The sequence below is a fragment of the Lacisediminimonas profundi genome, from assembly GCF_008831265.1.
GTDB classification, from domain to species: domain Bacteria; phylum Pseudomonadota; class Gammaproteobacteria; order Burkholderiales; family Burkholderiaceae_D; genus Lacisediminimonas; species Lacisediminimonas profundi.
The window spans coordinates 461,372-517,505 of record NZ_VTTH01000003.1 but is presented as its reverse complement, the minus strand read 5'-3'; the positions used below and the strand labels follow the sequence as shown (position 1 = coordinate 517,505).

Genomic DNA, 56,134 nt, shown 5'->3' with positions numbered 1-56,134 from the left:
GCCCGCCGGCGCCGACAGCGCAATGGCCGGGCAGGCAGCAACAAGCAGGAGACAGAGTGGACTGGTGGTGCGCGCAATGTTCATCGTGTTTTTGACTATCAAGTTACATCAGTCCACATGGAGCAGACTGAAAATCAGGGCTGAAGTGTAGTATGCAGGAGGGCCTTTCGAACAATTCCCCAAAAACAATGAACAAGAAATTCCTGCTCAGGGCAGGCTTGATCGCCATCGCCGCGGCCGCCGCGTTCTCCGGATGGCAGGCCTTGCAGCCAAAGAACACCCTGCCGGCAGGCCTTGCCAGCGGAAATGGACGCATGGAAGCCGTCGAGATCGATGTCGCCGCGCGGACTTCGGGGCGGATCAAGGAGATCCTTGTCAACGAGGGTGATTTCGTCCAGCCGGGACAGGTGCTGGCGCGGATGGATACCCAGGTGCTCGAAGCACAGAAGCGCGAAGCGCAGGCACAACTTGAGCGCATGAAAATCGGCATCGAGACTGCGCAAAGCGGTGTTGCGCAGGCCGTAGCGGAGAAAGAAGCGGCCCAGGCCCTGCTGGCGCAGCGGCAGGCCGAACTGGATGCGGCAATAAAACGCCTGGACCGGACCGAGCAACTCGCAACGAAGGGAATGGTCACGCTGCAGGGTCTCGATGACGACCGCACCCGCGTGCAGTCCGCGCGTGCAGCGGTCGGCGCGGGAAAGGCGCAGATTGCCGCGGTCAGTGCGGCAATCAGCAACGCAAGATCACAAGTGGTGGCGGCCCGCAGTGCAGTGGCTGCGGCCAAGGCAACCGTCGAGCGGATCGCCGCTGATATTGACGACAGCGAATTGAAATCGCCGCGCGAGGGCCGGGTTCAATACCGCATCGTGCAGCCGGGCGAAGTACTGTCTGGCGGCGGCAAGGTGCTGAACCTGATCGACCTGACCGACGTCTACATGACCTTCTTCCTGCCCACCCAGCTTGCGGGACGCGTGGCGCTCGGCGCCGACGTGCGGCTGGTGCTGGATGCCCTGCCCGACTATGTGATCCCGGCCAAGGTATCGTTCGTCGCCGATGTCGCGCAATTCACGCCCAAGACCGTCGAGACCACCGAAGAACGGCAAAAACTGATGTTTCGCATCAAGGCGCGGATCGATCCTGAATTGCTGCGCAAGCACGTCCGCCAGGTCAAGACCGGATTGCCGGGAGTCGCCTATGTGCGGATTGACCCGCGCGTCGATTGGCCGGCGCAGCTACAGATCCGCACGTCGAAGTGATGAAGACGGCCGCTTCTGCCCCGGCCCCCACCCCAGCCCCCTCCCCGGCCGGCATGGCATCTGATGCAACAAGCGTGGCGCAATTGCGCGATGTCGGCCTGGCATATGGAAAGACGCGCGCCCTCGACAGCGTCAGCCTCGACTTGCCGGCCGGCGCCATGATCGGACTGATCGGTCCTGACGGCGTCGGCAAGTCCAGCCTGCTGTCGCTGATTGCCGGTGCACGAGTGCTCCAGACCGGAAAGATCCGCGTGCTGGGTGGCGATATTGCCAGCCGCCGCCACCGCGAACGTGTCTGCCCGCGCATCGCCTACATGCCGCAGGGCCTGGGCAAGAACCTGTATCCAACGCTGTCGGTGGAAGAAAACCTGCAATTCTTTGCGCGCCTGTTCGGACACGACACTGCCGAGCGCCGCCGCCGGATTGACGAACTTACGCACAAGACCGGTTTGCATCCCTTCCTGGACCGGCCGGTCGGCAAGCTGTCAGGTGGAATGAAGCAGAAGCTCGGCCTGTGCTGCGCGCTGATCCACGATCCCGACCTGCTGATCCTGGACGAGCCCACCACTGGCGTCGATCCTCTGGCACGGGCCCAGTTCTGGGACCTGATCGCGCGCATCCGCGCCAACCGGCCCGGCATGAGCGTGATCGTGGCCACCGCCTACATGGACGAGGCTCAGCGCTTCGACTGGCTGGTGGCGATGGACGATGGCCGGGTGCTGGCCACCGGCACGCCGGCCGAACTGCTGGCGCGCACCGGCCACACCACGCTGGAAACCGCATTCATTGCGCTGCTGCCCGAGGAAAAGCGTCGCGGGCACCGGAAGGTGGAAATTCCGCCGCTGGTCACCGGCGAACACGAAGACGTCGCGATCGAAGCGGATGGCCTGACCATGCGCTTCGGTGATTTCGTGGCGGTCGACCATGCCAGCTTCCGCATCCGGCGCGGCGAGATTTTCGGTTTCCTGGGCTCCAACGGCTGCGGTAAATCGACCACGATGAAAATGCTGACCGGCCTGCTGGTGCCGAGCGAAGGCCAGGCCTGGCTGTTCGGCCAGCAGGTTGACCCGCACGAGGTCGATCCGCACTACATGGCGACCCGGCGCCGGGTCGGTTACATGTCGCAATCCTTCTCGCTATATGGCGAGCTGACCGTGCAGCAAAACCTGACGCTGCACGCACGCCTGTTCAATGTGCCCCAAGCCGAGGTGCCGGCGCGCGTGGCAGAGATGGCCGGGCGCTTTGGCCTGCAAGACGAACTGGACTCCCTGCCCGAGAAGCTGCCGCTCGGAATCCGCCAGCGCCTGGCGCTGGCCGTAGCCATGGTGCACAAGCCCGAGTTGCTGATACTTGACGAGCCGACTTCCGGCGTCGATCCGATCGCGCGCGACAATTTCTGGCGCCTGATGATCGAACTGGCGCGGCGCGACCGCGTGACGATTTTCATCTCCACCCATTTCATGAACGAGGCCGAGCGCTGCGACCGCATCTCGCTGATGCATGCCGGGCGCGTGCTGGAAAGCGACCGGCCGGCCGCAATCGTGGCCAGGCGCAACGCTGCGACGCTGGAGGACGCATTCATCGACTGCCTGGTGGAAGCTGGCGGCGAAGCGCCCTCAAGCCAGGCCGACGCCGCTGCAGCCGAGCCAGCCACACCGGCCGCCCCCGATGCGCCGCATCAAAAAGGCGGCCTGGGGCTGGGCCAGCGCCTGCGCCGCAGCCTGAGCCGGATCTACAGCTACATGTGGCGCGAGGCACTCGAGCTGAAACGCGACCCGATGCGCGCGGCGCTGGCCCTGGGCGGCTCGCTGCTGCTGATGTTCGTGATCGGCTATGGCATCAGCATGGATGTCGAAGACCTGCGCTATGGCGTGCTGGACCGCGACCAGACCACGCTGAGCAGGAACTACACGCTCAACCTGGCCGGCTCGCGCTATTTCAGCGAACGACCGCCGGTTGCCGATTACGCCGAACTGGACCGGCGCATGCGCAGCGGGGAGCTGTCGCTGGTGCTGGAAATCCCGCCCGGCTTCGCACGCGATGTCGGACGCGGCCACAGTGTGCAGATCGGCGCCTGGGTCGACGGCGCCATGCCGCAGAGGGCGGAGACCGTCCACGGCTATGTGCAGGGCATGCATCAGCAATGGATGGTGCAGCAAATCAGCGAGCGCACCGGCATGACAATGCCGGGCACGGCCAGCATCGAAACCCGCTACCGCTACAACCCCGACGTGAAAAGCCTGCCGGCCATGGTGCCCGCCGTCATCCCCATGCTGCTGCTGATGCTGCCGGCCATGCTGACCGCGCTGGCCGTGGTACGTGAAAAGGAGCTGGGTTCGATCATCAACTTTTACGTCACCCCCACCACCCGCAGCGAATTCCTGCTCGGCAAGCAGATCCCTTACATTGCGCTGGCCATGCTCAACTTCCTGCTGATGTGCCTGGCCGCCGTGACCATATTCGCGGTCCCGATCAAGGGCAGCTTTTTCGCCCTGCTGATTGCGGCTTTCTTGTTCACCATCGTCTCCACCGGCATGGGCCTGCTGGCCTCGACCGTCACCCGCAGCCAGATTGCCGCCATGTTCTTTGCGATGCTCGGCACCATCATCCCGGCCGTGCAGTTCGCGGGGCTGATCAACCCGGTGTCATCGCTGGAAGGCAGCGGCCGCATGATCGGCGAGATCTACCCGGCAACCTACATGTTCAACATCAGCCGCGGGGTGTTCAGCAAAGCCCTGCACCTGGCCGATCTGCAAGCGGCGCTGTGGCCCATGCTGGCGGCCATTCCGGTGGTGATGGGAGCCGCCATCTTGCTGCTCAGGAAACAGGAGCGCTGAGATGCGGCACCACCTGGCCAACATCTATCGCCTCGGGATCAAGGAACTGTGGAGCCTGTGGCGCGACCCGATGATGCTGCTGTTGATCGTCTATACCTTCACGGTGGGGGTCTACACCGCCGGCACGGCGATGCCGGAGACCCTGCACCGGGCGCCGATTGCAATTGTGGATGAGGACGGTTCGGCGCTGTCGGCGCGTATTGCTGCCGCCTTTTACCCGCCGCAATTCACCGGTCCGTTCATGATCAGCCAGCCGCAGGTGGACCCTGGACTGGACGCGGGGATGTACACCTTCGTGCTCGCCATTCCGCCCAACTTCCAGCGCGACGTGCTAGCCGGCCGGGCGCCGAAACTGCAACTCAATACCGACGCCACTCGCATGAGCCAGGCGTTTTCCGGCACCGGCGCCATCCAGCAAATCGTACTGGGCGAAGTCAACGAGTTCGTGCAGCGTTACCGCAGCACTGCCAGCTTGCCGGTCGAACTGGCCACCCGCATGCGCTTCAACCCGGCTCTGACGCCGTCCTGGTTCGGCTCCATGATGGAGTTGATCAACCATGTGACCATGCTGTCGATCATCCTGACCGGCGCCGCGCTGATACGCGAGCGCGAGCACGGAACGGTGGAGCACTTGCTGGTGATGCCAGTCACGCCCACCGAGATCATGCTGGCGAAGGTCTGGGCCATGGCGCTGGTGGTGCTGGTGGCGGCGATTGTCTCGCTCGGCGTGGTGATCCAGGGCGTGCTGAAGGTCCCGATCGAGGGCTCGCTCACCCTGTTCCTGGCCGGCGCCGCGCTGCACCTGTTCGCCACCACGTCGATGGGAATTTTCATGGCGACGCTGACGCGCAGCATGCCGCAGTTCGGCGTGCTGCTGATGCTGACGCTGATGCCCCTGCAGATGCTGTCGGGCGGCATGACCCCGCGCGAGAGCATGCCTTTCTTCGTGCAGCGCCTGATGTCCCTCGCGCCAACCACGCATTTCACGGAATTGAGCCAGGCCATCCTCTATCGCGGTGCGGGGCTGGAGGTGGTGTGGACGTCGTTCGTGGCCTTGCTGCTGATCGGGTCGGTGTTGTTTGCGCTGTCGCTGGCGCGGTTCCGGAGGACCTTGACTTCGATGGCTTGAGTGTTTTGGGTTGCAGCAAGAGCGTCGAAGGCCAATCGGCTATATGGCTCCCTCCCCTTGAAAGGGAGGGAGCATTCGTGGCGTGCGCCGGCCTGGGCTAATGGGGCGAGACTCGATTTTCCCGCAGCCTGGCTTGGCCTGCATGGCCTTTATCTGACCCCAATTCTTCTGTCAATTCGGCTTGATCCCCGATGCCTTGATCACACGGGCCCAACGCTCTGAATCAGTTTTCAGGTAGCGCGAAAATTCCTGCGGCGAACTTCCAACCGACAGTGCACCCAGGCCTTCCAGGCGCGTTTTGACACTCGCCAGCGCCAGCGCCTTGCGTGTTTCCTGGTACAGGCGGTTCGCAATTTCGGGCGGCAATCCCGGCGGCGCAATCACGCCCAACCAGATCGCCGTATCTTCGAAACCCGGAAAGCCTGCTTCGGCCATGGTTGGCGCTTGCGGGAATCGAGCCATGCGCTCCTTGGTCGCCACAGCCAGTACCTTGAGGCGTTTATCCTGTACCAGCTCGGCAATGCCGACCATCGGAAAATAGGTGAACGACACTCTCCCCGCCATCACTTCGGTCAATGCTGGCGCATTGCCCTTGAATGGGACATTGGTCATTTCCACTCCGGCATTGAGCGCGAACAAGGCCCCCGCGAGATGGCCGGACCCGCCATTTCCGGCCGATCCATAGCTGACCGAGCCTGGCGCAGAGCGAGCTTTCTGGATCAGGTCATTCATTGATGAAAATGGCGAATCATGGGCCGCCACAGCAACCAGGGGCAGCGTGACAAGCAGCGAGACCGGGGAAAATCCGGCAATCGGATCATAGTCCGCGTTCTTCGGATTCAGGATGGGATTGACGACGTGCGACAAGGATGTCACCAGCAATGTGTAGCCATCAGGGTCCGATCGCATCACTTCTTTGGTTGCAATCAGGGCGTTCGCGCCTGGCTTGTTTTCGACGATGACAGATTGTCCCATCGACGTCGTCATTTCCTTGGCCAGCAAGCGGGCGACGATGTCGGCCGAACCGCCCGGCGCATAACCGACCACCAACTTGATCTGCTTTTCAGGAAACGGCCCACTGTGAGCCAAAGGCGCGACTGCGACACAGGACAACACCATCGCCGCCAATTGCAAGATCGTTCGTTTCATCCAAGTCTCCATTAATTATTTTTTTGGGGATCGGGGTAAACATCCAGTCCATGTAAATCTACCCTCACCCGTCTCGTCCCGACGAAGCTTTTGTCGTCATCGTCCAGCACACATCAGAACACGGCGGTGCCCCTGACCGTTGTCCGGTTCATGAGCCGGGCTTGCTCCGGACCATAGTCTGCAACAGCCAGATGCTGGGTGGAGCAGTTATCCCACATCAGGACATCGCCAACCCGCCATTTGTGACGGTACATGAATTGCTCCGATTGGCAATGTTCGCAAAGCTGCAGGATCAAGGCATCACTCTCCTCCTTGCCGAGTCCGACTATTTCAGTCGTGAAGCTTTCATTCACGTAGATGCACTTTCGTCCGGTGACCGGATGCGTCCTGATGACAGGATGAATGACCTCGGGGACTTGCTTCTTCTGTTCCTCGCTTAACTTTGCCCTGACATGCGGCCGCTTCAGATAGGAATGGCGCGCCTTGAGCGTGCCCAGGTACTTCTGCATCTCCGGGTCGAGGGCATCGTAGGCAGCAGCGGTGCTGACGAAACAAGTATCCCCATAGGTCTTGTCGGGACCCGGCTCCGGAATCTGCTTGGCATAAAGGATGGAGCAGCGGCTTGGAATTTCGACGTAGGACAGATCCGTGTGCCATTGCTGGCCGGCGTCGGCAATGCCAACTGGCTTGCCGTTTTCCACAACGTTAGAAATCAGCAGAATCTCCGGAAAATCCGCAAGAAGGTACTGTTTCAGGACGTGAATTTCGAGACCGCCGAAGCGGCGGCTGAATTCGACATGCTGCGCCGGCGTCATTACCTGATCCCTGAACACCAGCACCGAGCGCTCGCTGAACGCGTCGTCGATTTGCCTGAAAGTCGCATCGTCGATCGGTCTGGACAAGTCGATGTCCAGTATCTCGGATCCCAATGGGGATGCCAGCTTATGCAATTTCATGGTGATTTTTTCTTCCGCTTGTAATCGATCGTCGTGAGAATGCCGATCTTTCCGGGTGCTTCCGCGTACGAAAATACCGGCTTCATGGCACGCCAGCACTGGCGACAAGCCATACTGACGCTGCAAATGGTAGGTTGCGCCAGATATCATAGTAAATTCATCAATTTCTAATTCGTTATAAGTAGGGCTTATGCAAACACTGCCTGTTTCAAGCCGCCTTGCACAGCTGCGGGTCCGCCACATGACCTTGCTGAACCTGATCGCCGAAGGTGGCTCGCTCAGCAAGGCTGCGCAGGCTTTGTCGCTCACCCAACCGGCCGTCACCGCCATGCTGCAGGAACTGGAGTCGGTGCTGGGTGTGCAACTGGTTGAGCGGGACAGGCGGGGCGCTCGCCTGACCGCTATCGGCATGGCGACGCATGTGCAACTGCGCCAGGCACTGAACGTCCTGAACGGACTGGAATCGGGGCTGGCAATGGCGCCAGAAACCCACCATCTTCGAGTCGGCGTGCTGACTACCGCCATGCTGGAACTGGTCCCCGACGCGGTCGCCAAGCTGCGGCGCGATGGACCCCGGACCACCTTCCAGTTTTTCGAGAATACGGTGGATAGCGTGGTCCGCGGCGTGCTTGACGGTAGCCTCGACTGCGGAATCGGCCGCATTGGCACGGGCGTGCTTCAATCGGCAAATTCCAAGCGCCTCAAGATCAGCCAGATCCAGAAAGCGCCACTGAAAATCGTTGGCGCGCCGACACATCCCTTGTGCGAGCTTGCGCGGGTATCTCTTTCGACACTGCAAAATCAGTCCTGGATCCTGCTTCCACATGGAACGCAGTCACGCGAGGCCTTCGACCACGCATTCATTCAACAAGGACTGGTTCCGCCCTTGCCGGTGGTCGAGTCGCTGTCGTTCTACTCCAATTTCCATCTGGCGAGCAAAACCGATCTTCTGACAATCGCCCCCGCGGCTGCCCTGGAACACTTCGCCGCTGCGAACATCGTGCAGGCACTCAAAATTACCTGGCCGATCGGCTTGTCTCCCATCATGTTTTTCTGCCTGAAGGAGCTGTCAGCGACCAGGGCAATCAGTGCGTTTCGGCAGGCCCTCCTTTCGCAGGAGAGCTAGCGTCCCGAGGACTGCCAGCTACGATGAATTCATCGGCAGTTGTCCGACAAGGGGGATAATTGGCAGTTTGAGCACCACGATTTCCCAAGCCTTGGTAGACGGCGGCGTGGTGATCGGCAAAGATAGCGAGTTAATATCACGATTCCTGATCCCGGCAAAAACGAACATGGTGCAAAAATGACTGAAACCCCGAAGGCAAAACGCTTCTCGATGATCCGGGAGTTCCATCTGGCCGACTGGTTTACGCTGGGCAACGCGGTGTCCGGCACAGGCGCCCTGTTCTCCACGATGTCCTTCCTGACCAGCGGCGACGTCTTCCACGTTTACATGGTCGCGTTCCTGGTCTTCCTGGCGCTGGTGTTCGATGTGCTGGACGGGCGTATTGCCCGGTGGCGGCAAAAGTCCTCTGCACTCGGCCGCGAACTGGACTCGCTGGCGGACGTGATTTCATTTGGCGTGGCGCCTGCGATCATTGGCTACGCTTGCGGCATGAATGGCCTGTATGACAGGATCCTGCTGGCCTACTTCGTGGCCTGCGGCGTGTCGCGACTGGCTCGCTATAACGTGACTGCCGAGGACATGGCGGGTGCGTCAGGGAAAGTAACCCACTTCGAGGGCACGCCGATCCCGACGTCGATCGTATTGGTCTTCTTGCTTGCCGCTGCGGCCTATAGCGGCGCCATCGGCCAGAATTTGTGGTTTGGCGCCATGTCCATCGGCGGGTTTACGCTGCATCCGCTGACGCTGATTTTCGGATTGTCCGGCAGCCTGATGATCAGCCGTATTCGCATTCCGAAGCCTTGAGTATTGCTCTTGAGATTTGCACTTGAGTATTGCGGCAGGCGCACAATCCAGCGGGGGCTCCATCACTTTGAAGGAGCCCCGCGGACAATGGCATGCGGCGCCAGCCCTTGTGCCTTTTGACCCCGATCAAACGCGCAGCGTCCCTGCCAGGACCTGCGCCCGATAAACTTTGCATGCAGGAATGGTGCCGCGAGCGCCGCGAGCGCCACGAGTGCCACGCAGCGCATCGCAACCAAGGAGGGCTGTGCCATGTTCAAGACCATCCTCGTACCGACCGACGGCTCGGAGCTCGCTTTCAAGGCAGCGCAAACCGCAATCGAATTTGCGCGCGAGTCCGGCGCCAGGCTGATCACCCTGTCGGTGGCCGAGTCCTTTCCCTATATCGCCCTCGCCGAGGGAGTCGTCCTTCCCAATCCCGAGGAATATGACGAGGCCCTGCTCCAGGCCGCCCGCAACAGCGCGCAGCAGGTGGCAGATGCCGCGGCGAAAGCTGGCGTCGCCTGCGAAGCGATCACGGCCCAGGCGGTCGACCCCTCCGCTGAAATCATTGACACCGCGACCCGCCGCGCTTGCGATGCGATTTTCATTGCATCCCACGGGCGCCGCGGACTGGGCAAAATCTGGCTGGGTAGCGTGACCCAGCGCGTGTTGGCCGGTACCAGGCTCCCGGTGCTGGTGATTCGCTGATCCGAGCCATGTTGACGCCAACCGCCAGCAGCTTGCCAGGCCGCCCCGCCCTGCTGGCGCTGGTGCTAATGCTGCCCCTCGCGCTTGCGCTCGCCGGGGGTGCCCTGGCGGCACCCAAATCGATACGCCTGCCGGAGCCGCAGACCACAGGCGGCAAACCGCTGATGCAGGTACTGAAGGAGCGCCGCACCGCGCGCGATTTCAAAGGCGATCCATTGCCGCCACAGACTCTATCGAACCTGCTATGGGCCGCATTCGGCGTCAATCGTCCCGCATCGGGAGGCCGCACCGCACCTTCAGCGCACGACGTACAGGAAATAGACGTCTATGTCGTCCTGCCCGATGGCGCCTATCTGTACGACGCCAGGGGCAATGCGCTGGAGCTGGTGCGGGCCGGCGATCTGCGCGGCCTGACCGGCATGCAGCCGTTTGTGAAAGACGCACCAGTGAGCCTGGTGTATGTGTCCGACTACCGAAAATTCACCCGCGACAGCGAGGCCGACAAGGCTTTCTATTCGGCGGCCGACGCCGGGCATATCAGCCAGAACGTCTACCTGTTCGGGGCCTCGGAGGGATTGGCGGTGATGGTGCGCGCCTACATCGACAAGCCAGCGCTGGCGAAGGCGCTCGGGCTCAAGCCGTATCAGCATATCGTGCTGGCGCAGTCGGTGGGTTATCCGAAGTAATCCGGATCGCTATGGGTGGTTTCACCCGGACAGAGGGTGATCATTGCCCACTTCTCGATTTGCGGTAATGGTCGATCGACTTTATGGCTCCCTCCCTTTCAAGGGGAGGGAGCATTCGTGGCATGCGCCGGCTATTTCGCGCAAGTCGCTGAAGCCGAATACTCACCCGCACATCGCTTTTCAATTATGTAGTCGACGAGAAACTTGCCGGCAAGGCCGGCCACAAACAGGATCAGCATCAACTGCACTATCGTCAGGCCGCTGTTTCGCTTCAATCGCAACTCCCTCGGTGGTGTGTGCACACAGACGCGCCAACTGGTGGCCCCGGATGTGATTCTTCCTGTCATTCTTCCCATCAATCTTTCCGCAAGATTGATGCAGATCAAAGGCCGTGGCGAACCGGGAATACCTTCAAGGTATCAGCGCCAGCCAAATTTGATATTGGACGAGCAACAAGCAGCTCGACTATGCTCCGACGCACTCAGCCAAAAGCCATATAGAGGAGACCCCCGATGCCAGCCGATGCAAGCCTTCAAATCAAACCCCTGACCGGATCCTGCGGAGCCGAAATTTTCGGCGCCGATATCTCGCAGCCGCTGTCGGAAGGGACCGTCAGGAATATACGGCAGGCCCTGCTTGACTATAACGTCATATTTTTCCGCGACCAGGACATCACGCCTGAACAGCACCGCTCCTTCACCAAGCTGTTCGGCGACATCGTCGTCAATCCGGTGTATGACCATGTCCCGGGCTATCCCGACATCATGCCGGTCATCAAGGAAGCGAACGACAAATACAACATCGGCGATACCTGGCACTCGGACATGTCGTACATGGAAATCCCGCCTCTCGGTTCGCTTCTTTATGCACGCGAAGTCCCGGAGTTCGGCGGCGACACCCTGTTCTCCAACATGTACCTGGCCTGGGACACGCTGCCAGAGCCGATGAAGCAAATGCTCGACGGCCGCAACGCCTACCACTCTGACCGCTACCTGACCTCGCGCGTGGCCGAAAGGAATGCCGGACGCTCCAGCAAACTCAAGGCAGACGCGCAGCCGAGCGAGCGCCTGGCCCTGCACCCGATCGTGCGCACCCATGAAGAAACCGGCCGTAAGTGCCTGTATGTGAACTTCCCCTTCACTTGGGCGATAGAAGGCATGAGCCGTGAGGAAAGCCTGCCTATCCTGAACCAGCTCTACCAGCATACGTCCCGTCCCGAGTTCACCTGCCGCTTCCGCTGGCAAAAAGGCTCGCTGGCTTTCTGGGATAACCGCAGCGCCATGCACTACGCCTGCAACGACTACCAGGGCAAGCGGCGCGAGATGCATCGCACCACGGTCGCCGGCACCGCGCCACGATGATGCCGGCGACAAGTTTCACCCTGGTCACCGGTGCCACCAAGGGCATCGGCCGGGCCATCACCGAAAAATTGCTGGCGCAGGGAGAAAACGTGGTCGGCATTGCCCGCCGCGCCGATCCCGGCTTTCCCGCACCGCTGCTGCTGGCCGACCTGGCTGACCATGCCGCCCGCAAGCAAGTGCTGGCGCAGGCCATGGCAAGCTACCCGGTGCTTAGGCTGGTCAACAACGCCGGCTTCAACCGCATGCAGCCGCTCGGGGAAATCACGGCTGATGCCTACGATGAGGTGCTCAACCTCAACCTCGGTGTCACCATCGATGCCACCCAGGCGGTGCTGCCCGCGATGCGGGCTGCCGGTTTCGGCCGCATCGTCAACATCTCCAGCCGATCCTTGCTGGGCAGGATGGGCGGCAGCATGTATTCTGCTGCCAAGGCTGGCTTGGTCGGATTGACCCGCTCATGGGCGCTGGAACTGGCTGCACAAGGGATCACGGTGAACTGCGTGGCCCCGGGTCCGGTCGCCACGGAGATGTTTGCGCACAACAATCCGCCACACCTGCCGCGCACCCAGGCGATGCTTGCTGCAATACCGATGGCCCGCATGGGTACGCCGGAAGAAATTGCCGGCGCTGTCGGCTATTTCCTGTCTGCCGGAGCCAGTTTCACCACCGGCCAGACCTTGTTCGTTTGCGGCGGAGCGAGCATCAGTCAGAGCCAGTACTAAGCCTGTACCAAGCCTGTACCAAGCCAGTACCAAGCCAGTACCAAGCCAAGCTTTACCATAAAAAAACCAGAGGAGACTTGACAATGCATTCGATCAAAACGGCCACACGCCGGCTCATTATTTCCATGGCGGTGGCAATGGCCTTGCCGGCTGTTTGCCTGGCGCAGGCTTATCCCACCAAGCAGATCAAGATCATCGTCGGCTATGCGCCGGGCGGCACGACAGACATCATCGCGCGCGTGCTCGCCAATCGCCTGACGACCACTATGGGACAAACCGTCATCGTTGAAAACCGCGCCGGAGCGGGCGGCAACATCGGCGCGGAGGCGGTCGCCAAGGCGGCGCCGGACGGTTATACGCTGCAGATGGGAACCGCGGGAAACATGACGGTCACCCCCTCCATCTACCCGAACATGCCGTTCGATACAGTGCGCGACTTCCAGCCGATTTCGCTGGTTGCGACGCTGCCTAACCTGATGGTCGTCAACCCCAAGGTACCGGCAAAAAACGTGCAGGAGTTCGTGGCATGGGCGAAGGCTCGTCCGGGACAGGTGTTCTTTGCATCGTCGGGAACGGGTAATACGCCGCACATGACGGCCGAGCTGTTCAACATCGCCGCCGGCTTGCAGATGGTCCATGTGCCCTACAAAGGCAGCGGTCCGGCACTGACCGACCTGATCGGCGGCAACGGCGTGCACGTCATGCTCGACAACATGCCCTCGGCGATCGGCTATGCGAGGAATGGTTCACTGCGGGCGCTTGCGGTCACCAGCCCCAAGCGGGTCAGCAGCGAACCGAACGTGCCGACCATCAGCGAGTCGGGCTATCCCGACTTCCAGGTGGTCACCTGGTTCGGCCTGTTTGCCCCGGCCAAGACACCAGCGCATATCGTTGAGATGCTTCACCGCGAGGTAGCCGAGGCAGTGCGCTCGCCGGAAGTCGCAAAGAAACTGCTGGACCTCGGCGCTGAACCGACCAGCAACACCCCCGCCGAGTTCGCGGCACTGGTGAAATCCGACATCGCCAAATGGTCGAAGGTGGTCAAGGCCGCCAACATCAAGGGACCCTGAACTGCACGGGGCCGTCAGGCGAGATCGGATCCGTCCTGACGGCCCCTGGCATCCAGGGCGACGCATGCCTGGTGCACGTACTGGCGAAAGGCATGCACCAGGCGGCTTTCATCCTGTGCGCGCCAGCAGACGCATGACGCCACCCGCGTGGTGGCTTCCACGAAGGGGCGAAACGTGATGCCGGCGACACTGACCATGGTCGTGCTTTCGGGGACGATGGTGATGCCCACGCCTGCCAGCACCAGGCCGAGTGCCGCATGAATCGTGCCGACTTCCTCGCCCTTTTTCAAGGGCACGCCATGCTGCTTCAGGAAAGACGCGATCGTCCCGCTCAGTCCCACATCGCCCCGCAAGGCCGGAAAGAGAATCAGGTTTTCGCCAATCAGCGAACTGACCGGAACACGCCGCTTGCGCGCCAGCGGATGCCCGGTTGGCAAGGCCAGCACGAATCCTTCTTCATTGACTTGCGCGTTGGCGATATCAGGATGACGGGGGGGCGGCCGGAAGATGCCGATGTCGATATCCCCGTTCAATATCGCGCGCTCTTTTTCGTTGACCGTTATTTCCCGCAGCGAGACCGCTATGCCGGGGTGACGCTCCCTGAATCCGGGCAGTATTTGCGGCAGCAGCGAGTACGCCAGCGAATGGACAAATCCGATCACCAGGCGCCCGCCCCTGCCCGCACCGACATCACGGGCCTCGGTGATGGCGTCGTCGGATGCGGCCAGTATCTGCATCGCCCGCTGCGCGAAAATGGCGCCGGCATCGGTCAGCTCCACGCCCCGCGGATTGCGATAGAACAGCGGCGTGCCGATTTCGGACTCCAGGTCCTGGATCTGCCGCGACAGCGGCGGTTGGGCAATGCCCAGCCGGTTTGCGGCCTGACCGAAATGCAGTGTTTCAGCGACGGTCAGGAAATATCGCAGATGGCGCAGTTCCATGTAATTGACGAGTGACCTGATGTTTTACTGGTCGGGTATTAAAACACACACGCCGCGACGTCCGGTCCGGCATTGATGGGAGCAAGCATGCATTCGAACGACAAGGTGGCCCTGGTAACTGGCGCAGCGCGCGGAATCGGCCTGACCATCGCCAGCCGGCTGGCGAACGACGGTTACAGGACGGTGCTGCTGGATCGCGACCCTGGCGTCGCGCAGGCGGCCAGCGCACTGCAGCAGTCCGGGCATGAGGTACGCAGCCTGGAGATCGACATTACCGACGAAGCCGCGCTGCTCGCCCTGCCCGAGGCGCTGGGAGACTGGTGGCCCAAGGTCGCAATCCTGGTCAACAACGCCGGCATCTCGCCCAAGCATGAGGGCAAGAAGCGCCTGGTCATCGACATGCCGGTCGACGAATGGCGGCGCGTGCTGGAGGTGAACATGACCGGCACCTTCATGATGACCAAGGCCTGCCTGCCGCCGATGGTGGCGAATGGCTGGGGCAGGATCGTGATGATCACCAGCCAGGCGGCGCGAACGCGCACACCGGTGCCAGGCGCGCACTATCAGGCGAGCAAGTCGGGCATGACCGGCCTGGCGCGTGCGCTGGCCGGGGAGGTGGCGAGCTACGGCATCACGGTCAATTGCGTCGCACCGGGCCGCGTCGAGTCGGAAATGACAGCGGCAGTGGATCCCGCAGTCAACGCCCGGCTCGCCGAACTGATTCCCGTCGGCAGGATGGGCAAGCCCGAGGAAGTGGCGGGAACGGTCGCCTTCCTGGTCTCGGCCGATGCCAGTTACTCGACCGGCGCGGTGATCGATGTCAACGGCGGGAATTTCATGCCCTAGGGGTAGACGGGTTTCGGCAGAAATACCGAATGCCGAATGCCGGCGAGGGCCACCAGTCTTGCGGCCGGCCGCCCGGCTAGCGCGCCCCACCCACATGCCGCCCCACCTGCGCCGGACCCTGTCCCGGGTCTTCATTCATTGGCCGCGACAGCGCGTTCAGGATGCCGCAGTGCGCGGCGTCCTGTTCGCTGTGGCACCGCTGGCGCAGGGCCTTGAGCTGCTTTTCCAGCCCGCGCAGCTCGCGGATGCGGTCGGCGACATGGCCGATGTGGGCGTCCAGCAGCCGGTTGACGTCGCCGCAGTCTTCATCGGGCGAGTCCTTGAATCGCAGCAATTGCCGGATCTCATCCAGCGTCATGTCCAGCGAGCGGCAATGACGGATGAACGAGAGCCGCTGCGCATGCTCGTCGGCGTAGATGCGGAAGTTGCCTTCGGAGCGCGCCGGTGCCGGCAGCAAGCCCTCGCGCTCGTAATAGCGGATGGTTTCGACCTGGGTGCCGGTGAGGTCTGCCAGTTCGCCAATTTTCATGCCGGTGACTCCTTTGAGTGCTCGGGGCATTTTTATTTTATGCGCTTGACCCTGTACTGGCTACAGGTTGTTCAATAGCGTCAGGCGCACAATCAAGCGCACAATCAAGCGCAAAAGTCAGGGACAGGCATGAGCAATTGCAGCAGCAATGGCTGCGGGTGCGCAGCACCGGCAGAGCAGGTTTCATCCGGCACCCCATCTTCGGCAGGCGGGCGCAAGGCCTTGTACCGCATCGAGAACATGGACTGCCCGACCGAGGAGTCGCTGATCCGCGGCAAGCTCGGCAAGGTCGAGGGCATCACCGGACTGGACTTCAACCTGGTGCAGCGGATCCTGACGGTCAGCCATCGGCTGGATTCGCTGGCTGGCGTCGAAGCGGCCCTCGCTTCGATCGGCATGCGGGCGCAGCCGATTGAAAATTCCGATCCGGCCGACCGCGCCGTCAAGACCAATTGGTGGCCGCTTGCCTTTGCTGGCGTGACGGCGCTGCTGGCGGAAGCGATCGACTTGCTTGGCGGTAGTGGTAGCGGCAGCAGCAACGGCATCGATCACTGGGGCGTGATGCTGCTGGCCCTGTTTTCGATCGGCAGCTGCGGCCTGGGGACTTACAAGAAGGGCTGGATCGCGCTCAGGAATGGCAACCTGAACATGACCGCGCTGATGTCGATTGCCGTGACCGGCGCGATACTGATCGGCAGCTGGCCGGAAGCGGCCATGGTGATGTTCCTGTTCGTGCTGGCCGAGGTAATCGAGGCGCGCGCGCTCGACCGCGCCCGCAACGCCATTCGCGGCCTGATGGACCTGGCCCCGCAAACCGCGACCGTCCAGCAGGCCGATGGCTGGCTGCCAATGCCGGCCAGCGCGGTGCCGCTGGGGGCCGTAGTGCGCCTGCGGCCCGGCGAGCGGATTGCACTGGATGGTGTCGTCACCAGTGGCCGCTCCAGCGTGAACCAGGCTCCCATTACAGGCGAGAGCTTGCCGGTGGACAAGGCCGAAGGCGACAGCCTGTTCGCAGGCACCATCAACCAGTCCGGTTCACTCGAGTACCGGGTGACGGCCGCCGCCAGTGATTCGACGCTGGCGCGCATCATCCATGCGGTTGAATCGGCGCAGGGCAGCCGCGCGCCGACCCAGCGCTTTGTTGATCGTTTTGCCCGCATCTACACACCGGCCGTGTTCGCGCTTGCGCTGCTGGTGGCGGTGGTGCCGCCACTGTTCATGGGGCAGCCCGGGCTCGACTGGGTCTACAAGGCACTGGTGCTGCTGGTGATTGCCTGCCCGTGCGCGCTGGTGATCTCGACGCCGGTCACCATCGTCAGCGGCCTGGCCGCAGCCGCCCGCAAAGGCATCCTGGTCAAAGGCGGGGTATTCCTTGAAGAGGGCCGCAAGCTCGCAGTACTGGCACTCGACAAGACCGGCACCATCACCCGCGGCAAGCCGGTGCAAACCGACTTCGTGGCACTCGCTGGCGCCGAAGTCGTCGACGCACAGCAAATCCGCTTGCTGGCAGCCAGCCTCGCCGCCCGCTCGGACCACCCGGTGTCAATGGCAGTCGCCCGTGTTGCCAGCGACGCCGGTATGGTGCTGCGCGAGGTCGACGATTTCGCCGCCCTTCCCGGCCGCGGGGTACGCGGCAGCATTGACGGTCACGCATATCGGCTGGGAAACCATCGGCTGATTGAAGAGCTGGGCCTGTGTTCGGACGACATCGAGTCCAGGCTGCTGCCGCTGGAACACCAGGGCAAGAGTGTCGTCATGCTGGCCAACCAGAGCGCCGTGCTCGCCATCTTCGCGGTCGCGGACACGGTGCGCGACAGCAGCCGCCAGGCGATTGCCGAGCTGCACGCGCTCGGCGTCAAGACCGTGATGCTGTCCGGGGACAACATTCACACCGCCGAGGTCATTGCCAGCCAGGTCGGCATCGATCAGGCCAGGGGCAAGCTGCTGCCCGAAGACAAGCTCGAGATAATCGGCACGCTGCAGGCCGAACACCCGGATGGCCGGGTCGGCATGGTTGGCGATGGCATCAACGACGCCCCGGCGCTGGCCCGGGCCGACATTGGCTTCGCAATGGCCGCGGCCGGCACCGACACCGCCATCGAGACCGCCGATGTGGCGCTGATGGATGACGACCTGCGCAAGATCGCTACTTTCATCCGCCTGTCGCGCGCCACCGGCACCGTGCTGAAGCAGAACATCGCACTGGCGCTTGGCATCAAGCTGGCGTTCCTGGTGCTGGCGCTTGCCGGCCAGGCCACCATGTGGATGGCAGTGTTTGCCGACATGGGGACCAGCTTGCTGGTGGTGGCAAACGGGCTGCGCTTGTTGCGCGAGCGGGGCGATCCTGAAGCAAGCGCCGGGATCGCCCAGGACCGTTGAGCGAGGAATTGCGGCGAGGGTCAGTTTAAAAACGCATCAAAGTCGAAACGTATCAGGTTCGAAACGTGATTTGAACAGGAGGCGGCAGGCGCAGCGTTTGCAGCACAACGCAGCATCGTTCCGCCCCCATGCGCAGTTTCTCCAGCAGTTCCGGCGGCGTCCCCTCCCCGGCCTTGAGATCGACATGGGAGGTGATGGATTGGAAGCCCACCGGCACGTCCTTCTGGATGGCAAGCGCCCCACGCACATCAACATCCCCCTTGACAGTCACCACCAGGGAGATCAATTCGATCCCCATCAGGTTGGCCAGCATCCTGATCGACGAATCCTGGCACGCCGCCAGCGCGGCGCACAGCAGGTCACCGGGAGTCGGCGCATCATGCAGGCCGCCAAGGGCACGATGCACACCGATCGGCACGAAAACCCCGCAACCATCCATCGGTTCCACCCGCGAGTGGAACGGGTCTGACGGGTCGATTCCGCAAGTACGCGCATGGTCAGTGATCATGGCCAGTCGCGGGCTCTCCTTGTACTGGATGCGCAAGGGTGATTGGGCTTGGTTGACGCTGGATGTCATGGTAATCCTCCGGGTTAATGGGTGCTGCCTGCGGGGAGCGGGGTGCGGCGTTCCGGGTCTCCAATGCCCCTGTGCTAAAAAGCAATGCGGGCTGGGGCAGGTGTCTGTACTGTGTTCCTCGGGAACCCTTTGCGTCCTTTAAAATCCTGAAGAATTTGCTAAAGCTTGCTAAAGGTTCCTGAAACCCGTCTTTCAAGGAAAGTCCTTGCAAAACCACTACCGCTTCGATCGCTTTGAAGTCAGGCCGGCAGAGCGCCTGTTACTGGTTGATGGTGTTCCGGCGACCCTGGGCGCCCGGGCTTTCGACCTGCTCCTGTGCCTGCTGGCCAATCGCGACCGGACGGTCTCGAAGAGCGAGGTACTTGAAACCGTCTGGCCTGGCCTGGTGGTCGAGGAAAACAACCTGTCGGTGCAGGTATCCGCCCTGCGCAAATTGTTGGGGTCCAAGGCAATCACCACGGTCTCCGGGCGGGGCTATCGTTTTTCAATCGACGCAGTACATGTCGACCAAGCCGGCCGCGCCGCGCACAGCGATGGGCATCAATCCCCTGCGGCCGTGCCGGACAAGCCGATGATCGCCGTGCTGCCTTTCAATGTGCTGTCCGAGGACCCGCGTGTCAGCTTGCTGGCCAAGGGCCTGGCCGAAGACGTGATCGCGCTGCTGGCGCGGGTGCCGGGCTTTTTCCTGATTTCCCATGCGTCCTCATTTGCTTTTCGCGGACAGCATGCCAGCCTGCCTGATGTCGCCCGGCAGCTCGGCGTTCGCTTCGTGGTCGAGGGCAGCGTGCGCCCCACGGGCGATGTGCTGCGGGTCTCGACACAGCTGACCGAAGCAGCGAGCGGCCGGGTCTTGTGGAGCGGCCGCTTTGACCGCGACCATGACCACGCGGGCGATCTGCAGGAGAGCATCGCGCGCGGCATCATCTCCGAACTTGAACCCGAACTGACCCGCGCAGAAATTGCCCACATACGCCGCCAGCGTCCGGAAAACCTGGATGCATGGTCCCACTACCATCAGGCTGTCGGTGCGATCGCCATGCAGGGGTGGGGAGCGCAGGCATTGGCCGAGGCGCGCTCCCGGCTGGAGCAGAGCCTGGCCCTGGATCCGGGATTTGGCCTGGGGCATGCCCACTACGCCTTGCTGACCGCGCTGGCCCGCAATATCGGACTGGTGCCTGACTCTCCCGGCCTGGTCAACGACGCGCTGGGCGCTGCCGAGCGTGCAATTGAACTGGATGACGGCAGCTCCGAGGTGCTGGGCTATGCCGGTTGTGCACTGTGCGACCTTGGTCAGAAAGACCGGGGCGTTGAAATACTGGAACAAGCGCTGGAAATTGACCCCAGCAATGCCCAGGCCCATGTGGCACTGGGTGCTGCATGGGCCATGACGGGAAAATTCGAGCAAGGCATGGCAAAAATGCGTTTCGGCATGCTGATCAGCCCACGCGACCGGCGGCTTGGTTTCTGGGGCTGGGCACTGGGACTGTTCCTGCTCAAGGCAGACCGTGTCGACGAAGCCCTGGCCGAGGCAAACACATCAAGCCGGCGCGACCCCAGGTTTCATCTGCCGCGCGTGCTGCAGGCTGCGGCGCTGGACCGTCAAGGACGCCTGGCCGACGCCGGCGCTGCGCTGGCGGCGGCGCGCCGCCTGCGCCCGCAACTGACCCTGCATGAAGTGGGGCTGAGCCACGGGCGACGGGTAGGCGAGCGGATGGCTGCGCTGTGGGATGCCGGGGCATAGGGACCAGGCTGTTCCACCCATACCTCCATACCGCCATACCGCCATACTGCCCTGCCAAGCCCGATGACCGGATCAGGACATCCGCAAGACAAACTCTTCGATCGCCTGGTTGACCGGTTCCGGATGCGTGATCGGCGCCATGTGGCCCAGTTCCGGAAATTCGCGATGCTCTGCCAGCGGCAGCACCGTGAGCAAGCGCCTGGCAACGCCGTGAGCTGACCGGGTCGATCGCCCGCCAGTCATCAACAGCACCGGAACACGCAGATTGCAGAATGCAGACAGTGGCGTGGGCTCGGTCAACAGTGCATGCGCCCAACGGCGCACATTGAGCACCGAGTCAGCGATCGCAGGTTTCCTGTCGGCGCGGGTGTTGTCCCAACTGCCCTCGCCCATCCAATAATCGATAAAGGCTTTCGCTGCGCGATCCCGGTCGCCCGCTTCCAGCGCCGCTGCTGCTGAGGCGACTGTGTCACGGATGCCGTCTGCCTCATTCGGAGAGCGCCCTTCGGCGTCGATCAGCGAAAACAGCGTCGGCTCATAGAGCACCAATGCACGCACCCTATCCGGGTAAGTCAGGGCAGCCCGCAGCGCGATCGCCGCGCCATAGGAATGACCGACCAGGATAAAGGGAGAGCCTGCTTTCCCGAGAACCGGCTCCAGAAGCGCGACTTCGTCGGCCAGGGTGATGATCGTGTCTGAAGGCCATTCGGGACTCTGGCCCGATCCGTATGAATCCGGCGCCAGGACATGGTAACGGTCGGAAAGCCGGGACATCAGTGCCCGCCATTGCCCGGAGTGACTGGCGTTCGAATGCAGGCAAACGATTCCAGGTCCTGTCCCGGATTCTCGTATCCAGGGTTCGGGCTTGCTCATACGGCCTCCCTTTGATTTCATTGAAGATGGCGAAACATCAATAAACGGTGGCGCCATTCTCTCATTTTGCCGACACTTGCATGCTCATCCGGGATACCCGCTTCTTGCCAGCTTTCCAGCTTTGGCCAATCGAACTTGTGAGGCACATAGCTATAAGCAATGAGCGCGATAGAGGAGATAAATTGGACGATCGGGCCCGGCATGAATAACGTACAACAGTCAGTCAGGATGGCGATCCGAATCGCTGGCCCGGCGGCAATTCCCAAACATCAACCGGAGACCAATATGGCTCAACTCAAAGGTTCCAGGACCGAGAACTGCCTGAAAGAAGCGTTTGCAGGGGAATCACAAGCTAATCGCCGCTACCTTTATTTCGCGAACAAGGCGGACATCGAAGGCCAGAACGACGTTGCTGCACTGTTCCGTTCGACCGCCGAGGGCGAGACTGGCCACGCCCACGGCCACCTGGAATTCCTGGAGCAATCGGGCGATCCGGCGACCGGCATGCCTATCGGCGCCACCCGCGATAACCTGGCGTCCGCCGTCGCCGGCGAGACGCACGAGTACACCGACATGTACCCCGGCATGGCCAAGACCGCTCGCGAGGAAGGCTTTGACGAAATCGCCGACTGGTTCGAGACCCTGGCCAAGGCCGAGCGCTCGCACGCCAATCGCTACGCCAAGGCGCTGGCCGAACTGGTGGACTGATCCGGCTGCTCTGTAGCCAGAGCAATCAGCATAGGGCGTTGGCAAGTGCAAGTGCCAGCGCCCCTTGCTGATGATTCCATGGCCGGGCAATCTTCAAGCCGGCACGGCAAGGCAGTGACAAGAACAAGGACAGAGGAGACACGATGGCACGAGAAGGCAACCTGGAAGCGCCCACCCGCCATCCGCTGGACTGGCTGAGCGCCGACTTCAATGACGAGGAAAAGTGCCTCCACGAGATGGAGCGCATCTTCGACATCTGTCATGGTTGCCGTCGTTGCGTGAGCCTGTGCGGATCGTTCCCCACGCTGTTCGACCTGGTCGACGAAAGCCCGACGATGGAAGTCGACGGGGTCAAGAAAGAAGACTACTGGAAGGTCGTGGACCAGTGCTACATGTGCGACCTGTGCTACATGACCAAGTGTCCGTACACCCCGCCGCACGAGTGGAACCTGGACTTCCCGCACACCATGCTGCGGGCCAAGGCGATCAAGTTCAACAAGGGTGAGGTCAAGACTTCCGAAAAGCTGCTGGCATCGACCGACGTGCATGGTTCGTTTGCCGGCATCCCGGTGGTGGTACAGGTGGTCAACGCGATCACCAATACCAAAGTCGCGCGCGGCCTGATGGAGACGGTAATGGGCGTGGACCGCGACGCCTGGCTGCCCGGCATGGCGACCCGGAAGTTCCGTTCCAGCGCGCCCGATGCCCGCGCAACCGAAATCCGGAACGGCGAGCGCACGCCGGGCAAGGTTGCAATCTTCGCCACCTGCTTCGTCAACTACAACGAGCCCGGCATCGGCCACGACCTGCTCAAGATCCTGGACCACAACGAAATTCCCTACGAACTGGTCGAGAAGGAAAAGTGCTGCGGCATGCCCAAGCTTGAACTCGGCGACCTGAAGTCCGTGCAGGCCTCCAAGGAGGCCAATATCCCGGTGCTGGTGAAGTACGCCCGGGAGGGTTACGCGATCCTGAGCGCGGTGCCCAGTTGCACCCTGATGTTCAAGCAGGAATTGCCGCTGATGTTCCCGGACGATGCCGACACCCAGCTGGTGAAAGAAGCCATGTGGGACCCGTTCGAGTACCTGATGGCGCGCAAGCGCGACGGCCTGATCAAGACCGAGTTTCCGCGCAAGCTGGGCAACGTCAGCTACCACATCCCTTGCCACGGCCGGGTGCAGAACATCGGCAAGAAGACTGAAGAAATGCTGAAGATGATTCCGGACACCACGATCAACACGATCGAGCGTTGCTCGGGACACGCCGGCACCTTCGGCGTCAAGAAAGCCTATCACCAGCAAGCCATGAAGATCGGCAAACCCGTATTCAAGGCCATGGCCACCATGAAGGACGGCAGCAAACCCGACTACATCAGTTCCGACTGCCCGCTCGGCGGCCACCATATCGCCCAAGGCTTTGAAGTCAACCAGCTGGGCGAGCCCACCCTCGCCCACCCTCTTACCCTGGTGCGGACCGCATACGGACTCGATTGAGCTTCCCCCGAATTTCTCGACAGGACATATTTCATGCAATTCACCGGCAACATCACCCCGGAAAACCTGATGACGCTGGAGGCCTACAGCAAGTGGCGCAAGGCCCACAAGGCCGACGTCATCGCCCACCGCAAGTTGCGCAGCGTCCGGCTGGGCGAGCATCTGAACGTGCAGTTCGAAAGCGAGATGACGATCCGTTACCAGATCCAGGAGATGCTGCGCATCGAGAAAATCTTCGAAGAAGAAGGCATACAGGCCGAGATCGAAGCGTATGCACCGCTGGTGCCGGACGGGTCGAACTGGAAGGCCACGCTGCTGATTGAATACACCGATGTCAACGAGCGCAAGCGCGAACTGGCGCGCCTGATCGGGGTCGAGGACCGCATGTTCGTCGAGGTGGAAGCGTACCCGCGCGTCTACGCCATAGCGGACGAAGACCTGGACCGCGAAAATGACGAAAAGACCTCAGCCGTGCATTTCCTGCGATTCGAACTCAGCCCCGACATGCGCGCAGCCGTCAAGGCCGGTGCGGGCGTGAAGCTCGGCTGCGACCACACCAACTATCCGGCGCACCTGGCAATCGAACCCGAAACGCTGGCAAGCCTGGCCGGAGACCTGCGCTAGGCAAGCCACGCCATGGCGCCATGACTGCATGACGCTGTGGCTCTCCATTTCTCCATGTCTGATCCGGGATAGTCTGCCTGGAATTCAAGCGCGGCATCCCACATACGGCCAAGGGCAGGCGCTTGCCGGAAAGGCAAATGATCAGGGGGCCGGGTTTTCCCGTATTCAGCGGATCCCGCAAATAAGAGACAATGCCGGATGCATCGTCGCCTTCCACGCATTCCGCACTACGTCCCTCTGAATAATTGCATGACTCACAACTCACGTATCGCCCATCCAGGACTTCGTCAAAAAATCATGTCGGCCGATGCAGCGGCGGCACTGATACATCACGGCGACAATGTCGGCATGAGCGGCTTCACCGGCGCCGGTCACCCGAAGGCTCTTCCCCAGGCCCTGGCGCATCGGATCGAAAAGGCCAACCAGGACGGTGGCCATTTCCGCATCGGCGTGTGGACCGGCGCATCCACCGCACCCGAACTGGATGGCGCACTGGCAAAGGTCGGCGGCATCGAAATGCGCCTGCCCTACCAGTCCGACCCGACCTGCCGCGATCGCATCAACAAGGGGGAAATGGACTACATCGACATCCATCTTTCCCATGTGGCGCAGTTCGTGTGGTTCGGATTCCTGGGCAAGCTCAGCGTGGCGGTGGTTGAAGTGGCTGGCATCCTGGAAGATGGCAGGCTGATCCCCTCCTCCTCGGTCGGCAACAACAAAACCTGGCTGGACCAGGCCGACAAGGTGATCCTCGAAGTCAATTCGATGCAGCCGCTGGGTCTGGAGGGCATGCACGACATCTACTACGGGACGGACCTGCCGCCCAACCGCAAGCCAATCCCGATGACCGGCCCCGGCGACCGCATCGGCACGCCCTACCTGCACGTTGACCTGGACAAGGTCGTCGCAGTGGTGGAAACCAGCCAGCCAGACCGCAATACGACCTTCACGCCACCGGACGAGAATTCGCAACGCATCGCAGGGCACATACTGGATTTCCTGGGCCACGAGGTGAAGAAGGGCCGGCTGCCGGCCAACCTGCTGCCGCTGCAGTCCGGCGTAGGCAATATCGCCAATGCCGTGCTTTCGGGACTGAACCAGGGGCCGTTCAACAACCTGACCGGCTACACCGAGGTGCTGCAGGACGGCATGCTGGAGATGCTGAAGTCGGGCAAGCTGAGCATGGCATCGTCGACTGCGCTGTCGCTCAGTGTCGAGGGGATGAAGGAGTTCCTCGACAACCTGGACTTTTACCGCCAGCGCATCGTGCTGCGCCCGCAGGAAATATCCAACCATCCCGAACTGGTGCGGCGCCTGGGCATCATCTCCATGAACGGGATGATCGAAGCGGACATCTACGGCAACGTCAATTCCACCCATCTGATGGGCACCCGCATCATGAACGGCATCGGCGGCTCCGGCGACTTCGCGCGCAATGCCTACTTGTCGATATTCATGACGCCGTCGGTGGCCAAGGACGGCAGGATCTCCTGCATCGTGCCCATGGCAAGCCACGTCGACCACACCGAGCACGACGTGCAGGTACTCGTGACCGAGCAGGGCCTGGCCGATCTGCGCGGCCTGGCACCGCGCCAGCGCGCAACGGTGGTGATCGAGCGTTGCGCCCACCCGGACTACCGTCCGGCATTGCGCGACTACGTGGCCCGCGCAGAAAGCGCAGCCCGCAATGGCCATGGCGGCATGCAAACCCCGCACATCCTCGACGAGGCTCTGTCGTGGCACAGCCGCTTCGAGCGTGAAGGACGAATGCTGGCGCAGGACTGAAATCGGGATTCAGGGAATTCAGTGAATCCCGGGTTCGCCTGCGCTTATTTCGAGCGCTTCACGGCCCAGCGTGGCCGCCTTTTTCCCATGTAGGCCTTGAAGCCTTCACGCGCATCATCGGTGGCCATGACATTGCACAGGTTTTCTACCGCAACCGCCACGCCTTGGCGGTAGCCATTGTCGTTGGCCGTCATGAAAGCATTGCGCCCCATGCGCATGATGCTGGCGGGCTTTGCTGCAAACACCTGGCCGAGTTTTCGTGCCTCTGCCAGCACCTGGTCGTCGTCGACCACCCGTGACACCAGACCCAGCGATTGCGCTTCGTCGGCATCGAAAGAGCGGCCCGTGAAGAGCAGGTCGAATGCACGCGGCTTGCCGATGATGCGCGGAAGATGCGTGAAGTGAATTGCCGGGATGATGCCGACATCGATTTCAGGATAGCCGAATGTCGATGAGCGGCCCGCGATGATCATGTCGCAGGAAATCGCCATGGTCATGCCACCGGCCCGGGCGCCGCCAGTGACCGCTGCAATCGACGGCTTGCCAAGCCCGAACTGCAGATCTGTCATGCGCACATAAAGCAGTTCCAGCAGGCCGCGAGCTTCGGCGTCGGTGCCTTCGATGACTTTCTGCAGATTCAGGCCGGCACAGAACACCCCGGGTACCGCGCTGCCAAGGATGACAGCACGGACCTCGTCGTCGGCAGCAGCGCGGCTCAAGCCATCAAGCACATCGGTGATGATCGATTTGGTAAGCGCATTGACCGGGGCCTGGTTGAGCATGATCTCGGCGACGTTATCGCGAACTTCGTAGGTAACTTGTCCCATCTTTTTATTCCGTAAAAGGTGCGGTTGATTCTTTGCGTGGAGCCATGTTGCCGATGCGCTCAGTCCGCCTTGATGCCAATGTTGGTGGCTGTCTTCTGCCAGCGCTCTGTCTCCGACGCCACGAACGAGATCAACTCGGAGGGCTTGGTTGCAAACGGCTCGGCGCCACGGGCCTGCAAGCCTTCGATATAGCTTTTATCGGCAAGCACTTTGGCCATTGCCATCTGCAGTTTCTCGACAATCGGCGCAGGCGTCTTGGCGGGCGCCTCGAGCGAGAACCAGAAATTCAGGTCGAAGCCGGGGAAGCCGGCTTCCTTCATGGTCGGCAGGTTCGGCAGCAGGCTTGAACGAACGGTGGAGGTGATGCCCAAGCCCTTCAAGGTGCCCGCCTTGATCTGTCCGGCACAGGTGGAAATATTATCGAACAGGAAGTCGACTTCGCCGGCCAATGCTGCGGTCATCGCCGGTGCGCTGCCGCGATACGGAATCGCCAGCCCGGTAAAGCCGCCCAGTTTTTGCAGCAGCATGGCGTACACGTGCGGGGAAGTGCCATTACCGAAGGTTGCAAAGGTCAGCGCACCCGGACGGCTACGACCTTTCTCGACCAGCTCACGCACCGATCCCACCTGCAGTTTGCTCGGATGTGTGACCAGTACGTTCGCCATGGCGCCGGTGGTTGCGATCGGCACCAGGTCGCGCAGCGGTTGCAGCCGCAGTGAGGGATACATCAGCGGAATAATGCCGTGCATGCCGACGGTATTGTGGACCAGCGTGTAGCCATCCGGCGCAGCATCGGCCACGGCTTGCGAACCGATATTGCCACTCGCGCCCGGTCGGTTTTCAATCACGACCGATTGGCCCAGCGCCGCGCTCAGCGGCGTCGCCAGCAGTCGGGCGATGAAGTCGGTAGGCCCGCCAGCGGCAAAGGGCACGACGATGCGAATCGGCCGTGAAGGCCAGTCATTCGCTGATTGTGCAAACGCTGGTGCTGCGACGATGGCGCTGGCGCCCGCAAGCAGAAAAGACCGTCGATCCATGTGTGTCTCCTTATGGTTTTGAATATGGCTGCGGGAAAGTATCTGTGCCGCCATACCATAAGTCAAAGACCGTATTCCAATGGCCCCCATACAACTTCGGTATGGCCATCGGGTCAAGGGCACTGCGCTAATTCTGGCGCGGGAAACATCAGGGGATTGTCGAGGCGGAGCCCATATCGTCCGGGACACAGGCAGTCCCCGTCCACACGCTGTCGTGGCGAGAACTGCCCGAAATTGACGCTACAGCTCTTATTTTTCGTCTTTTGTTAATCTGTACTTTAACAAAAACATTCATTTAGTTAGAATTAGACTTATGAAGATATCCAAGGAAGAGCTTGTCGCCGTACTCGCCCAGTTCAACCCCTGGTGGCGAGGTGAGGCCATTGCCGACCTGCCGAAGTGGCGGCGCGCGGCGTTCCGGGAGCTTCACGCATGGATGACCGCACCGCCGGCACCTCGCGCGGTATCGCTGTCCGGTGCCCGCCAGATTGGCAAGACCACGCTGATGCTGCAATCCATGGAGGCACTGCTGAACGCCGGCGTGCCTGCAGCCAATATTCTCTACGCCACCTTTGACCACCCCATTCTGAAGCTGGCCGGCATCGATGCCGTGCTCGACGCGTGGCGCGAGCGCGAGCCCAAGGCGGAAGGCCTCGAATACCTGTTCCTTGACGAAGCCCAGTTCATCCGCGACTGGGGCACCTGGGTCAAGCACCAGGTCGATTTTCGCAAGGATCGTCGCATCGCCTTCACCGGGTCGGCGATGCCGTTGGTGGAGGCAGGTCAGGAATCCGGCGTGGGCCGCTGGCACACCATCCGCCTGACCACGCTCTCCTTCTATGAATACCTGCAGATCAAGAACCTGTCTCTGCCGCCTCTGCCCAAGCTGCGAAGCCTGCGCGACCTGTTCGACTGGCCCCAGGCGGATTTCTATCGCACGAGCGAAGCCGCCAGCGCATATGTCGGCCACTTTCACGAATATCTGGTGCGTGGTGGCTTCCCGCAGACCGCGCAGGTTGACAGCATTACCCAAGCGCAACGGCTGCTGCGCGAAGACATCATCGACAAGGTGCTCAAGCGCGACATGACTGCGTTGTTTGGCGTGCGCCGCGTTCTGGACCTGGAGCACACCTTTTTGTACTTGTGCATGCACGATGGTGGGCTGCTGGACATGGTCGACCTATGCGCCAACCTGGAAGTCAAACGGCCCACAGCGCAGAGCTTCATCGAGTTGCTCGAAGCCACGCACCTGATCTACCGCTTGCCGCCATTTGGCTATGGCAAGGACGTGCTGCGTGCGCGTTTCAAGATCTACCTCGCCGATGCCGCCATCGCGCCGGCGGTGATGCTCAAAGGCAAGGCCATCCTGGATGATGCCACCGCGCTCGGCGTGGCCACCGAAACAGCCGTATTCAAACACCTGTTTGCCCGCTACTACGCGCAGAACGTGCGCTTCACTTATTGGCGCGGCAAGAAGGAACGCGAGGTTGACCTGGTTGCCGAGGTCAATGGCGAGGTCATCCCTTTCGAAGTGAAGTATCGCGCCCAGCACACCGGTGCCCGCGAGCTCAAGGGACTGGTCGAGCTGTGCGAGCAGAAGCACATCTCGCGTGGCTACGTGGTCACCAAGTCGCTCGATGACTTCGGCGTCATGACGGGCCTGCCTCGGACGGCGCCGCATGGCGAACACCCGCCCACCCGGATCATGCGCATCCCGGCGCCCTTGCTCTGCTACTGGATGGGCGCCACTGAAATTGCCCTGGAGTCCGAATGAGCGCTACCGCTCGAGACCTCGAAGCCCCCTGAAGCGCTTCAGGGGGTACGCCATGAGGACTGCCATGGCAATGCCGCTTTGCCTGTATCAACGACAACGGCCCGTCAGAGAGCCCCCCCCAAAGTGGCTGGATGGGGCGCTATAATCAGGCGCACTCATTCAAACAGATCCCGATGAAACTACGCATCGCTCAACAAGCCCTTTCATGTTCTTCAGTGAACAGGGGATTGCTGTGCCGCGTGCTTCCGGTTTCCAGGATCTTTCCATGTTTTGCCCCGCAGTCGTTTGGCACGACCGCTGCAGGGCAACAGACAAAGCAGGCCATCGCCTGCCTCCCCTTGGCTCGGCGAGCCGGTTGAGCCTGGTAAAACCGGTTCAACCGTCAACGCCGAGCAAGCTCACTCTCAGCACTGCACTACGGCGCTTGCCGTATGTGGCTCTTTCTGTCTGGTTTGCTTCGCCTGAGAGGCGTTGGGATGATCCATCATGACAAACAATCGCTATTCGCCCCAGCGGGATGCTGGTGCTTGGGCCAAACGTATTCTGGCGCACTCAAGTAAACGTCGTCACGCCAAGGACATCGTTGAGAGAGGGAATCGGATCCGGACAAAGATCCGTTTCCTGATCGCGTGCAAAGTCGCATTGTTGACGGCCTTCTTCATGATTGAGTGAAGCAGGCGGCGCGCTTCCTGCCGAACCCAGAAGATTCATGGCTTTGCCGCCATGATCTGATCGGCCACCATGTTGACGTATCGGGCAATGTAGCTATACTCAAGCGAAAGCCAAGCGAAAGCCGCAAACCTCCATACTGACGCCAACGTGAACAAGACCTGCATTCTTTCGAATCGCAATTGTTCGTCCCTGAACGAGGGAGCGTCGCCTGTGGGTTCGCTGTTCAGCCTTGATCGCATTCAATGCCGATCGTACGGATATTCACCCCTGGATATCCGCTGCGCGCAACTGTCCACCCGAAGCCTCGCCTGCCTCTCTTAGGCTCGGCGAGCGCCTGAGGGAACCATCGATTCCCACCGCCTCCCGAGCCACTCCCACCCGAAATACAAACGTATCAGCGTCATCGCCTGATACCCACGTCTTTTTCATTGGCCACATATATCCGATAGGCCAAGGGGATCTTTCGCCATGAAAATCGAGCGCCTTTTGTCGCAACGCGATGCATCAATCCTTAGCAGGCTCGCAGAAAACATGCTGCGTCTGCGCGACGTCAAATTCAATCATGCAGAGCGCCTGATCGAGCTGATCACTTCCTCGATCCTGCTACCGGAGAATAGCTGCCGCGAGGACTATGTCTCGCTGTATTCAACCGTGGAATATCGCACCATCGGAGCCGCAGAAAGCCACTCCATTGTCATCGTGTGTCCGCAGGATGCGAGTGACACTTTGGCGAAGGTATCGCTGCTTTCACCAATGGCGATGGCCTTGCTCGGCCGCATTGCCGGAAGTGTCGTCGCTGTCACCCATTCCTTCAACAAGATTGAATACGTGGAAATCGTGGGAGTGCGTGCAATCCCTGGTGATAGTGATAGTGATGGCCATTGTCATTCGCAGTCATGGCAGGTACGGCAGCAGACTTGAATGGACGGTTGAGGCAATACCCGAGCCATTCAAAGGCCAGCCTGCACTTTCCGGCGCAGGTGGCCGCAACGGAAGTCAGGTCGCGCCGCGAATGCATTCGCGGCGAGCGAGACCGGGCAGCGCTGAGCCATCATGCCGGCATTGACTCACTCGACAACCGCGTTCGGGAAGGCCATGCCCATGGTCATGACCATCACGAACACACGAAACACATAGCGCAGTCGCTGCTGGCTATCCATGACTGCCCATTTTTTAGTGCCTGCGGCTGTTTCCTGCTTCTTCAATTCCGACATGATTGTCTCCGTGGTCCGTAACGTAAAGCAGCAACGGCAAGAGCGCCGTGCTGCTGACTCAGGTTAGGACCCGAGTCTGGCTGGAGCCTGACGGTTTCGGGCTTTCCTGGTACGTATCTTCCACAGTCGAGGAGGCGAGTTGCATTGGGGATGGAGTAACGCGCATGAGCTATTGCCAAATGCAAACGCTCGTATTGAAAATACTCGTTCGACAAAACATCCAGCCGATTTGAGAATTGGCCTCGGAAATATGGCTCGCAGATGAAGACCGCCTTCGAATCATTGATCTCAATAAATCGTTTCAGATCGACTTTCACTGGATCAGCTTATGTCTAATGCAACAAATATCGACTATTCCGCAATGCTTGCGAAAAAGCTGGCCAACTTCTCTGCGTCGAATCTGAGCTCAGCAGACACTGGGCAGCTGGCTCGTCTCTTGTTCGACTTCTGCGGGGTCTCCTATGGTGGAGCAGACCGATCCTGGGTTGCATCGCTGCATGATTGGGCACAACGATTCAGTGGCACTGGAAAGTCCCGCATCATTGCAAGCGATCTTTTGGTGGCGCCTCAGGTTGCCGCCCTTGTCAACGGCGTAGCTGCGCACTCCTTTGAGCTTGACGACACGCACGATGCCTCCATGAGTCACCCGGGATCTGTGGTATTTCCTGCTGCCCTTGCGGTGGCTGCTGAACTCGGTTCCTCCGCTGAGGATGTATTGGCGGCTGTAGCAGCAGGCTACGAAACCATTGCCCGACTGGGCCGGGCGGCAGGTGCTAACCGGGTGATTGCGGCGGGCTATCACCCTACCCCTGTGTTTGGTGTATTCGGTGCAGCAACCGCTGCGGCCAAGTTGTACGGGCTCGGTGCTGATGGCATTGCGCGTGCCTGGGGTCATGCCCTGTCGCTGACGGCTGGCTCCATGCAGTTTTCGCAGGAAGAAGTTGGTGCTGAAGTCAAACGAGTGCACGCTGGCTATGCTGCGCACAACGGCGTGATCGCTGCGCAGTTCTCGTTAGCTGGAATTGAGGCGCCGCGCAGAGCCCTCGATGGGCGCTACGGCTTTCTGTCGCTGTATGCTGAAAAGGCGGACCTTGATGACTTGCTGGTCGAGGGGCCGCTGGCTATTCATGAAATCAGTCTGAAACCCTACGCCTGCTGTCGCCTGCTGCATTCAATGATTGATGGCTTGCGCGAAGTCACCAACAACTTCAGCCTGGCCATCGACGAAGTCGAGTCCATCCATGTGAGCGGGCCGTCAAAGCTCCCGCAGCAGCACGTCGTGATGCGACCCGCCACGCCAATGGCTGCGCAGTACAGCCTTCCTTACACCGTCGGAGCCACACTGGCTTTTGGTCCCAGCCGATTCGATGCATTTGAAGAGGCCAACCTGGCCGATCCCGCGATCTTGAAATGGGCAGACAAGGTCGAGGTGGGTGAAGACCCGGAGTTTGAGCAAGTTTATCCTGCGTATTTCGGAACCCAGACACGTTTGACGCTGAAGTCTGGCGAGGTCCGGGTTGCCCGTGTACTCAACAGCAAAGGAACAGCCGCCAACCCCATGTCAATGGAAGAAATACGTTCAAAGGTCACAGGTTTGATTGGTGTGGTCTCGCCTGATCTTGATGTGGCAAGCCTCGAGAAATCGGTTCTAGGCTTTCAGGGAACAGCATCAGTTGACGAGTTGCAGGCCAGGCTCGCACGCCCGGCATGAGCCAGTCCGCAAACCCGGATCCGATTCTTCTTAACGCCTTTAAACCAATTTTCTGAAAACCTTGATCGAGAACAGCATGACGACAAATCAATCACACGGTAGCGAGACCTCGAGCGACTGGTCCGGGTCGGACCGATACAAAGCCGGCATCATCCGTAGTCTCGAACTGATCCCGCTCTGGTTACCGTTCAAGACCAATTTCAAAATCGCCGCTGGCGCACCGCGTCAGGGTATCAATGTGATGATTCTGAAAATTCACACGGAGTCGGGTCTGGTCGGCATCGGAGAGACGCACGCATGGATGCGTCAGGGAAGCCGCGAGACATTCAAGAGCATTGAATCCATCATCGTCGATCATTATTCGCCGCGTCTGATCGGTCGCAGCATTTTTGATCACCAGGCCATCATTGCCGATCTCAAAGAAGCCGTGTGGAATACGAATTATCCGATGGCTGCGGTCGCTGATGCGATGCTGGACCTGCAGGGCAAGATATTGGGTGTGCCTGCTTACCAGATCCTGGGCGGCCGCGCGAAAACCGCCGTTGCGGCAGGCATCACACTTGGCATCATGCCTGACAATACTGCCTTGCTGTCAGAGGTCGAGCAACGTGTCGCCGAGGGCTATTCCAGTTTTACAGTCAAGGTCGGCAACGATCCTGAACGTGACGCAAAAGCAGTTGAGTTTCTCGCCAAGGCCATGGGTGACCGCATCATCATCCGCGCTGACGGCAACAGTGGCATGGATATGGCGGGTGCCATGCGTTTCATGAACCGGGTGCAACATCTGGGGCTTGATGCAGTTGAACAATTGCTTCCGCCATGGGATCTCGCCGGCATGGCCGAACTGGCTAGCCGCTATAACGTGCCGATCATGGCCGATGAATGCGTATCTTCTGATACTGATCTGATCAAGGTGATTACCATGCGCGCGGCTAGTGTATTCCAGACCAAGATCGCTAAAAACGGCGGTGCCTGGAGCTGCAAGAAGCTTTGGGAAATAGGCTCTGCTGCGGGCATGCGAATCTTTCCGGGTAACCATCCAGGCGCAAGTGTCGCGACAGCATCAGCTGTGCATCTGGCGACTTCCTGGCCTGGCGATCTCCTGGAGGGACCCTTGGCTGTCGGCGTGAACGAAATCCTGGCCGAAGATATCGTGACCGAGCCAATTCTCCGGAAAGGAAAATATATGTATGCCCCTGAAAAGCCAGGTTTGGGGGTGACGCTTGATGAAGAAAAAATCAAACGATTCCGCGTCGACAAGAAGTAATCAGCCTGTGCGGCGAAATTGAGGCAAGTGATGAAGTTGATGAAAGTGAGGGAAGGATCAGGGATCTTTGCCTCACTTTACCAGGTGGGCTCGTAGCAGGTCCGCTGGTTTGGAGGCGTTCGGACTGCGCCGGACGCATATGGAGAGTCGTCGATCGGCCCAGTTCTCATGCAGTCTCACGGCGGTGCATTTTTTATCCGCTGACTCGAAGATTGAGCGGGGAATGATGCCTACCCCGACACCAGCAGAGACGAGAGCCGCAATGGTTGCGAAATTCGAAACCTGAACTCGAACGTCCAGTCGATGGCCTAGTTCAATGGCTTGCCTGGCCATGAAGGTATGGATCGCCGTTCCTGTTTGCAGGCAAACGAATGGTTCTTTGACGCAATCGGCGAATCTCACTGATGTCTGCTCTGTCAGCTTATGTCGAAGTGGCGTTATCAGGACAAGTTCGTCTGTTCGATAAGGGCTGAATTCCAGTGCCGGGTATTCCCCGTCCCACACGCCAATTCCCAGGTCAGCACGGCCGCTGGCAACTGCAGAGGCGATTTCGGCAGAGGATCGCTCTTCAAGGGCAACGCGTATGCCCGGATGCTCTACTAAAAATGACTCAAGGTCCGAGGGAAGGTAGGACGCCAGCGCGTTGCTGTTTGCCATCAGAACCAGTTGGCCATGAAAGCCCCCCAGAAAGGGGGCCAGGTCCGCATGGAGTTGCTCAAGTTGGGCAAGGCAACGCCGTGCGTGTTCCAGCAAGATATGGCCGGGCTGCGTGAGTTGCACGCCCCGGGCCTCCCGCTTGAAAAGCGTGACACCCAGCACCTCTTCAAGGTGCGAGATACGCAAACTGGTTGTGGACGGGGCAAGGTTGCACAAGGCCCCTCCGCGTGACATGTTCCCCGAGTCTGCGACCGCAAGGAAGAGGCGAAGGTCCGTGAGATCATAGCGCGCAAGGGGATTCGGGATGTTACTCAATGCGGATCTCCTTCACATGCTTCCCGGTTTAGCGCCAATACTGGTTTCAGGACTTTAATTCCTGGAAGCAGAGCGACGCAAATTTGCGCGCCCTGCCAGCAAAAGCCCCCCGGCTTATTGCGCCATCGGTTTGATTTTCGCCGCTGCGGCGGCTTCCTTCCAGAATCCAAGCTCACGTTCGAAGAATTTTTCCATGTCAGCGATTGATCCTCCTTTTGGATCAATCGCTTGCTTTTCAAGCCGCTCAACGACCGCTGGCGTTTTCAGTACCTCGTTTGCTTCGCGGTTGATACGTTCGATGATGGATGCCGGCAGGCCAGCAGGACCCGAAATGGCGAGCCAATAGCCAGATTCAAGATTTGGCAATCCGTTTTCTGTCAGCGTCTCGACCTGCGGCATGTATTTTGAACGCGCATTGGTCGTCACGAAGAGTGGCTTCAAATCGCCGCGCTGAATGAAGTTGCGTGTCGAGGCGATGGTACCGAAGTATGAATCGAGGTTTCCTCCCACGACGTCCTGAATTGCAACTGAACCGCCCTTGTACGGAATGTGGTTAAGGACGATTCCCGAACGTTGGGCCACGATCTCCATGAGCAGGTGGTGGACCGAGCCAATACCAGCTGATCCGTAGGAGAAGCCACCCGGATTCTTTTTCGAGAAGGCGATCAGATCTTTCAGATTGTTGATCGGCACCCTGGACGAAAGCGCCATGAGATTCGGCGCCACACCAAGCAGGACAATATTCTTCAGGTCATTGCGGTAGTCGTATGGCAGTTTCTCGTACACCCAGGGATTCGTTGCATTCATGCTGCTTGAAATCAGGAAGGTGTATCCATCCGGTGCCGACTTTGCAACCATGTTACTGGCGATGATCGTGTTCGCACCAGGCCTGTTCTCGACGATCACGGGCACTTTGAGTCTCTCACCCAAACCCTTGGCGATCTCGCGCGCGACGAAATCTGAGGATGCACCTGGGGTCAACCCGACGATGAGCTTGATGGGCTTGTTCGGATATCCAGCTTCCTGGGACTGTGCACTGCCACACACGACCAGGCTGGCGGCCAGGCCAAGGCGGACAAGGTTCTTGATGAGAGTAAGCATTGAATCTCCTGTATTTTCTATTTATAAAAAAATGCCGGCGGAACTCGTCGTGACGCATTGCGCGCCGGTACGCGGGTTGGCACGCACCAAAGTTTCATTGAGCGAAACCCGTTCCAAATATATGCTATCAGATAAATTGCAGATGCAGGACATGGGTTTAAGGTGAGCGCGAATTTCGACCCTGCTTGACCCTTGCTACGCTTTGACAGCCTACTTCGCACGACCCGGAGTGTGTTCGCATTGATTCGCAAATCAGGCGTGCGGCCATGGAAGCCACATAGGCAGGAGTCCGCGAGTTCAGCGTAGACCTGGCCGAGTACATCGCGGCCAGCAGCCCTGTCGCGGCGACTCGCCGCGGCCATCCACAACCACTTCGAATACAAGTCGACGCTGGCCGAGCGCAACTTGCGCTTGCTGCTTGTCGAGGGGCGCACCAGCCTGCTAATCGGGATCGGCTTCCTGGCTTTATGCCTGATTACCGCCGATCTCCTGTCCGGCTTCGCGAACAACACCTCTCTCAGGCTGCTGGAGGAGAGATTGCTTAGCGTGGGTGGGTTGGCGAGGACTGTACGCACGATGTCGGAGGGCGAGATCAATCCTGTAACTGGCCGGGCCATTTTGGCGGCCACGTGCGGGCCGTGACCCGTGAAGGACGCGAGTGTAATGTCCGGACTGACTCTCAAGTTGACGCGGCTCAAGGGTGCCTTACGAGAAAGACCGAGCATAGTCAGCGTTGGCTCGCATCGTCGGCAGGCGGTCCGATGACCAACTGGAGATTTCGACGATGGCGGTTCCATGACTCCGATTCCGGCCAGGCGACCCTCGAGCCTGTGTCACTGGCTCACGCTTGGACTGCTGCTGTTTGCCATAGCGGCGGCCGCGTTCGCGGTCGCGCAGCAGCTCGTGGCAGCAGCAGCCCATGTGCCGCTGCTGCGCGTCAGCGGGCCGATCGGGCCAGCGACGGCCGACTACATTGCTCGTGGACTGCAGAAGGCCGCGCGTGACAATGCACCGCTGGTCGTGCTGCAGATCGACACGCCGGGCGGACTGGACAGCTCGACCCGCCAGATCGTCAAGGACATCCTGACCTCTGCCGTGCCGGTGGCGGCCTGGGTGGCTCCCAGCGGCGCGCGCGCGGCCAGTGCGGGAGCCTATATCGTCTATGCGAGCCATGTCGCCGCGATGGCGCCGGGCACCAATCTTGGCGCCGCCACGCCGGTGCAGCTCGGCGGCCTGCCCGGCACGCAACCGCAGCCTGCGCCCGCCAAGCCGCCCCCGCCCCGTGCTCAGGACGACAAGGCAAACCAGCCGAAGGACAGTGCAGATGCGGTGCAAGCGGGTGCCGACGCGATGACCCGCAAGATCGTCAACGACTCGGCCGCCTACCTTCGCTCGCTGGCCCAGATGCGAGGCCGCAACGTCGAATGGGCCGATCAGGCTGTGCGCGAGGGCGCCAGCCTGTCCGCGTCCGAGGCGCAAGCGCAGCGAGTGATCGACTTCGTAGCGGTCGACCTGACTGGATTGCTGCAGCAGGCCCACGGCCGCACCGTGCAGATGAGTGAGGGCGTCATGCGCACGCTCGACAGCCGCACAGCGACGACGGTTACCATCGAGCCCGACTGGCGCACCAGGCTGCTCAGCGTGATCACCGACCCGACAGTGGCCTACCTGTTGCTGCTGCTCGGCATTTACGGCATCTACATTGAGCTGACCACGCCAGGCTTCGGCGTACCGGGTGTGGCGGGGTCGATCTCGCTGCTGCTGGGCATGTTCGCGCTGCAGATGCTTCCGGTGAACTACGCCGGGGTGGCGTTGATCCTGCTCGGGTTCGTGCTGCTGGTAGCCGAGGCCTTGCTGCCGAGCTTCGGCGCCTTGGGCGTGGGCGGCATCATCGCCTTCGTTATCGGTTCGGTCATGCTGATCGATACCGACACGCCGGGCTTCGGCATACCGATCGGATTGATCGCCACGGTAGCCGTGGTCAACGTGCTGTTCGTGCTGGTGGTGTTCCGGCTCGCACTCAAGGCACGCACGCGCCCAGTGGTCACTGGATCCGAGCAAATGCTGGGGGCGACTGGTGAAATTCTCGAGACATCGGCGGATGGTGCTTGGATGAGGGTGCATAGCGAACGCTGGCGCGTCAGATCGACCACGCCGCTGTGTGCTGGCCAGCGTGTGCGCGTCACCGGTCGCGACGGACTCGTACTGCAGGTAGAGCCGGACGCGAGCGCGACCTGCCCTGCAACCCAAACCACACAAGCATCCCGGACATCAGGCCCCTGAAATCAACCAAGGAGAAACGTCATGTACTGGGAATTCGGTTACGGCTTCCTTCCCATCCTGCTGCTCGTTCTTGCAGGCGCGTCGATACGCATCCTGCGCGAGTACGAGCGTGGAGTGGTGTTCCAGCTCGGCCGGTTCTGGAAGGTCAAGGGTCCGGGACTGGTGATCCTGATTCCCGGCATCCAGCAGATGGTGCGTGTGGATCTGCGCACTGTGGTGATGGATGTGCCGGCGCAGGACGTGATCACGCGCGACAACGTCTCGGTCAAGGTCAACGCGGTAGTCTACGCCCGCGTAGTGGATCCGCAACTCGCGATCATCCAGGTCGAGAACTACATGCACGCCACATCGGAACTGGCCCAGACGACCCTGCGCGCCATTCTCGGCAAGCACGAGCTCGACCAGCTGCTGGCCGAACGCGAGAAGATCAACCAGGATCTGCAGCAGGTGCTCGATGTACAGACCGATGCCTGGGGTATCAAGGTCTCGAATGTCGAGATCAAGCATGTCGACCTGAATGAAAGCATGGTGCGCGCGATCGCCAAGCAGGCCGAAGCCGAGCGCGAGCGGCGGGCCAAGATCATCCACGCAGAGGGTGAGCTACAGGCCTCCGACAAGCTGCTGGAGGCGGCGCAAAAACTGGCCCAGGCACCGCAGGCCATGCAGTTGCGTTACCTGCAGACACTCACCGCGATCGCCGGCGAGAAGAGTTCCACGATCATCTTCCCGATGCCCATCGACCTGATCGCCTCGGTGATGGATGGTCTGTCGGCGCTGCGCCAGCCCGAAGAACGAGGCTGACCCGCGGCGGCGCGTGCGATCACGTCGGTATCGAGGGCGCGGCGCCGCAAACTCCTCGTTGCTCAAGCCGTGTCCTGTCTCGCCAGCAAACACTTGCTCGGCATGGAGCTATCTTCTCAAATTATTCGTGGTCCGAAAATCCCGGGGCAGGTCACAGCGGCCGCAGGTCATAGTCAGGAGCCCATAGAAAAAAGCCCCGCGTGATGCGGGGCTTCGGGCGGCTTCTAAGCCTGCTGAGCAGGTTAGAGACCTTTGTACTGGCGGAGACGGAGGGAGTCGAACCCTCGATACAGGTTTAAGCCCGTATGCTTCCTTAGCAGGGAAGTGCCTTCGACCACTCGGCCACGTCTCCACATGCTGCCCGGCTGAAACTGCGGCCAGGCAAGGACTCGGATAATAGCTTGTCAGTGCGGTCCGGTCAATGAAAGAAGCTTAACCGGACACACTAATCAGGCTGATTCCAGTCCGAAAGCCTTGTGCAGCGCGCGCACTGCCAGTTCCATGTACTTTTCGTCGATCAGCACCGAGATCTTGATCTCGGATGTGGAGATCATCTGGATGTTGACGTTCTCTTCCGACAGGGTGCGGAACATCTGCGATGCGATGCCGACATGGCTGCGCATGCCGACGCCGACCACCGATACTTTCGATACCTTGGTGTCGCCGACAATGCGGGCGGCGCCGATGTGCTCGCGCACGCTGCGCTCCAGCACGTCCATGGCCTTGGTGTACTCGCCACGCGGCACGGTGAAGGTGAAGTCGGTCTTGCCGTCGGTCGACTGGTTCTGGATGATCATGTCGACTTCGATGTTGGCATCCGCAACCGGGCCCAGGATCTGATAGGCAATGCCAGGACGGTCGGGCACGCCGATCACGGTGATCTTGGCCTCGTCGCGGCTGAACGCGATGCCGGTGATGGTTGCTTGTTCCATGTTGGTATCTTCCTCAAACGAAATCAGGGTGCCGGACCGCGCTTCTTCATCGAGCGGCATCAGCGGATCGGTCAGCGACGACAGCACGCGGGTCGGCATGCGGTAGTTGCCGGCAAATTCGACGGAGCGGATCTGCAGCACTTTGGAGCCAAGCGATGCCATTTCCAGCATCTCTTCGAACGTGACGGTCTTGAGCCGGCGGGCGTCGGTGACGACGCGCGGGTCAGTGGTGTAGACACCGTCGACGTCGGTGTAAATCAGGCATTCCTTGGCTTTCAGCGCCGCGGCCACTGCCACGGCCGAGGTGTCGGAACCGCCACGGCCCAGCGTGGTGATGTTGCCTTCGGGGTCCATGCCCTGGAAACCGGTGATGATCACGACATTGCCAGCGTCCAGGTCACGGCGTACGCGCTCGTCGTCGATCGACTGGATGCGCGCCTTGGTAAAGGCGGAATCGGTCTTGATCGGCACCTGCCAGCCGGCATAGGACACGGCTTGCTTGCCGAGCGACTGCAGCGCCATCGCCAGCAGCGCGACGGACACCTGCTCGCCAGTGGAAGCCAGCATGTCGAGCTCGCGCGGATCAGGCTGGGGCATGATTTCCTTTGCCAGTCCCAGCAAGCGGTTGGTCTCACCCGACATGGCGGAGGGGACCACCACCATCTGGTGGCCGGCGTCGTGCCATTTTGCCACGCGCTTGGCGACGTTCTTGATGCGTTCCGTGGAACCCATCGACGTACCGCCGTATTTATGAACTATCAAGGCCATTTTGGAGGTATGTGGTCAGCGAACAAACCGATTATTTTACGTGGTTGCGGGACACCCTGCAAATCCACCAGCCGCCGGAGGCATCCGAGGGAATGCTGTTCAGCCCGCTTGCCATGCGAGCGTGATGCCCGGTCCGGTTGCCAGCAGCCGGCAATCGGTGCCGATGCCGCCCACCGCAAGCAACTCGTCTCCCAGATAAATCAGCGGCAGCGACGGACGGCGCCAAGCGGGAATGGCTGCTTCCTGGAACAGGTTCTTGATCGAGCGCGACGGCCGGTTTGCGGCCAGCTTCAGCCGTTCATGCCCCTGGCGCGGACGCAGGCTCAGGACCGACCGGCGCAATGCCGCCTCCGGAATGGCCGGTCCGTCGCAGCTGCCGAAGATCAGCCGGCCATGCCACGCTGGCAGTTCGATGACTTCCTCGCCGCGCCAGTTGATGCGGACTTCCTGCGGCTCCCAGGCGCCTTCCCGCAGGTACAGCTGCAATCGGCCAGCGTTGCGGCGCAGGTCGAACTGGCCGATCGGGAACAGCGGGTGAAGATCCGGCGCGGCCAGCAGCATCTGTTGCCGAATCTGCTCCAGCTGTGCGGTGCTCGGCATGCGAAGTGCGTGCTGTCCCAGCCAGTAGCGCAGCAGATTATCGGCGCGGGCATCGGAAAGCCGTGCCAGCTTCTCCACCATCAGCGTGTCACCACCATCCTGCGAACATCCGGCCAGGTCAATGCGCGCCAGGTCGTCCAGCAAGCCTTGCGCCGATTGCATGTGGCGGGCGCTGCGGGCAATCAGGGGCGCGCAACCGCGAAAAGCCTGTTCCATCGCCGGCAGCACGGCATGGCGCAGGGCATTGCGCCGGTAGCGCGTGTCCTGGTTGGATTCATCCGTCACCCATTCGAGTTCGCGCTGCGCGGCAAACGCTTCAAGTGCGGCCCGCCGGAGCCCGAGCAAAGGGCGGGCAAGCAGGACATCGGCGCCGAACAAATCGGGGCGGCGCTCACCCTCCCCCATGCCCGACAAGCCGGCAACGCCGGCCCCGCGCAGCAGTTGCAACAGCACGGTTTCGGCCTGGTCGTCCTGATGATGGGCGGTGAGCAGAACCGGCAGGCGGCGTGCAACGCAGGCTTGCCCCAGCGCGGCGTAGCGCGCCGTGCGCGCCGCTGATTCGATGCCCTGCCCGGCGCCGGCGACGCTGACTTTCGACACGTGCAGTTCAACACCAAGCTGCTGGCAGGTGCGGCGGCAATGCGCGGCCCACTCGTCCGCATGCGGGCTCAGCCCGTGATGGATATGCAAGGCCTCCACGCGCACGCCGTGACGGCGGCCATATTCGGCGGCCAGTAATAGCAACACCGAGGAATCGAGTCCGCCGCTGTAACCGACGCCGATCGCAAATGCTTGGTCGCTGCCTTCGCTGCGATCGCCATCACCACCCGCGCCAGAAGCGGGTGCAAAGCCAGAAGCGGAAACAGAAACGCGCGCCCGGATTACTCCAAGCGCGCGTTCGAACGCGGCGGGGATGGATTCGAGCTTATTCAGGCTGCGAAATTTCCTTGAACTTGCCATAGCTCATCAGCTTTTGCAGGCGCGCAGCCAGCAAATCCTTGGTCTTGACGCCCTGGAATTGGCGCAGGGTGTCGGCCAGCGCGCGCTTCAGCATTGCCGCCATCTGCTTTGGATCGCGATGGGCGCCGCCGACCGGCTCGGTAATGATCTTGTCGATCAGGCCCATCGCCTTCAGGCGATGCGCGGTCAGGCCGAGCGCCTCGGCGGCGTCAGCGGCACGGTCGGCCGTCTTCCACAGGATGGAGGCGCAGCCTTCGGGCGAGATCACGGCGTAGGTCGAGTATTGCAGCATCAGCACCGCGTCGCCGACGGCAATCGCCAGCGCGCCACCGGAGCCGCCTTCACCGATGATGGTGGCAATCAGCGGCACCTTGAGTTCGGCCATCACGTAAAGGTTATGTCCGATCGCTTCGGACTGGCCGCGCTCCTCGGCATCGATGCCTGGAAATGCGCCGGGGGTGTCGACGAAGGTAAATATCGGCAAGCCGAATTTCTCGGCCACCTTCATCAGGCGCATTGCCTTGCGATAGCCTTCGGGCTTGGGCATGCCGAAATTGCGCAGCGCCCGCTCCTTGGTGTCGCGGCCCTTCTGATGGCCGATCACCATGCAGGGCTGACCGTTGAAACGGGCCAGGCCGCCGACGATGGACAGGTCGTCGGCATAGCTGCGGTCGCCGTGCAGTTCGTGGAAATCGGTGAAGATCTCGTTCACGTAGTCCATCGTGTACGGACGCTGCGGATGGCGCGCAATCTGCGATACCTGCCAGGGCGTGAGCTTGGCGTAGATGTCTTTTGTCAGCTGCAGGCTTTTTTTGGACAGGCGGTCGATTTCTTCGGAAATGTCGACCGCGGAGTCGTCCTGCACAAAACGCAATTCTTCGATCTTGGAATCCAGCTCGGCGATCGGCTGTTCAAAATTGAGGAAGGAAACCTTGTTGTTCATTCTTTCTCCGTACATGGACAAGAGAGGATCGGGCGGCCAAGCCGTCCGATATCAGTATTCTACCGGCACCGGGTCCAGACTGCGCCACAGGTACCAGGTGGCGACCGTTCGCCACGGCTCCCAGTTGGCGGCAACTTCACGGGCATCGCTGCGCGAGACCGGCTCGCCCGAAAAATAATTGACGCTGATGCCGCGCAGCAAGCCGACGTCGTCCAGCGGCAATACATCGGGACGCCGCAGATTAAATATCAGAAACATCTCCGCTGTCCAGCGCCCGATGCCGCGAATCTGGATCAACTCGGCAATCACGTCCTCGTCGCCCATTTCCTCCCAGGACGCCACATGGACCTTCTTGTCCTTGAAATGTTGCGCCAGGTCGCTGATATATTCAGCTTTACGTTTTGACAAACCGCAGCTCGCGAGCTTGACGTCGCCACTCTTCAGGATTTGTGCCGGCGTGCATTGCGGGCACTCTTCCAGCAGCCTTTGCCATACGGTCTCGGCTGCCTTGACAGAGATTTGCTGGCCCACGATCGACCTGGCCAGCGTGGTGAAGGGATCGCCGCGTCCGGTCAGGTGCAGGTCGCCGAACTTCGGTATCAGCTTGCGCATGATGCGATCGCGCTTCATCAACTCCTGCTTGGCCTGCTCCCAGTATTCGGGGACCGTGACGGCGGCGGCGGCGGTATTGGTGTTCGTACGTGGCATTGAACTCAGGCCCTCCGCCATTCGGTCACGCCGCCCGGCTTGTCCTCGAGGACAATGCCGGCAGCCAGCAGATCGGCGCGAATGCCATCGGCTTTGGCGAATTCTTTTGCCTTCTTGGCCGTGGCCCGGAGTTCTATCAGTTTCGCCACCTCTTCATCGGACGGTCCGGATGGTGCGCTGCCGGTCCCGGATTGCAGGAAGGCCTGCGGCTCGCGCTGCAACAGGCCAAGGATGGCTGCCAGCTTCCTGAGCTGCCGCGCCAGCGCTGCGTCATGCGTGCGATTGATTTCGTTGGCCAGGTCGAACAGCACCGAGACCGCCATCGGCGTATTGAAATCGTCGTTCATCGCATCGGCAAAGCGCACTGCATGCGGCTCGCCCTGGTCCAATTCGAGCGCATCGGGCCGGGTTTCCTTCAGTGCCGTGTACAGCCGCGTCAACGCGCCCCTGGCGTCGTCGAGATGGGCGTCGGAGTAATTGAGCGGGCTACGGTAATGGGCGCGCAGGATGAAGAAACGCACCACCTCGGCGTCATAACTCTTGAGCACTTCACGGATGGTGAAGAAGTTGTTGAGCGACTTCGACATCTTCTCGTTGTCGACCCGCACGAAGCCGTTGTGCATCCAGAAGTTGACGAACTGCCCGCGATGCGCACCTTCCGACTGCGCAATCTCGTTCTCGTGATGGGGAAACTGCAGGTCCTGACCGCCGCCGTGGATATCGAAGTGCTGGCCGAGCAGGTCGGTCGCCATGGCCGAGCATTCGATATGCCAGCCCGGCCGGCCCGTGCCCCAGCGCGATTCCCATTTCGCTTCGGCGGGCTCAGCGGGCTTGGCCGCTTTCCACAACACGAAGTCGAGCGGATCGCGCTTGCCGGTGCTGACATCGACGCGCTCGCCGGCGCGCAGGTCGTCCAGCGATTTGCCGGAGAGCTTGCCGTAGCCCGGAAAGTCGCGCACCGAAAAATTGACGTCGCCGTCGTCAGCCCGATAGGCAAGGCCGTTCTGTTCGAGCTGGCCGATCAGGCTCAGCATCTGCGGCACGTAGGCCGTGGCGCGCGGCTCATGGTCGGGACGGGCCACGCCCAGCGCATCGGCGTCTTCGTGCATGGCGTCGATGAAGCGCTGGGTCAGGTGCGACAGCGTCTCGCCGTTCTCGACCGCGCGGCGGATGATCTTGTCGTCGATGTCCGTGATGTTGCGCACATAGGTCACGTCCAGCCCGCTTGCGCGCAGCCAGCGTTGAACCATGTCGAACACGACCATCACACGCGCGTGTCCGAGGTGGCAATAGTCGTATACGGTCATGCCGCACACGTACATGCGCACCTTGCCCGGTTCGAGCGGCGCAAAGGACTGCTTTTCACGCGCAAGCGTGTTGTATATCTTCAGGACACTCATTGGGGTTGTGCTGCTGGAGTCAGGAAGCCGTCGCGGACTGGTATGCATTCTGAACGCGCGCTCGCGCCAGGTGCCGGTCTGCCAACCTGCTGACGTCCTTATTTTGATAAAATTCGGGATTCGCGGCAGTATAGCATCAGGAAATCGCCGCCCCGCCATCGAGTTTGGCGGAGTCATCGACAGCCCGTCTCCCCTGCTTGCCAATCCATCTTTCCCGCCCCACACCGAGGTCCAGAACATGTTGCATGTGCGCCGAAAAATCATCCTGTTCCTTGCTGCATTGACCACTGCAACCGCAGTGCCGGCCGTCATGGCTGCCGACGCGCCGCAGGTGCAATTGAAGACCAGCATGGGTAACATCGTTCTCGAACTGTATCCGGACCGCGCGCCCAAAAGCGTCGAGAACTTCCTGGAGTATGTGAAGTCGGGACACTACGACGGCACCCTGTTCCACCGCGTAATCGGCAACTTCATGATCCAGGGGGGCGGCTTCGACCGCAACATGCAGCAAAAGCCGACGCGCGGCCCGATACAGAATGAAGCCGGCAACGGCCTGATGAATGACACTTACACGGTCGCAATGGCACGTACATCCGCGCCGCATTCGGCAACCGCCCAGTTCTTCATCAACGTAAAAAACAATAACTTCCTCAATTACCCGGCCCGGGATGGCTGGGGCTACACGGTATTCGGCAAGGTCATCAAGGGAACCGACGTCGTGGACAAGATCAAGGCAGTGCAGACCGGACCGGGTGACGTGCCGGTCACGCCGGTCATGATAGAGAGCGCTTCGGTCGTCGCTTCGGTCGTCAAGTAACAGCAGGCAGCATGGCCGGGCCCCGGCAGAACCCGGGCCCGGCACACACATAATTTTTCATAAGGACTCATCATCATGGCAGTCGTACTCCACACCAATCACGGCAAGATCACGCTGGAACTCAACGCCGACAAGGCCCCGAAGACGGTTGAAAACTTCCTCGCCTATGTCCGTGACGGGCACTATGACGGCACCATCTTTCATCGCGTCATCGATGGCTTCATGATCCAGGGCGGCGGCTTCGAACCCGGCATGAAGCAGAAGCCGACCCGCGATCCAGTGGAGAACGAAGCCAACAACGGCCTGAAGAACGAGCCCTACACGGTTGCCATGGCGCGCACCAGCGATCCGCACTCCGCCTCCGCGCAGTTTTTCATCAACGTGAAAAACAACAGTTTCCTCGACTACCCGGGCCAGGACGGCTGGGGTTACTGCGTGTTCGCACGGGTCAGCGAAGGCACCGAAGTGGTCGACAAGATCAAGTCGGTCAAGACCGGCCGCAGCGGCATGTTTTCGGATGTTCCTGCCGAAAACATCGTGATCGAAAAAGCTGAAATCATTTAAAGGGCACCCGGTGACAAGCAGCGCGCACACGCCGTCCTCCATGCTCGCGCTGTTTGTCTCGGACCTGCACCTCGACGCCGCACTGCCGCGCACCACCGCGCGCTTTCTTCGCTTTCTTGAAGAGACCGCGCCGGCTGCGCAGGCTTTGTACCTGCTGGGCGACATCTTCGAATACTGGGCGGGCGACGACGACCTGGACAGCGAGTTCAATCGAAGAATCGTGACGGCCCTGCGCGCGGTGCGCGACGCCGGCGTCGAAACTTCCTGGATTGCCGGCAACCGCGATTTCCTGGTCGGCGATCGATTTGCCACCGAGTCCGGCTTGCACCGGCTCGATGACCCCACATCACTGACGCTAGCCGGTCGGCCCACCGTGATCACTCACGGCGATGCGCTGTGCACTGACGACCATGCCTATCTCGCATTTCGCGCGCAAGTCCGGCAGCCAGCCTGGCAGGCACAATTCCTGGCACAACCGCTGTCGCAGAGGAAGTTGATCATTGAAAACATGCGGCGCCAGAGCCGTGAAGCGCAGCGCGAAAAGACGCCCGAGATCATGGACGTCAATGAGCAGGCGGTTCAGCAGTTATTCCAGCAGAGCGGCGCACAGGTGATGATTCACGGGCATACGCACCGGCCGGCACTGCATGCTTATCCCAATGGACTGGTCAGGCATGTATTGCCGGATTGGGACCTGGATCATGGCACGGCGCGCGGGGGATGGCTGGAACTGGACCAGGCTGGCGCTTATACCGCGGTGAAGTTGTAGGCAGGGTCGAGGACGGGGTTTCGGCAGGCACTACCCCATTGCGCCGTCCGGGCGGCCCGGACCGACCTGCATGGCGGAGACCTCCCGGTCACTGCGCCATCGTCACTGCCCCCATCTATTCCACCAGGCGATTCAACTGGTCCGGATTGAATTTTTCCGTCGCCTCCGGCGATTGACACGCAATCCCTGCTGCCTTCAAGGCCGCAATGATCTGGCTGATCTGTTGCTCCTGCGTGGCCGCATTGTCGATCAAGCCGTGCAAGGCCTTGGACAGCGGATCGTCTCCGGGCGGCGTTAGCCCGTATGCCGAGAACATTCGCGCAGCAGCCTCGTCGCGCGGTGACTGCGTCTCCTTCTGGATGATGCGCGCCGGATTGCCGACCGCCGTTGCGCCAGCCGGCACTTCCTTCACGACCACCGCATTCGACCCGATTTTTGCTTCTTCGCCGACCGTGAACGAGCCGAGCACCTTGGCGCCGGCGCCGATGATGACGCCGCGTGCCAGCGTCGGATGGCGCTTGGCGCCCTTGCTGAGCGAGGTGCCGCCCAGTGTCACGCCCTGGTAAATGGTGCAGTCGTCCCCGACCTCGGCCGTCTCGCCAATCACGACGCCCATGCCGTGGTCGATGAATACGCGCCGGCCGATGGTGGCGCCCGGATGGATTTCGATGCCGGTGAGGACGCGCCCGATGTGGGAGATGAACCGCCCCATCCAGCGCAAATCACGCGCCCAGCACCAGCCCGCCCAGCGATGCATGACGATCGCATGCAAGCCCGGATAACAGGTCAGCACCTCCCATGAACTGCGCGCGGCAGGATCACGTTGCTTGATGCTGGCGATGTCTTCACGAAGGCGGCTGAACATAGGGTGACGAGCGGAGGTCGGCAAAAAGCCGTAAGTGGTAATGGTAGCCGGTTCAACGCGGCTTTGCTGGCAGCGCGTTGAACGGCAGGAAGCCGGGATCGTGGATTGCCCGGATCAGATCCCGCGCACGATGCGCTGGCGCCGGGCTTCGTACAGGCAGATGCCGGACGCAACCGAGACATTGAGGGACTCGACCGCGCCGAACATCGGCACGCTGACCAGCAGGTCACAGTTCTCCCGGGTCAGGCGTCGCATGCCCTCGCCTTCGGAACCCATCACCAACGCGACCCCGCCGCTGAAGTCTGCTTCGAACAAGGTCTTCTCTGCATCTTCCGTGGTGCCGGTGATCCAGATGTCGCGCTCCTGCAACTCGCGCATGGTGCGCGCGAAGTTGGTGACGGTGATGTAGGGAACGCTCTCCGCGGCGCCGCTGGCGACCTTGGCCGCTGTCGCATTCAGGCCGACTGCACGATCCTTGGGCGCAATCACTGCGTGCGCACCCGCACCGTCCGCCACACGCAAGCAAGCGCCGAGGTTGTGCGGATCGGTGATGCCGTCGAGCATCAGCAACAAGGGCGGTCCCTCGACCGCATCCAGCAACTCGTCCAGCGTCCGCGCCAGCGCGAGCGCGGCTGCATTGGCAACCACACCCTGGTGGCGGCGCGTGCCAACCATATTGGAGAGCCTGGTTTCGTCGGCCTGGATGACGCGCACGTTGGCTTCCTTGGCCGCCCGCAGCAGTTCGCCCATGCGGCGGTCATGACGGGCGGCGTCGACATAGATCTCTTCGACGGTGGATGCTTCGTGGCGCAGCCTTGCGGTGACTGCGTGGAAACCGAATATGAACTTGCCTTTCATGCGCTGTTATCTTTTCTTTCTCGCGCCGTTGCGGGCATGCGACTTGTCGTTACTGGGAGATGTGCTGCCGCGTTTGGGCTTGCCAGCTTTTTTTGGAGCACTGGCCGGCTTGGGTTCCGCGGCTCGTGGTTTTTTGGTGCGCCCTGCGCCGCCTTCGGCGCTGCGTCCAGGCTTAGGCAGTCCGCGCGCATCGGATTCGGTGACCAGGCGCAGATCGATCCGGCGGGCGTCCAGGTCGACCCGGCTGACCTGCACCCTGACCCGGTCCGTCATCTGGTAACGGATGCCACTGCGTTCGCCACGCAGTTCGTGCCGCGCCTCGTCGTACTGGAAGTAATCGGTGCCGAGTTCAGTGATATGGACCAAGCCTTCGATGAAGAGCTGGTCGAGCTGCACGAATATGCCGAAGGTGGTGACGCTGGAGATGGTGCCGGTGAATTCCTCGCCCAGCTTGTCGCGGATGAAGTAGCACTTGAGCCAGGCCTCGACATCGCGCGACGCCTCGTCGGCACGACGCTCGTTGGCGGAGCAATGAATTCCCAGCGATTCCCAGATCGCAAGGTCGCCTTCCATCTTCTTCTTGCCACGCGCCTTGTCCGTTACCTGCATCTTGCGGGCACTCTTCGAGAGCGTGGTGTTGAGCACGCTGGTGTCGATGTTGGTCGGCTGGTAGCGCTTGCCCTTCAGGATCGCCTTGATCGAGCGATGTGTCAGCAGGTCGGGATAGCGGCGTATGGGACTGGTGAAGTGCGCATAGGCCTCGTATGAAAGCCCGAAGTGGCCGATATTTTCCGGGCTGTACACTGCCTGCTGCATGGAACGCAGCAGCATGGTCTGCAGCAGCACCGCATCCGGCCGGTCCTTGACCTTGTTCAGCAGCTCCGCATATTGCGTCGCGGTGGGGTCGTCGCCGCCGCCCAGATGCAGCCCCTGCTGCTTCAGGAAGTTACGCAATTGCGTGAGCTTTTCCTTGGTCGGCGCCGCATGCACGCGGTACACGCCCGGATGCTCGAAGCGCTCCAGCAGGTCGGCGGCGCAAACGTTCGCCGCCAGCATGCATTCCTCGATCACACGATGCGCCTCGTTGCGGGTGCGCGGCAATATCTGCTCGATCTTGCCGACCGCATTGCAGACGATATAGGTTTCGGTCGTTTCGAAGTCGATCGCACCGCGCTCGTGGCGCGCCTTCAGCAGCACCTGGAACACGTCGTACAGGTTCTGCAGGTGCGGCACCAGTCCCGGGCGCCGTCCTGCTTCCGGCCCGCGGGTATTGCCAAGAATGGCCGCGACTTCGGTATAGGTCATGCGCGCGGCGGAATGGATCACCGCAGGATAGAACTGATAGGCCTTGATCACGCCCTTGCTGGTGATCACGGCATCGCACACCAAGGTCAGGCGGTCGACGTCGGGATTCAGTGAACATAATCCGTTCGACAATTTCTCTGGCAGCATCGGAATCACGCGGCGCGGGAAATAGACCGAGGTGCTGCGTTGCAGCGCGTCGGTGTCGATGCCATCGCCCGGCTTGACGTAATGGCTGACGTCGGCAATGGCGACGATCAGGCGAAAGCCAGTGGTCCGGCCGATCTTGACCGGCTCGCAATACACCGCATCGTCGAAATCGCGCGCGTCCTCGCCGTCGATGGTGACCAGCGGAATGTCGCGCAGGTCGACCCGTTCGTCGAGGTCCGCCGGTCGCACTTCGGACGGCAGCCTGGTCGCCAGCTTTTTCGCGGTATCGGAAAACTCGTGGGGCACACCGTACTTGCGCACTGCAATTTCGATTTCCATGCCGGGATCGTCAAACTCGCCCAGCACCTCCACCACCTTGCCGACGGCCTGGCTGTAGCGCGTGGGTTGCTCGATCATTTCGATGCTGACCACCTGCCCCGCCTTGGCCTTGCCGGGCGATCCCTGCACCAGGATATCCTGGCCCAGGCGCTTGTCCTCGGGCGCCACCAGCCACACGCCGTTCTCGTTGACCAGGCGCCCGATCACATGAGTATTGGCCCGCTCGATCACTTCAACGATGCTGCCTTCCGGCCGTCCGCGCCGGTCGGTACCCGTGATGCGCGCCTGCACCCGGTCCCCGTGCAGCACCTTCTGCATTTCCTTTTCCGACAGGAAAAGGTCTTCGGTACCATCGTCCGGAATCAGGAAGCCATAGCCATCGCGATGGCTGCTGACGCGACCTTCGACGAAGCTGCTCGTATTGGCCAGTTGATACAGGCCGGTACGATCCGGCTTGATCTGCCCGTCGCGCTCCATCGCATTCAGGCGCCGGGACAGCCCGTCCAGATGGTCGGTGCCGACCTTGAGCGCGCCAGCGATCGCGGCGATATCCTGCGGCTCGCCGGACTTGCGGAGAACGCCGAGGATTTCTTCTCTGCTGGGAATGGAATAGGGAAATTGACTCAAGAGTGCGCTTTGGTGATGAGGGGGATTAATACTTCGACAGTGTAGCGGACAGTTCCCAGTTTTGCCGACTGTGCAAACAGAGGTATTGATCTTTTTTTGTGAAATATTCGATCAAGGGAATTGACGTGCGTCAGTTTTCAGCTATAATCATCTTCTTCGTTAGCCCACGTGGCGGAATTGGTAGACGCGCATGGTTCAGGTCCATGTGCCGCAAGGTGTGGGGGTTCGAGTCCCTCCGTGGGCACCAAAATGCAAGAAGCCGGTCGAGAAATCGACCGGCTTTTTTCATTTGGGGATCACGAGCGAAGCGCCTGCGCGCTTCGCAACCAGTGCCTCCGTGGTTCGAGGACAGGGTTTCGCCAGGCATGCCTCGCGCCGTCCGAGCCGGTTCGGCTTGCAAGCCGAACCGTGGACGTTGATCGACGAAACCGGTGCTACGAGGCCGCCCCAATGCGAATGCACCTGCCGCCCTCCCCGGCCGCATAATAAAGAACTCCTTACCGCATGCCCCCGGCCCGCGCCATTGCCGGGCCGCTCACCATGAAAGCGCCGCCACCATGTTCACCATTCGCACTCCCCGGCCGGAAGACCTGCCCTCCCTGAAGACGCTGCTCACCAACAGCGGGCTGCCGGCTGACGACCTCGATCAGGCAAAACTCAATCATTTCATCGTGCTGGCACAGGGTCAGCGGATCGTGGGGTCGGTTGGCCTGGAGCCGTTCGGGCAGGATGGCCTGCTGCGCTCGCTTGCGGTCGACACGAACCACCGGGAAGAAGGTTTCGGGAGCCGCTTGCTGGAAGCGATAGAAACGCACGCCGCGGAGATCGGCATCCAGCACCTTTATCTGCTGACAACCTCGGCCACATCATTCTTCGAGCATCATGGGTACCAGCGCATGGAGCGCGCGGCAGCGCCGGCACCAATCCAGGCGACAGCCGAATTCACCGCCATGTGCCCGGACAGCGCGGCGTGCCTGTTCAAATCTCTCGATCAGTAGTCAGCTCGAAGTAGCCAGCTTGAAGTAGCCAACTTGTGCGGCCGGACCGGAGTCGAGCTGCACGCTCCTGTATCAGGCGGTTGCACTCACCGCCCGCGCATCACCCTGCAGCAACATCAGCGCAGCGTTGACGAACAAGGCGATGGTCACCAGTACGATACCCAACGCGATTCCCTGGGCGAATTCGCCCTTGCTGGTTTCAAGCGCGATGGCCGTGGTGATGGTGCGGGTTTCCCCCTCGATGTTCCCGCCCACCATCATGGCGCATCCCACCTCGGAAATGATACGGCCGAAGCCGGTCGTCACTGCCGCCATCACGCCAAATCGCGCCTCGTACAGAACAGTCCACATGACCCTGGCGCGGGAGGCGCCAAGCGTGATCGCCGTCTCTGCCAGGCGCGGGTCGGAAGCCTGCACCGCCGCCAGCGTGAAAGCCAGCAGCACCGGAAACCCGAGCAGCGCCTGGCCGGCAATCACACCCGCCTGGGAGAAGAGCCACTCCAGCCCACCGAGAGGCCCCTGGCGCGACAGCATCAGGTATAGCAGCAGGCCGATCAGCACCGTGGGCATCGACAGCGACACTTGCGCCAGCCAGATGACAAGCCGCCGTCCGGTGAAGTTGTGCGTGGCCACAAGATAGCCCGCGAGGATGGCCGGCGGCCCCGCCAGCAGCAGGCCGACCGCTGTCGTCTTGAGCGAAATCCAGATGATCAGCCAGAGCGCCGGATCGCCCGAGAAGAGCAGCGTGAAGGCATCGCGAATGGCGTCAAGGATGTGCATGCAAATGGAAAATGGGTGGCGGCCTGAATTCTGAGATGCGCTACTTGCGGGCGCGGTCAATTCGAACGTCGGGGGCCATGTTCTTATGTTCGGTTCGGTTCGGTCCGGTCCGGTCCGGGTCCGGCGCGTCCGGTGCGTCCGGTGCGTCCGGTGCGTCCGATATGGTACGCAGCAGTGGCAAGTATTCCAATATGAAATCAATTGCATAAGTTGGCCGATGAGGATGCCAAAGGACAGCCCCCCCCCTCGACATGGCCCAGCTCCACTGAGTGCAGGACTGGAGCCGATGCTTTCCGAGCTCGTCGGGATATGTCGGAGACGGTGCAAGACGCGGCCGGCGGGGCCGGAATTGACTTCATTCCAAACTTCGTTAGAATGAGCGAATGAGACAAATCAAAGATCACCTCTACCAGCAAGTGGCGCGCGTTGGAAAGGCGCTGGCAAGCCCCAAGCGCCTGGAACTGCTGGAACTCCTGTGCCAGGGAGAAAAGGCGGTCGAGTTGCTGGCCGAGCAGGCCGCGATCAGCGTCAAGCTTGCAAGCGCGCATCTGAAGGCCTTGCGCGAGGCGCGCCTGGTCGAGACGCGACGTGATGGCAAATACATCCTGTACCGGCTTGCCAGCGACGGCGTCGCCGATCTGTGGGTAGCCTTGCGCTCCCAGGCAGAGGAGCGTCTGGTCGAACTGCAACTGGCCCTGAAGGGCCTGGTCGAGCAGCCGGAGCAACTTGAGGAGCTGGATCGGGAAATGATCCTGGCCAGGGCGCGCACCGGCGAAGTGGTGATACTCGATGTCCGGCCCCAAGAAGAATTCGCAGCGGCCCATTTGCCATTCGCTCGCTCGCTTCCGGTCGCCGAGCTCGGGCGGCGGCTGAAAGAGATCTCGAAAGACACGCCTGTCGTCGCCTATTGCCGCGGTCCGTTTTGCCTGATGGCACGGGACGCGGTCGAACTGCTGCGCAAGAAGGGATACCGGGCGCAGCACCTTCAGGATGGCGTCGCGGAGTGGCGGGCAAACGGATTCCCGATCGAGGCATAGCGCATCATGAAAACCCTGCTGATCTTCAACGACGCGCCCTACGGCAGCGAACGAACCTACAACGGCGCCCGGCTCGCAGGAGCCTTGTCCAGGCTAGCGGAGGATCAGGTACGCATATTCCTGATCGGCGATGCTGCCAGTGCCGCCCACTCTGGCCAAAAGGTCCCGGCCGGCTTCTACAACCTTGAGTTGATGCTGGGCGGCGCAGTCCGGCACGGCGCCGAAATTGGCGTTTGCGGCACCTGCATGGATGCGCGCGGCATACAGGAGACGTCGCTACTGGCCGGCGCGCACCGAAGCACCCTGGATGAGCTGGCGCAATGGACCGCGTGGGCCGACAAAGTGCTGGTTTTTTGAGTCGGGAGCAGATCTTGTTTTCCTCCCCTTGCCCTCCCCGGTCCGGGCATGAGCATGCCTGAATCCAGTTCCAGGATATTCGGCATCCGCGCCAACCTGTCGCAGGTCCTGCATCAACTGCTTCAGGTGCTGCTGGTCGGCATGACGATCGGCATGATGCGCAATGTCGTGCCGGCCCTGGCGGAAACAGAGTTCGGCGTGCCGCGCGGCTCATTCATGCTGCTCGCGGCTTTTGTCGTTGCCTTTGGATTTGTGAAGGGCGCGATGAATTTCCTGGCGGGGCGCATGGCCGAGCGCATGGGACGTCGACATGTCCTGCTGCTGGGCTGGGTGGCCGCACTGCCGATCCCGCCATTGGTCTATTTTGCGCCCTCGTGGGGCTGGATCGTGTTCGCGACCATTCTCCTGGGCGTCAACCAGGG

52 protein-coding genes and 2 tRNA genes (2 of these 54 cut by a window edge) are annotated in these 56,134 nt (G+C 61.2%); 32 read left to right on the top strand and 22 right to left on the bottom strand.

Annotated features, from left to right (window positions below; all coding sequences use genetic code 11):
- On the bottom strand, positions 1-102 hold the beginning of the coding sequence (locus FVE66_RS12080; RefSeq protein ID WP_241673187.1) for a phospholipase A. It extends 993 nt beyond the left edge of the window; 102 of the gene's 1,095 nt are visible here — the first part of the coding sequence; it begins with the start codon at positions 100-102; its stop codon lies off the left edge, out of view.
- Positions 103-188: 86 nt separating this feature from the next.
- On the opposite strand from FVE66_RS12080, the gene FVE66_RS12075 reads away from it, so the two are divergent.
- From FVE66_RS12075 to FVE66_RS12065, 3 genes are read left to right on the top strand one after another with little or no spacing between them, the layout of a single operon-like run.
- Positions 189-1,256 (top strand): HlyD family secretion protein, encoded by a 1,068-nt coding sequence (locus FVE66_RS12075; protein WP_151447662.1) that lies wholly within the window; start codon positions 189-191, stop codon positions 1,254-1,256.
- Positions 1,257-1,309: 53 nt separating this feature from the next.
- Positions 1,310-4,093, top strand: a complete 2,784-nt coding sequence (gene rbbA, locus FVE66_RS12070) for a ribosome-associated ATPase/putative transporter RbbA (RefSeq protein WP_151447661.1) — start codon at positions 1,310-1,312, stop codon at positions 4,091-4,093.
- 1 nt (position 4,094) lies between these two features.
- Positions 4,095-5,222 carry an ABC transporter permease gene (locus tag FVE66_RS12065; RefSeq protein WP_151447660.1) on the top strand — a complete coding sequence of 376 codons (1,128 nt, stop codon included), beginning with the start codon at positions 4,095-4,097 and terminating at the stop codon, positions 5,220-5,222.
- A gap of 171 nt (positions 5,223-5,393) precedes the next feature.
- Here FVE66_RS12065 and FVE66_RS12060 read toward each other — a convergent pair whose 3' ends face one another.
- Both FVE66_RS12060 and FVE66_RS12055 read right to left on the bottom strand, forming a co-directional pair.
- A complete protein-coding gene (locus FVE66_RS12060; RefSeq protein ID WP_161993263.1) occupies positions 5,394-6,371 on the bottom strand; it encodes a Bug family tripartite tricarboxylate transporter substrate binding protein in 978 nt (325 codons plus the stop codon).
- Positions 6,372-6,484: 113 nt separating this feature from the next.
- Positions 6,485-7,570 (bottom strand): TauD/TfdA dioxygenase family protein, encoded by a 1,086-nt coding sequence (locus tag FVE66_RS12055; RefSeq protein ID WP_241673186.1) that lies wholly within the window; start codon positions 7,568-7,570, stop codon positions 6,485-6,487.
- Here FVE66_RS12055 and FVE66_RS12050 point away from each other — a divergent pair.
- From FVE66_RS12050 to FVE66_RS12020, 7 genes are all read left to right on the top strand, one after another.
- Entirely contained in the window at positions 7,569-8,453 is an 885-nt protein-coding gene (locus tag FVE66_RS12050; RefSeq protein ID WP_161993262.1) for a LysR substrate-binding domain-containing protein, read from the top strand. The genes FVE66_RS12055 and FVE66_RS12050 overlap by 2 nt on opposite strands.
- A 177-nt stretch (positions 8,454-8,630) precedes the next feature.
- Complete coding sequence (locus FVE66_RS12045; RefSeq protein ID WP_241673185.1) at positions 8,631-9,257, top strand: CDP-alcohol phosphatidyltransferase family protein; 627 nt, start codon at positions 8,631-8,633, stop codon at positions 9,255-9,257.
- Positions 9,258-9,506: 249 nt separating this feature from the next.
- Positions 9,507-9,944, top strand: a complete 438-nt coding sequence (locus FVE66_RS12040; protein WP_151447657.1) for a universal stress protein — start codon at positions 9,507-9,509, stop codon at positions 9,942-9,944.
- Between the two features lie 8 nt (positions 9,945-9,952).
- On the top strand, positions 9,953-10,630 hold the full coding sequence (locus FVE66_RS12035) for a SagB/ThcOx family dehydrogenase (RefSeq protein ID WP_241673184.1): 678 nt from the start codon (positions 9,953-9,955) through the stop codon (positions 10,628-10,630).
- A 512-nt stretch (positions 10,631-11,142) separates the two neighbouring features.
- On the top strand, positions 11,143-11,991 hold the full coding sequence (locus FVE66_RS12030) for a TauD/TfdA dioxygenase family protein (protein WP_151447656.1): 849 nt from the start codon (positions 11,143-11,145) through the stop codon (positions 11,989-11,991).
- Positions 11,988-12,713, top strand: coding sequence for an SDR family oxidoreductase (locus FVE66_RS12025; RefSeq protein WP_421829652.1), 726 nt, complete (start codon positions 11,988-11,990; stop codon positions 12,711-12,713). Before FVE66_RS12030 ends, FVE66_RS12025 begins: the two co-directional genes overlap by 4 nt.
- Positions 12,714-12,796: 83 nt before the next feature.
- A complete protein-coding gene (locus FVE66_RS12020; RefSeq protein WP_151447655.1) occupies positions 12,797-13,783 on the top strand; it encodes a Bug family tripartite tricarboxylate transporter substrate binding protein in 987 nt (328 codons plus the stop codon).
- Positions 13,784-13,797: 14 nt separating this feature from the next.
- On the opposite strand, the gene FVE66_RS12015 is transcribed toward FVE66_RS12020, so the two are convergent.
- Complete coding sequence (locus FVE66_RS12015; protein WP_151447654.1) at positions 13,798-14,724, bottom strand: LysR substrate-binding domain-containing protein; 927 nt, start codon at positions 14,722-14,724, stop codon at positions 13,798-13,800.
- Between the two features lie 87 nt (positions 14,725-14,811).
- Here FVE66_RS12015 and FVE66_RS12010 point away from each other — a divergent pair, with 87 nt between their 5' ends.
- Positions 14,812-15,570 (top strand): SDR family oxidoreductase, encoded by a 759-nt coding sequence (locus FVE66_RS12010; protein ID WP_151447653.1) that lies wholly within the window; start codon positions 14,812-14,814, stop codon positions 15,568-15,570.
- A 76-nt stretch (positions 15,571-15,646) separates the two neighbouring features.
- On the opposite strand, the gene cadR is transcribed toward FVE66_RS12010, so the two are convergent.
- A complete protein-coding gene (cadR, locus tag FVE66_RS12005; protein ID WP_151447652.1) occupies positions 15,647-16,099 on the bottom strand; it encodes a Cd(II)/Pb(II)-responsive transcriptional regulator in 453 nt (150 codons plus the stop codon).
- A gap of 129 nt (positions 16,100-16,228) precedes the next feature.
- On the opposite strand from cadR, the gene FVE66_RS12000 reads away from it, so the two are divergent.
- On the top strand, positions 16,229-18,478 hold the full coding sequence (locus FVE66_RS12000) for a heavy metal translocating P-type ATPase (RefSeq protein WP_151447651.1): 2,250 nt from the start codon (positions 16,229-16,231) through the stop codon (positions 18,476-18,478).
- Between the two features lie 52 nt (positions 18,479-18,530).
- On the opposite strand, the gene FVE66_RS11995 is transcribed toward FVE66_RS12000, so the two are convergent.
- Complete coding sequence (locus FVE66_RS11995; RefSeq protein WP_151447650.1) at positions 18,531-19,055, bottom strand: OsmC family protein; 525 nt, start codon at positions 19,053-19,055, stop codon at positions 18,531-18,533.
- 205 nt (positions 19,056-19,260) lie between these two features.
- On the opposite strand from FVE66_RS11995, the gene FVE66_RS11990 reads away from it, so the two are divergent.
- Entirely contained in the window at positions 19,261-20,796 is a 1,536-nt protein-coding gene (locus tag FVE66_RS11990; RefSeq protein ID WP_161993261.1) for a winged helix-turn-helix domain-containing tetratricopeptide repeat protein, read from the top strand.
- Between the two features lie 72 nt (positions 20,797-20,868).
- On the opposite strand, the gene FVE66_RS11985 is transcribed toward FVE66_RS11990, so the two are convergent.
- Positions 20,869-21,669 carry an alpha/beta fold hydrolase gene (locus FVE66_RS11985; protein WP_151447648.1) on the bottom strand — a complete coding sequence of 267 codons (801 nt, stop codon included), beginning with the start codon at positions 21,667-21,669 and terminating at the stop codon, positions 20,869-20,871.
- A gap of 285 nt (positions 21,670-21,954) precedes the next feature.
- Between FVE66_RS11985 and FVE66_RS11980 the strand changes: the two genes are divergently transcribed.
- The 4 genes from FVE66_RS11980 (at position 21,955) to FVE66_RS11965 (ending at position 26,279) form a co-directional block, all read left to right on the top strand.
- On the top strand, positions 21,955-22,377 hold the full coding sequence (locus tag FVE66_RS11980; protein WP_151447647.1) for a rubrerythrin family protein: 423 nt from the start codon (positions 21,955-21,957) through the stop codon (positions 22,375-22,377).
- 143 nt (positions 22,378-22,520) lie between these two features.
- Positions 22,521-23,870: a (Fe-S)-binding protein gene (locus FVE66_RS11975; RefSeq protein ID WP_151447646.1), complete on the top strand. Its 1,350-nt coding sequence runs from the start codon at positions 22,521-22,523 to the stop codon at positions 23,868-23,870.
- Between the two features lie 33 nt (positions 23,871-23,903).
- Positions 23,904-24,494: a DUF3501 family protein gene (locus FVE66_RS11970; protein WP_151447645.1), complete on the top strand. Its 591-nt coding sequence runs from the start codon at positions 23,904-23,906 to the stop codon at positions 24,492-24,494.
- Between the two features lie 249 nt (positions 24,495-24,743).
- Positions 24,744-26,279 carry an acetyl-CoA hydrolase/transferase family protein gene (locus tag FVE66_RS11965; protein ID WP_151447644.1) on the top strand — a complete coding sequence of 512 codons (1,536 nt, stop codon included), beginning with the start codon at positions 24,744-24,746 and terminating at the stop codon, positions 26,277-26,279.
- A gap of 44 nt (positions 26,280-26,323) precedes the next feature.
- Here FVE66_RS11965 and FVE66_RS11960 read toward each other — a convergent pair whose 3' ends face one another.
- Both FVE66_RS11960 and FVE66_RS11955 read right to left on the bottom strand, forming a co-directional pair.
- Entirely contained in the window at positions 26,324-27,106 is a 783-nt protein-coding gene (locus tag FVE66_RS11960) for an enoyl-CoA hydratase/isomerase family protein (RefSeq protein ID WP_151447643.1), read from the bottom strand.
- A gap of 59 nt (positions 27,107-27,165) precedes the next feature.
- Positions 27,166-28,143 (bottom strand): Bug family tripartite tricarboxylate transporter substrate binding protein, encoded by a 978-nt coding sequence (locus tag FVE66_RS11955; RefSeq protein ID WP_151447642.1) that lies wholly within the window; start codon positions 28,141-28,143, stop codon positions 27,166-27,168.
- Positions 28,144-28,456: 313 nt separating this feature from the next.
- Here FVE66_RS11955 and FVE66_RS11950 point away from each other — a divergent pair, with 313 nt between their 5' ends.
- The 3 genes from FVE66_RS11950 to FVE66_RS11940 all read left to right on the top strand — a co-directional run bounded on the left by FVE66_RS11950 (position 28,457) and on the right by FVE66_RS11940 (position 31,510).
- Positions 28,457-29,917 (top strand): ATP-binding protein, encoded by a 1,461-nt coding sequence (locus tag FVE66_RS11950; RefSeq protein WP_151447641.1) that lies wholly within the window; start codon positions 28,457-28,459, stop codon positions 29,915-29,917.
- 486 nt (positions 29,918-30,403) lie between these two features.
- Positions 30,404-30,589: a hypothetical protein gene (locus FVE66_RS11945; RefSeq protein ID WP_151447640.1), complete on the top strand. Its 186-nt coding sequence runs from the start codon at positions 30,404-30,406 to the stop codon at positions 30,587-30,589.
- A 468-nt stretch (positions 30,590-31,057) separates the two neighbouring features.
- The gene (locus tag FVE66_RS11940) at positions 31,058-31,510 is read left to right on the top strand and encodes a GreA/GreB family elongation factor (RefSeq protein WP_151447639.1); all 453 of its coding nucleotides are present in this window, start codon (positions 31,058-31,060) and stop codon (positions 31,508-31,510) included.
- Positions 31,511-31,656: 146 nt separating this feature from the next.
- On the opposite strand, the gene FVE66_RS20180 is transcribed toward FVE66_RS11940, so the two are convergent.
- Positions 31,657-31,803, bottom strand: coding sequence for a hypothetical protein (locus FVE66_RS20180; RefSeq protein WP_161993260.1), 147 nt, complete (start codon positions 31,801-31,803; stop codon positions 31,657-31,659).
- Positions 31,804-32,131: 328 nt separating this feature from the next.
- Between FVE66_RS20180 and FVE66_RS11935 the strand changes: the two genes are divergently transcribed.
- Both FVE66_RS11935 and FVE66_RS11930 read left to right on the top strand, forming a co-directional pair.
- Positions 32,132-33,514: an MmgE/PrpD family protein gene (locus tag FVE66_RS11935; protein WP_151447638.1), complete on the top strand. Its 1,383-nt coding sequence runs from the start codon at positions 32,132-32,134 to the stop codon at positions 33,512-33,514.
- 76 nt (positions 33,515-33,590) lie between these two features.
- Positions 33,591-34,781: a mandelate racemase/muconate lactonizing enzyme family protein gene (locus FVE66_RS11930; protein ID WP_151447637.1), complete on the top strand. Its 1,191-nt coding sequence runs from the start codon at positions 33,591-33,593 to the stop codon at positions 34,779-34,781.
- A 72-nt stretch (positions 34,782-34,853) separates the two neighbouring features.
- Here FVE66_RS11930 and FVE66_RS11925 read toward each other — a convergent pair whose 3' ends face one another.
- Both FVE66_RS11925 and FVE66_RS11920 read right to left on the bottom strand, forming a co-directional pair.
- A complete protein-coding gene (locus tag FVE66_RS11925; protein ID WP_241673182.1) occupies positions 34,854-35,753 on the bottom strand; it encodes a LysR family transcriptional regulator in 900 nt (299 codons plus the stop codon).
- Between the two features lie 114 nt (positions 35,754-35,867).
- Complete coding sequence (locus FVE66_RS11920) at positions 35,868-36,854, bottom strand: Bug family tripartite tricarboxylate transporter substrate binding protein (RefSeq protein ID WP_151447636.1); 987 nt, start codon at positions 36,852-36,854, stop codon at positions 35,868-35,870.
- A 795-nt stretch (positions 36,855-37,649) separates the two neighbouring features.
- On the opposite strand from FVE66_RS11920, the gene FVE66_RS11915 reads away from it, so the two are divergent.
- Both FVE66_RS11915 and FVE66_RS11910 read left to right on the top strand, forming a co-directional pair.
- Entirely contained in the window at positions 37,650-39,137 is a 1,488-nt protein-coding gene (locus FVE66_RS11915; protein ID WP_151447635.1) for an NfeD family protein, read from the top strand.
- A 21-nt stretch (positions 39,138-39,158) separates the two neighbouring features.
- Positions 39,159-39,938, top strand: coding sequence for a slipin family protein (locus FVE66_RS11910; RefSeq protein WP_151447634.1), 780 nt, complete (start codon positions 39,159-39,161; stop codon positions 39,936-39,938).
- Positions 39,939-40,196: 258 nt separating this feature from the next.
- Here FVE66_RS11910 and FVE66_RS11905 read toward each other — a convergent pair.
- The 6 genes from FVE66_RS11905 to cysS form a co-directional block, all read right to left on the bottom strand.
- Positions 40,197-40,290 (bottom strand) — tRNA-Ser (locus tag FVE66_RS11905).
- A gap of 97 nt (positions 40,291-40,387) precedes the next feature.
- Positions 40,388-41,638 (bottom strand): aspartate kinase, encoded by a 1,251-nt coding sequence (locus tag FVE66_RS11900; protein ID WP_151447633.1) that lies wholly within the window; start codon positions 41,636-41,638, stop codon positions 40,388-40,390.
- A gap of 99 nt (positions 41,639-41,737) precedes the next feature.
- On the bottom strand, positions 41,738-43,198 hold the full coding sequence (gene tilS / locus FVE66_RS11895; protein WP_151447632.1) for a tRNA lysidine(34) synthetase TilS: 1,461 nt from the start codon (positions 43,196-43,198) through the stop codon (positions 41,738-41,740).
- The gene (locus tag FVE66_RS11890; protein ID WP_151447631.1) at positions 43,164-44,141 is read right to left on the bottom strand and encodes an acetyl-CoA carboxylase carboxyltransferase subunit alpha; all 978 of its coding nucleotides are present in this window, start codon (positions 44,139-44,141) and stop codon (positions 43,164-43,166) included. Before FVE66_RS11890 ends, tilS begins: the two co-directional genes overlap by 35 nt.
- Positions 44,142-44,192: 51 nt before the next feature.
- Positions 44,193-44,849 (bottom strand): DNA-3-methyladenine glycosylase family protein, encoded by a 657-nt coding sequence (locus FVE66_RS11885; protein ID WP_151447630.1) that lies wholly within the window; start codon positions 44,847-44,849, stop codon positions 44,193-44,195.
- Between the two features lie 5 nt (positions 44,850-44,854).
- Positions 44,855-46,249 carry a cysteine--tRNA ligase gene (gene cysS, locus FVE66_RS11880; protein WP_151447629.1) on the bottom strand — a complete coding sequence of 465 codons (1,395 nt, stop codon included), beginning with the start codon at positions 46,247-46,249 and terminating at the stop codon, positions 44,855-44,857.
- Between the two features lie 238 nt (positions 46,250-46,487).
- Here cysS and FVE66_RS11875 point away from each other — a divergent pair, with 238 nt between their 5' ends.
- The 3 genes from FVE66_RS11875 to FVE66_RS11865 all read left to right on the top strand — a co-directional run bounded on the left by FVE66_RS11875 (position 46,488) and on the right by FVE66_RS11865 (position 48,399).
- Positions 46,488-47,066 carry a peptidylprolyl isomerase gene (locus FVE66_RS11875; RefSeq protein ID WP_151447628.1) on the top strand — a complete coding sequence of 193 codons (579 nt, stop codon included), beginning with the start codon at positions 46,488-46,490 and terminating at the stop codon, positions 47,064-47,066.
- Between the two features lie 75 nt (positions 47,067-47,141).
- Positions 47,142-47,630, top strand: a complete 489-nt coding sequence (locus tag FVE66_RS11870) for a peptidylprolyl isomerase (protein ID WP_151447627.1) — start codon at positions 47,142-47,144, stop codon at positions 47,628-47,630.
- 40 nt (positions 47,631-47,670) lie between these two features.
- The gene (locus tag FVE66_RS11865) at positions 47,671-48,399 is read left to right on the top strand and encodes a UDP-2,3-diacylglucosamine diphosphatase (RefSeq protein ID WP_151447746.1); all 729 of its coding nucleotides are present in this window, start codon (positions 47,671-47,673) and stop codon (positions 48,397-48,399) included.
- Between the two features lie 115 nt (positions 48,400-48,514).
- Here FVE66_RS11865 and cysE read toward each other — a convergent pair whose 3' ends face one another.
- From cysE to rnr, 3 genes are all read right to left on the bottom strand, one after another.
- Entirely contained in the window at positions 48,515-49,264 is a 750-nt protein-coding gene (gene cysE, locus FVE66_RS11860; RefSeq protein WP_151447626.1) for a serine O-acetyltransferase, read from the bottom strand.
- Between the two features lie 114 nt (positions 49,265-49,378).
- The gene (gene rlmB, locus FVE66_RS11855) at positions 49,379-50,122 is read right to left on the bottom strand and encodes a 23S rRNA (guanosine(2251)-2'-O)-methyltransferase RlmB (RefSeq protein ID WP_151447625.1); all 744 of its coding nucleotides are present in this window, start codon (positions 50,120-50,122) and stop codon (positions 49,379-49,381) included.
- Between the two features lie 6 nt (positions 50,123-50,128).
- Entirely contained in the window at positions 50,129-52,540 is a 2,412-nt protein-coding gene (gene rnr, locus FVE66_RS11850) for a ribonuclease R (protein WP_151447624.1), read from the bottom strand.
- A 162-nt stretch (positions 52,541-52,702) separates the two neighbouring features.
- Between rnr and FVE66_RS11845 the strand changes: the two genes are divergently transcribed.
- A tRNA-Leu gene (locus FVE66_RS11845) sits at positions 52,703-52,787 on the top strand.
- 310 nt (positions 52,788-53,097) lie between these two features.
- The gene (gene arsN2, locus FVE66_RS11840) at positions 53,098-53,538 is read left to right on the top strand and encodes an arsenic resistance N-acetyltransferase ArsN2 (protein ID WP_151447623.1); all 441 of its coding nucleotides are present in this window, start codon (positions 53,098-53,100) and stop codon (positions 53,536-53,538) included.
- 72 nt (positions 53,539-53,610) lie between these two features.
- On the opposite strand, the gene FVE66_RS11835 is transcribed toward arsN2, so the two are convergent.
- On the bottom strand, positions 53,611-54,318 hold the full coding sequence (locus FVE66_RS11835) for an ABC transporter permease (RefSeq protein ID WP_151447622.1): 708 nt from the start codon (positions 54,316-54,318) through the stop codon (positions 53,611-53,613).
- 383 nt (positions 54,319-54,701) lie between these two features.
- Here FVE66_RS11835 and FVE66_RS11830 point away from each other — a divergent pair, with 383 nt between their 5' ends.
- The 3 genes in view from FVE66_RS11830 to FVE66_RS11820 are tightly spaced (at most 48 nt apart) and all read left to right on the top strand, a layout consistent with a single transcriptional unit that may run on beyond the window.
- Positions 54,702-55,355 carry an ArsR/SmtB family transcription factor gene (locus FVE66_RS11830; protein ID WP_151447621.1) on the top strand — a complete coding sequence of 218 codons (654 nt, stop codon included), beginning with the start codon at positions 54,702-54,704 and terminating at the stop codon, positions 55,353-55,355.
- A gap of 6 nt (positions 55,356-55,361) precedes the next feature.
- Positions 55,362-55,712 carry a DsrE/DsrF/TusD sulfur relay family protein gene (locus FVE66_RS11825; protein ID WP_151447620.1) on the top strand — a complete coding sequence of 117 codons (351 nt, stop codon included), beginning with the start codon at positions 55,362-55,364 and terminating at the stop codon, positions 55,710-55,712.
- Between the two features lie 48 nt (positions 55,713-55,760).
- Positions 55,761-56,134: the 5' portion of an MFS transporter gene (locus FVE66_RS11820; protein ID WP_151447619.1), read on the top strand. Its footprint extends 931 nt past the window's final position; only the first 374 of its 1,305 coding nucleotides appear in the window; its start codon is at positions 55,761-55,763; its stop codon lies beyond the right edge, outside the window.

What these genes read in the sequence shown, in the direction of transcription:
- FVE66_RS12075 (WP_151447662.1), top strand. Translation starts at nt 189, where the DNA reads ATGAACAAGAAATTCCTGCTCAGGGCAGGCTTGATCGCCATCGCCGCG.
- rbbA (WP_151447661.1), top strand. Translation starts at nt 1,310, where the DNA reads ATGGCATCTGATGCAACAAGCGTGGCGCAATTGCGCGATGTCGGCCTG.
- FVE66_RS12065 (WP_151447660.1), top strand. Translation starts at nt 4,095, where the DNA reads ATGCGGCACCACCTGGCCAACATCTATCGCCTCGGGATCAAGGAACTG.
- FVE66_RS12060 (WP_161993263.1), bottom strand. Translation starts at nt 6,371, where the DNA reads ATGAAACGAACGATCTTGCAATTGGCGGCGATGGTGTTGTCCTGTGTC.
- FVE66_RS12050 (WP_161993262.1), top strand. Translation starts at nt 7,569, where the DNA reads ATGACCTTGCTGAACCTGATCGCCGAAGGTGGCTCGCTCAGCAAGGCT.
- FVE66_RS12055 (WP_241673186.1), bottom strand. Translation starts at nt 7,570, where the DNA reads ATGTGGCGGACCCGCAGCTGTGCAAGGCGGCTTGAAACAGGCAGTGTT.
- FVE66_RS12045 (WP_241673185.1), top strand. Translation starts at nt 8,631, where the DNA reads ATGACTGAAACCCCGAAGGCAAAACGCTTCTCGATGATCCGGGAGTTC.
- FVE66_RS12040 (WP_151447657.1), top strand. Translation starts at nt 9,507, where the DNA reads ATGTTCAAGACCATCCTCGTACCGACCGACGGCTCGGAGCTCGCTTTC.
- FVE66_RS12035 (WP_241673184.1), top strand. Translation starts at nt 9,953, where the DNA reads ATGTTGACGCCAACCGCCAGCAGCTTGCCAGGCCGCCCCGCCCTGCTG.
- FVE66_RS12030 (WP_151447656.1), top strand. Translation starts at nt 11,143, where the DNA reads ATGCCAGCCGATGCAAGCCTTCAAATCAAACCCCTGACCGGATCCTGC.
- FVE66_RS12025 (WP_421829652.1), top strand. Translation starts at nt 11,988, where the DNA reads ATGATGCCGGCGACAAGTTTCACCCTGGTCACCGGTGCCACCAAGGGC.
- FVE66_RS12020 (WP_151447655.1), top strand. Translation starts at nt 12,797, where the DNA reads ATGCATTCGATCAAAACGGCCACACGCCGGCTCATTATTTCCATGGCG.
- FVE66_RS12015 (WP_151447654.1), bottom strand. Translation starts at nt 14,724, where the DNA reads ATGGAACTGCGCCATCTGCGATATTTCCTGACCGTCGCTGAAACACTG.
- FVE66_RS12010 (WP_151447653.1), top strand. Translation starts at nt 14,812, where the DNA reads ATGCATTCGAACGACAAGGTGGCCCTGGTAACTGGCGCAGCGCGCGGA.
- cadR (WP_151447652.1), bottom strand. Translation starts at nt 16,099, where the DNA reads ATGAAAATTGGCGAACTGGCAGACCTCACCGGCACCCAGGTCGAAACC.
- FVE66_RS12000 (WP_151447651.1), top strand. Translation starts at nt 16,229, where the DNA reads ATGAGCAATTGCAGCAGCAATGGCTGCGGGTGCGCAGCACCGGCAGAG.
- FVE66_RS11995 (WP_151447650.1), bottom strand. Translation starts at nt 19,055, where the DNA reads ATGACATCCAGCGTCAACCAAGCCCAATCACCCTTGCGCATCCAGTAC.
- FVE66_RS11985 (WP_151447648.1), bottom strand. Translation starts at nt 21,669, where the DNA reads ATGAGCAAGCCCGAACCCTGGATACGAGAATCCGGGACAGGACCTGGA.
- FVE66_RS11980 (WP_151447647.1), top strand. Translation starts at nt 21,955, where the DNA reads ATGGCTCAACTCAAAGGTTCCAGGACCGAGAACTGCCTGAAAGAAGCG.
- FVE66_RS11975 (WP_151447646.1), top strand. Translation starts at nt 22,521, where the DNA reads ATGGCACGAGAAGGCAACCTGGAAGCGCCCACCCGCCATCCGCTGGAC.
- FVE66_RS11970 (WP_151447645.1), top strand. Translation starts at nt 23,904, where the DNA reads ATGCAATTCACCGGCAACATCACCCCGGAAAACCTGATGACGCTGGAG.
- FVE66_RS11965 (WP_151447644.1), top strand. Translation starts at nt 24,744, where the DNA reads ATGACTCACAACTCACGTATCGCCCATCCAGGACTTCGTCAAAAAATC.
- FVE66_RS11960 (WP_151447643.1), bottom strand. Translation starts at nt 27,106, where the DNA reads ATGGGACAAGTTACCTACGAAGTTCGCGATAACGTCGCCGAGATCATG.
- FVE66_RS11955 (WP_151447642.1), bottom strand. Translation starts at nt 28,143, where the DNA reads ATGGATCGACGGTCTTTTCTGCTTGCGGGCGCCAGCGCCATCGTCGCA.
- FVE66_RS11950 (WP_151447641.1), top strand. Translation starts at nt 28,457, where the DNA reads ATGAAGATATCCAAGGAAGAGCTTGTCGCCGTACTCGCCCAGTTCAAC.
- FVE66_RS11945 (WP_151447640.1), top strand. Translation starts at nt 30,404, where the DNA reads ATGACAAACAATCGCTATTCGCCCCAGCGGGATGCTGGTGCTTGGGCC.
- FVE66_RS11940 (WP_151447639.1), top strand. Translation starts at nt 31,058, where the DNA reads ATGAAAATCGAGCGCCTTTTGTCGCAACGCGATGCATCAATCCTTAGC.
- FVE66_RS20180 (WP_161993260.1), bottom strand. Translation starts at nt 31,803, where the DNA reads ATGTCGGAATTGAAGAAGCAGGAAACAGCCGCAGGCACTAAAAAATGG.
- FVE66_RS11935 (WP_151447638.1), top strand. Translation starts at nt 32,132, where the DNA reads ATGTCTAATGCAACAAATATCGACTATTCCGCAATGCTTGCGAAAAAG.
- FVE66_RS11930 (WP_151447637.1), top strand. Translation starts at nt 33,591, where the DNA reads ATGACGACAAATCAATCACACGGTAGCGAGACCTCGAGCGACTGGTCC.
- FVE66_RS11920 (WP_151447636.1), bottom strand. Translation starts at nt 36,854, where the DNA reads ATGCTTACTCTCATCAAGAACCTTGTCCGCCTTGGCCTGGCCGCCAGC.
- FVE66_RS11915 (WP_151447635.1), top strand. Translation starts at nt 37,650, where the DNA reads ATGACTCCGATTCCGGCCAGGCGACCCTCGAGCCTGTGTCACTGGCTC.
- FVE66_RS11910 (WP_151447634.1), top strand. Translation starts at nt 39,159, where the DNA reads ATGTACTGGGAATTCGGTTACGGCTTCCTTCCCATCCTGCTGCTCGTT.
- FVE66_RS11900 (WP_151447633.1), bottom strand. Translation starts at nt 41,638, where the DNA reads ATGGCCTTGATAGTTCATAAATACGGCGGTACGTCGATGGGTTCCACG.
- tilS (WP_151447632.1), bottom strand. Translation starts at nt 43,198, where the DNA reads ATGGCAAGTTCAAGGAAATTTCGCAGCCTGAATAAGCTCGAATCCATC.
- FVE66_RS11890 (WP_151447631.1), bottom strand. Translation starts at nt 44,141, where the DNA reads ATGAACAACAAGGTTTCCTTCCTCAATTTTGAACAGCCGATCGCCGAG.
- FVE66_RS11885 (WP_151447630.1), bottom strand. Translation starts at nt 44,849, where the DNA reads ATGCCACGTACGAACACCAATACCGCCGCCGCCGCCGTCACGGTCCCC.
- cysS (WP_151447629.1), bottom strand. Translation starts at nt 46,249, where the DNA reads ATGAGTGTCCTGAAGATATACAACACGCTTGCGCGTGAAAAGCAGTCC.
- FVE66_RS11875 (WP_151447628.1), top strand. Translation starts at nt 46,488, where the DNA reads ATGTTGCATGTGCGCCGAAAAATCATCCTGTTCCTTGCTGCATTGACC.
- FVE66_RS11870 (WP_151447627.1), top strand. Translation starts at nt 47,142, where the DNA reads ATGGCAGTCGTACTCCACACCAATCACGGCAAGATCACGCTGGAACTC.
- FVE66_RS11865 (WP_151447746.1), top strand. Translation starts at nt 47,671, where the DNA reads ATGCTCGCGCTGTTTGTCTCGGACCTGCACCTCGACGCCGCACTGCCG.
- cysE (WP_151447626.1), bottom strand. Translation starts at nt 49,264, where the DNA reads ATGTTCAGCCGCCTTCGTGAAGACATCGCCAGCATCAAGCAACGTGAT.
- rlmB (WP_151447625.1), bottom strand. Translation starts at nt 50,122, where the DNA reads ATGAAAGGCAAGTTCATATTCGGTTTCCACGCAGTCACCGCAAGGCTG.
- arsN2 (WP_151447623.1), top strand. Translation starts at nt 53,098, where the DNA reads ATGTTCACCATTCGCACTCCCCGGCCGGAAGACCTGCCCTCCCTGAAG.
- FVE66_RS11835 (WP_151447622.1), bottom strand. Translation starts at nt 54,318, where the DNA reads ATGCACATCCTTGACGCCATTCGCGATGCCTTCACGCTGCTCTTCTCG.
- FVE66_RS11830 (WP_151447621.1), top strand. Translation starts at nt 54,702, where the DNA reads ATGAGACAAATCAAAGATCACCTCTACCAGCAAGTGGCGCGCGTTGGA.
- FVE66_RS11825 (WP_151447620.1), top strand. Translation starts at nt 55,362, where the DNA reads ATGAAAACCCTGCTGATCTTCAACGACGCGCCCTACGGCAGCGAACGA.